We start from the raw sequence: 48,286 nt of genomic DNA, 5'->3' as shown, positions 1-48,286 counted from the left end.
TCGTAAAAAATTAATTCCTATTTTTGAAAAAAATGCAGACCTAAAAAGTGTCCGGATAAATCCGGAATGGGTGTCCGAATAAAACAGAATGTGCACTTATAAGCAAATCACGAATTATTGTTTTTATATATGGTTAGGTTAGTGAGATATAGCATTTTTTTAATTCTCAGTAATGATTTGTCATGTTATTGTATTCGATAATGATATATGATTCATTGAGCTAGTGGTTTCATTATTCTTTTATTGATAATCCCAAAAAGCAAAATAGATATTTAGTCTGTTGTAAATTATCTTGATCTTGGATAGTTAATTGTTTCTTTATCGGATAGTTTAGGTGTTAAGTCGCTATTCTAAATTCGAATTTTTTCCTGGTAGTGAAGAAAGATGAATGGATGTACCAGTCTATTGTACTTGCGATTTCTTAATATATATCCAAAAGAGCCTTGAAACTTATGTTTCAAGGCTCTTTTGGATTGCTTTTATCCTTCCTTTACGGTAACTCGGTAATCATCGTACCGTGAAAAGGTGTGCTGGTCTCTTTAAAATTTTCGATTTTAATATAATCAATGGATGCTTTTTTAAGTTCAGGTGCTAATGCCCCAAAGGTACCTGAAGTAATAAGCGATATTGCGTTAGACAGAAAATGCTCTTCTATTTCTCCCAATTGTGCATTGTATATATTGTCACGTAATGTGTGGTTCGGAGGTAGTCCTTGTTGATAATTGATGTCATTGGTTACATTTTGAGCTCTCATTACAATTGGTTGCATTGCCCACGAATGTCTTCTTTGGTTGGTGCTTTGGTCAATATCCTGAATCATGATCGATCCGTAATACTTTCCATGGGTTTGTGTTCCTATTTGTATGACTTCCATATGTGGAGCAAGACCGTAAATCATCATTTCACTTGCTGATGCAGTGCCTGATGTAGTTAGTATGTAAACCCGACTTAAATCCAAATTCATTGATTGATTGGGAATTCTTAAATTAGTGTTGTAATCTTTAAGATTTTCATTCCATACTTCTTCAATAAACACTTCTCCAACTGATGATTTTGGCGCAATTAATCCTGCCAGTAAAACAGCAGATGAAACCCTGCCCCCTCCGTTATATCTTAAATCGAGAATCAATTCGTTTACGCCGGCTGCTTTAAAATCTGAAAAGGTATTGACTAGAGCAGTGTCATAGCTGGCTGTAAATGACGAGTAAGCCAAATATCCTATTGTAGAACCTTCTATTTCATGGATGCTGCTGGCAATTATTGGGTGATGTTGCAGGTTCTCAACAGCATTAATCTCCACTTCGGGTGATAATGAAATGATGTTCCCGGAGTCATCTAGATAGCCAAGGGTAAGCACCATGTTGTCATTATTTAGCAGGCGCTGATAGTTTTGATCGGTTACGGTTTCTCCGTTGATTTTATGAATCATATCACCTCTTTGAAGTCCCGCTTCACTGGCTGGCGAGTTTCGATATACATATTCTACATATATGATAACCTGGTTTGATCCCTGTCTCAAATAATAAGGTTGTACAGAATATCCTTTACTTTTTGAAACACCATCAAAATAAGCTATGAGTGCATCAATGTCATCAGTGATAAATGACCACTTATCATCAGGATTCTTAAGTAAACTGTAAAAATAGGCTTCTGGGTCTCTTTGTGTTCTGTAATTTATTTCCGGCATTTCTTTGTGCCAGAAATAAGCGTAGTCCATATATGTATATATAAAGTTGTTTACAGTAAGTGTTTGCGTAGGCAGAAATTCAACATTAGGTTTTAGAGTTAAATATATTCTGATATCCTGTATTGCTCCAGCTTTTATGTTTTGAGTTGATGCGATGTAAATATTGGTTGATTTATCTCCATACAGTGACTCTTTTTCGTCATCTGTTAAATGGCGATATGCCTGAACTTGATAATCTCCGGGTATTAAGTCGGTAAAAAGAGCCTTTGTTCCATCTATCAGTTTTGTGCTGTCTGCTTCACCACTTTGAATGTTCGTAATCCTAATGGTGGTATTTTCCAGAGAAATAAAATTGTAATTATCATCAATTTTAATGTTTACCTCAACAGACGACAGTATTTGGGCTTTATCATCATCTTTACATGAATATAAAATGGTCATCAGGACCATTAGTTTAAAGAATAAAATGGATATTTTCATAATCAATTGTTTAAATCGTATTTTGAACTGTAAATTTACACTTTTTTCTGTTTAATTTCACTTTTCCTGATGCTCATTGCATGGATATTTCAGATTCGTCTGTCACTTTTTGTGGTATTTTCCTAAATTTGAAAAGAAAATAAGAGTATTTTGAATTGTTTGATCAGGGATCTAAAAACTTGGCTCATTTGTCAATTATTCTGTGGACGATCTTTTATGTCTCGGTGTTGTAGTACAGGTGTTTATATAATCCGTATATTGATTTATTGTGGAATGAATATTAAAAAGTCTTCGATAGTTTTATCAATTGCATTCATTGCTATGATTTCCTCCTGTGAATCCGATCTTGAAATAGATATGGATGAAGGAGGTGGACGACTGACTCTGTTTTCATTTCTGATTCCTGATTCTGTTTTTACGGTACATTTGAGTAAAAGTGTAAACCACTCTTCTGTTGATTTTTTTGAGCGAGTTTATGATGGCTATGTTACTGTTGTTAAAAACAATGTTGTTGTGGATTCATTTGCTTATCCTTACCGAGATCTTTGGGCTCAACGTCCTGGAATAACCATTAAGCCCGGAGATCATTTTGAGTTAAGAGCAGGCGATGCTTCAGGAAACATGGTTTCTGGCTTTACCGTTGTCCCGGAAGTTGTTTCTATTTCACGAATAGACACAACTAGAAGTACCATAATGGATCCCGCTAATCCTGGGTTTTCTTACATACAATGTGAGATTGTTTTTTCTGATCCTGAGTCTGTAGATAATTACTATCAATTGGTTGTATTAAAAGACCTCTGGACGACGACAGGTAATGAATTATTACACGAGCAACGAAGAATAAGTTTTTTAAAAGATGATCCCATTTTTTACATTCGTGATCAGGAGGGTAGTTTGTTAGGAGGTATTGACTTCAGAGGCACTTTTTCCGACTACTTGATCAATGGAAAAGAGTATAAACTAAGCATTCGTCTGCCTGCTTCATACGCTACACCGCCGGAGTCTGGTCAGAAACGTAAAATTACCTTTATGCTTTTGAATCAAACACGTGACTATTTTAATTACCTGCGTAGTAGGGTTGTGGCTGAGTATAATTATGATTTACCCATTGTAGATCCCATAAAAATTTATTCCAATGTAGAGGATGGTTTGGGAATCATAGGCGGCATTTCTGTCGGAACCGATTCTCTTGTTTTTATTGGATCTGGTTATGATTGATCAATTTTTGTTATGAATATGGTGTCCCGTTACAGGGGTATTTCTGATATCTTTGCCAACTCGTTTGATGAGATCAAATATGTAGTTTTTGTTTTTTGGAATAATTGTTGCATATTTGCACCTATAAATACAAACATGTAAATATATAAATATTATGGCGCTATTTGGAAAAATGGATACCTCCGGAGAGAAGGCCGGAGGAACAAATGAGATTACAGATGTAGAGAAGGTTAAAGTGTTAATTATTGGTTCTGGTCCTGCAGGATACACGGCCGCGATATATGCAGCACGTGCCAATTTGTCGCCTGTGATGTATGAAGGACTTCAACCAGGAGGACAGCTTACTACAACCACTGAAGTGGAGAACTTCCCCGGATATCCATCAGGTATTACAGGCCCTGAAATGATGGAAGATTTAAAAAAACAGGCAGAACGTTTTGGCACTTCTGTTCGTTTTGGTATGGCTACCAAGGCCGATTTTTCAAAACGGCCATTTAAAGTTACCATCGACGATAAAAAGCTTATTGAAGCCGAAGCAGTTATTATTGCAACCGGTGCAACAGCAAAATATCTGGGTCTTGAGGACGAGAAAAAATATGCCGGTGGAGGTGTGTCGGCTTGTGCTACCTGTGATGGGTTTTTCTACCGCGGAAAAGACGTTGGTGTGGTAGGAGGTGGAGACACTGCAGCCGAGGAAGCTTTATATTTGGCCGGACTTTGTAATAAAGTTTACCTGATTGTTCGTCGTGATGAATTGCGAGCTTCTAAAGTGATGCAGGAGCGTGTATTCAACACTCCAAACATTGAAATTTTATGGAAGCATCAAACCAAAGGTTTGTTTGGTGATGGAGTTGTTGAGGGTGCTACGCTTTTAAAGGAAAAAGGGACTCCCAACGAGGAGGAGGTGAAAATAAAAATTGATGGATTCTTCCTTGCAATCGGTCACACACCAAACTCTGATATTTTTAAGAAGTATTTGGAAACCGATGAAACCGGATATATAAAAACAGTAGCAGGCTCAGCAAAAACTAATGTCCCGGGTGTTTTTGCCTGTGGCGATGTTCAGGATCACATTTACCGTCAGGCAGTGACAGCTGCAGGTTCAGGATGTATGGCAGCCATTGATGCAGAGCGTTGGTTGGCCGAGAATCCATTGAAATAATTCATTTCTGATATTATTAAACCACAGATTTACTCCATGTATTTCTGTGGTTTTTTATTTGATTCATATAATAGTAGGAGATTGATATTTTGAATCTTGCGCAGATGTGTGGGGCGTAATCTTTTTTGTTTAATGGTTTATTCATAAATTTGACAAGCAATTAACATAGTTATTGTCAATTAAATCATATACCATGAGATTTATTTTTTTTAGTATTAGCACATTCCTTATTCTCGGGTTCGTTGTTTTTGGTTGTTCAAACAACCAAAAAACTTCAATCATCGCCAATGGTGCAACTTTAGAGTTGGTAACAGACACCTTCAGATTTACAGAAGGTCCTGCTTCTGATCGCTACGGAAATGTATATTTCACCGATCAACCCAACGACCGTATTCTTATTTGGACGATGAATGGCGAAATCTCCACTTTTATGAATGTTGCGGGACGCTCTAATGGTCTCTATTTTGATAATGATGGAAATCTATTGGCCTGTGCCGATGAAAAGAATGAACTCTGGTCGATTAATATCAATACGGGAAAACACGAAATTCTGGTTTCTGATTTTGACGGTTATAAACTGAATGGTCCAAATGATTTGTGGATTGATTCAAAGGGTGGTGTCTATTTTACCGATCCTTATTACAAGCGCGACTACTGGTCTGACCCTACCCAGGAACTCATGCAGGAAAGTGTCTATTATCTTTTACCCGATCGAAGCGCAGTGATTGTTGTGGATGATGACATGGTAAAACCGAATGGAATTATTGGCACGCCCGACGGAAAAATGCTCTATGTGGCAGATATAGGCGATGACAAAACCTATCGTTACGATATAAATTCGAATGGGACGCTATCTAATCGTCAGCTATTTTGTAAATTGGGATCCGATGGCATGACCATTGATAACCAAGGGAACGTTTACCTAACCGGTGATGGCGTAACTGTTTTTAATGCAGACGGTGAGAAAATTGAGCACATTAAAATTGATGAACATTGGACGGCCAACGTCACCTTTGGCGGAGTTGATCATAATATTCTGTTTATCACTGCTATGGGGTCTGTTTATACACTCGAAATGAATGTTAAGGGTGTACGGTATTAATTCTCGTTTTTATGATATTCAATCAGCCCATTTATTGGCTCTTTTACTATTTTGCCAATAACGTAGCCTGATATCATGGCTGATTCTTTAAGTATATCCTGAAAATACCATGCCACGCTTCCGGTAAAATGAACCGGAAGCGTTTTATTTACATGGTATTGGTCAATATTTCGTTTAAAAAACTTCTCAAAAGATTCTTTTAACAGGGTTTTAATGCTCTCTTCTTCCTGATGGTTGTATAGGAATTTCGTAAAATCTGCCAAAAATCTGTTAGGAAATGGCTGTTTGTAAACTTTGTCCAAAATTTCTGCCGGAGATAGATGGTATGTTTCATTAAACTGTTTGCATATATGGTCCGGCAATTGTTTTTTTAAAACATCAGCGATGAGCGTTTTACCGAGAACCGCACCGCTGCCTTCATCGCCAAGGATAAAACCCAATGGAGAAACATGTGCTTCAATCTCTGAACCATTATAATAACAGGAATTCGAACCGGTTCCTAAGATTCCCACAATGCCTTCTTGGCATCCGCATAAAGAACGAGCCGCAGCCAGCAGGTCGCTGTTTACTTCCACTTTTTCTGGATTCCAAACCTCTTTTATGGCATCCTCAACTATCATGCTCTTTTCAGCATTGGCACAGCCTGCGCCATAAAAGTAAATTTTTGTTATTGAACCGCCTATCTCTTTGCAATGCTCTTTAAGTATCTCAACTATTTGACTTTTATCCTGAAAAAACGGGTTGATACCCGGTGAATGAAAGGTTGAAATATCATATTTGCTGGTCAGAATCGCCCAAGTCGTATTGGTTGAGCCGCTGTCGGCAATTATTATCATGGTTAATTGTTATTCTGAGTAATTATGGACGTGTGGCAGTTCGGGACTGACTGTGATAATGCCAATAGAACTGCCTTTTTCTATATTGTATAGGGTATGGATGTATTATCCCTTCGTTTTCAGGAAACCGCTAATTGATTTCCATCTTCTATTTCAATTTGGAATTTAACTTTCGCTTTCAGGGCTTTAAAAACTTTCAGAATGGTTGAAACAGTAGCACTACTAGCTCCATTTTCCAATTTCGATATTTGAGCTTTTTGTACTCCAATTAATTTCCCTAATTCCTCTTGAGTAAGCTTTTTCTCCTTACGTATTTGCTTTAACTTTTCTCCTAATATTTCCATGCTGAGTTCAAATTCATATTGCTCTCGTTCGGGAGTTCCTCGTTCTCCAAAGTATTTGTCCTCTAACTCCTCTAATCTCTTATATTTCATTGCTTCCATAACTGTTACTTTGATTTATTTTTCTCTTTTCGTTTTTCTTCGAAATACTCTCTTTTTATTTGCTCTGCTTTTTGTATTTCTGCTGGTGGAGTTTTATTTGTCTTTTTTATTAATCCATGAGTCGCAACAACAAGAGTTTCTTTCTCTTCTTCCGTGTCCCAAAATGCAAATAGACGATAAAACTTTCCGCTTTCGTCCACTCGAAATTCAAATATACCGTCACTGCTTTTTAATTTTGTAAACTATTGTCCAAATAATCGTTCCTTCGTCTTACGTATAGCTTGAAATATTTTCTTTTTAGCGTTTGTTTCGAGGGAGTCAGTAAATTCTTCGGCTTGTTTTAATAATATGACTTCGATGGGTTTTTCCATATTCACTATCTCTTGCTTGTTTCTAAATATAGAAACATCTATAGAGTAATCAAAGTAATTTCTGCTAAAAATTAAAAGTATCTGATTTCTGAGCTTGACCACAACTCATTCCCTTTGCATGCGCTGAAAAGAATTCATATCTTCAAGCCACAAAAAATAAATTGATTTGTTGCTATGATTACTTGTTTTATCTCTGCCGGAGAACAAAATAATTTACAACCAACCATTGATGCACTTAAGTGCTCATCAATGGTTGCTGAAGTTGTTGTTATTGCTGATGAATCTGTTAATCACGATATATCCGAAACTGTTAAACATATTAGTGGAAGCGGTTTTCATACAACGGAAACTCTCAGGCAAATCGCAGAGTATGCGAAGACTCCATATATTCTCTTTTACACCAAATCGTTGCCGCTAAAAACCGGGGCATTTGCACTTGAGCGCATGGTTCAGATTGCCGAAGATACAAATGCCGGATTACTCTATGCAGACCATTATAAAATGATAAACGGAGAAATTAAACCCCATCCGTTAATTGATTATCAGAGTGGCAGCTTGCGGGATGATTTCGATTTTGGCTCACTTTTGTTGTACAAAACTGAAGCTGTCAAACAAGCTTTACCTGCTCTAAATATCCCCCGAATGTATGGAGGGTTATACGCACTGCGTTTGGCCGTGTCAAGAAACTATTCTGTTTTGCGTATTCCTGAGTTTCTCTACACCGAAATGGAGACAGATAGCAGGGCTTCCGGAGAGAAGATTTTTGATTACGTTGACCCCAAAAACAGGGCGGTGCAGATTGAAATGGAGGAGATTTGCACAGAACATTTAATAGCCATTGGAGGGTGGCTGCAACCTCGTTTTAGTGAAATTGATTTGTCCGGTTCAGGTTTTCCCGTTGAAGCATCTGTAATTATTCCCGTTCGCAACCGCGTGAAGACCATTGAAGATGCCATCAAGTCTGTTTTGTCCCAGGAAACCAAATTCCCATTCAACTTAATTGTAGTGGATAATCACTCGACGGATGGCACCACTGAGCTTTTAGAGAAGATGGCTGAGTCAAATGAAAAACTGATTCACCTGATTCCCGACAGAGATGATTTAGGTATAGGAGGATGTTGGAATTATGGTGTCGTTCATGAGGCATGTGGTAAATTTGCCATACAGTTGGACAGTGACGACCTCTACATCAACAAAACCGTAATTCAAACCATTGTTGATGCGTTTTACGAACAGGAGTGTGCCATGGTGGTGGGTAGCTATCAAATGGTCAATTTTAAACTTGAAGAGATTCCGCCGGGATTGATTGACCATCGCGAGTGGACGCCGGAAAATGGCAGAAACAATGCTCTTCGGATTAATGGCTTAGGTGCTCCCAGGGCTTTTTATACGCCGGTTTTGAGGGAGATTAGACTTCCCAATACCAGTTACGGTGAAGATTATGCCGTAGCGTTGCGGATTTCGCGACATTATCAGATTGGTCGCATATACGAGCCGCTTTATTTGTGCCGCAGATGGGAAGAAAACTCTGATGCATCGCTGGATGTTGCGAAAATGAACAGCCACAATCTCTATAAGGACCGCATCCGAACTATTGAACTTGAGGCGAGAATCAGACTCAATAAAGGAACTCTCTGATGGGATTAGCATTCAACAGCATTGATGAGCTTTTTGCCACGCAGTTGAAAAATTGGGATTTGGCAGCACGTAACTATGATGGGTTAAACGGGGTATTAACCCGCGAAGTTGAGTTTGAAGAAGGATTTAGTTTTAAAATTCAGTTTAACCCTGAACGAATCAGGTCGTCGGCGGCAAAAGTGGATGCTGACAGCATCCGCAAGCGCAGTTGCTTTTTGTGTGCTGAAAACAGACCTGCCGAGCAAAAGGGGATTTCTTTTAACCAAAACTACCAGATATTGCTTAATCCTTTTCCCATTTTTCACCGCCATCTAACCATTGTAGATAATTCTCATCGTGAGCAACTAATATCCGGACGCTATAGAGATATGTTGCGATTGAGCGATGAACTTAGGGATTTTGTGGTCTTTTATAATGGTCCAAGGTGTGGGGCATCAGCACCTGACCATTTCCATTTTCAGGCCGGAAATCGTGGCTTTATGCCGGTTGAAAAGGATATTTATCAGACAAACAAGCAGATTTTGGCCAGTACAGAAGGTTGTTCTCTTTTCGCAATGGATAATTATTTGAGAAAAGCACTTTTGTTTACAGGCTCAGATTTGAATGCTTTGGAAGCTTGTTTTAGCAGTGTTTTTTCTGTTCTGGAAGATTTTATCCCTTCTGTTCCGGAGCCGATGATGAATGTTTTGGTGGATAAAGAAGGGGAGGAGTGGAGAGTGGTGATTTTTCCGCGAAAAAATCACCGTCCGGCGCAGTTTTTTGCAACTGGTTATGACCAGTTGCTTTTAAGCCCTGCTTCGGTTGATTTTGGAGGGGTTTTAATTACACCTCGCAAAGAAGATTTTGAAAAATTAGACAATAGTCTCATCCGTAATATTTTTAAGCAGGTTACGGTGGACGATGATGTTTGGAACGAGATAAAAGAGAGGCTTGTTTCAAGCTGATGGATTGATAAGTTGTTAAACAGTTTAACTCACGAGTTCATCAGACTGTCACCTCAAAAACTAAATTATGCAACCAAAAATACGAGTGGGAATCATGTTTTCCCCATCCATAGAATTTAAACTTCATGGCGCTTTTCGGCATATTACTTCTGGTAGAGAGTTCCAGGGAGAGGGAACCTTTAGGCTAAAGAACAATGTCGTAGAGTTATCGATGAACGGTGAAACGGAGGTCTGTGAATTGCCTTTTGAACTGAGTCCTGTGGATGAGCAATCCGCCAGTTTTGAGCTGCTGAATGTTACCATAGGCATAAATTTTCATTGGGAAAGAAAGGAGAACCAATCTTTTAAAGGTGCGTTGAAAATTATTCAGGAAAACGACCATCTCACAGCCATCAATGTATTGTCGCTGGATGATTACCTGTTAAGTGTAATCTCCTCTGAAATGAGTGCGACCAGTTCTGCTGAACTTCTTAAGGCACATTCGGTGATATCGCGTAGTTGGTTGTTGGCTCAGATAGAAAAAGGTGAGCAGATTAATAAATTGGGTAATTATGCCACCTGCTTTGAGAGTGAGGGGGAGCGAGTGAAATGGTATGATAGGGAAGACCACCTCAATTTTGATGTTTGTGCCGATGACCATTGTCAGCGATATCAGGGAATCACCAAAGCAACAACTACCACAGTACGAAAAGCTGTGGAATCCACATCCGGATTAGTATTGACTTATGACGGCAATATTTGCGATGCCAGATACTCAAAATGTTGTGGCGGTGTTTCCGAACTTTTTGAAAATGTTTGGGAATCCACTCCGCATCCATATCTGACAAAAGTGGTGGATGCTGCCTCACCGCCCATTGATTATAGTCTGGAACTTGGAAATGAAAAGGAGGCCAACGCATGGATTACCGGAAGTCCTGATGCATTTTGCAACACTGCCAACCCGGAAATTCTTTCACAGGTTTTGAATGACTACGACAGGGAAACTGCCGATTTTTATCGATGGAAGGTGACTTTGTCGCAGGAAGAAATTCAAAATCTGTTGAGAACCAAAGTAGGGATAGAGGTCGGTCGGGTGCTTGATTTAGTTGCGATGGAGCGTGGAGTTTCAGGGCGAATTATCCGTTTACGGATAATTGGAACTAAGTCGGAGTTTATCATTGGAAAAGAGCTGGAAATACGCAAAGCGTTTTCTGCTTCACACCTATACAGTTCCGCATTTGTAGTTGAAAAAGGAGATGTTAAAGATGGAGTGCCGGAGCATTTTTATTTGAGAGGAGCAGGTTGGGGGCATGGTGTAGGGCTTTGCCAAATTGGTGCCGCAGTGATGGGTGCTTCCGGCTATTCATACACACAAATACTCAATCACTATTTTAAAGGAGCAGATATTACAAAACGATATTAGAATGCAACATCAACAAAAATCACCATGGAGCTGGGTGCCATCACTCTATTTCACTCAAGGCATCCCTTATGTAATAGTCATGACGGTGGCTGTAATTATGTACAAGCGACTGGATATTTCAAATACAGATATCGCCTTATACACCAGTTGGCTCTATCTTCCCTGGATGATAAAACCTTTGTGGAGTCCAGTTGTGGATTTGTTAAAGACCAAACGATGGTGGATTGTTACCATGCAATTGTTGGTAGGTGCAGGTTTGGCCGGGGTGGCTTTCACCATTCCCATGGATGGCTTTTTTCAATACTCTCTTGCTTTTCTTTGGCTTTTAGCTTTTAGTTCTGCCACGCATGATATTGCTGCCGATGGTTTTTATATGTTGGCTTTGAATGATGGCGACCAGTCCTATTTTGTTGGGATAAGAAGTACATTTTATCGCATTGCTATGATTGCCGGACAGGGTTTGTTGGTGATTGCAGCCGGTTTTTTCGAAGAAAAAACCGGAAACATACCGTTGGCATGGAGCATCACATTCTGGGGGATAACAGGCCTGTTTTTTTTGTTGTTTCTCTATCATCAGTTTATTCTTCCAAAACCAGATGCAGATAGATCAGTGTCGGGCGAAAAAAGTCGGGATTTAATGAAAGAGTTCATGGTAACATTCGTCTCTTTCTTTGAAAAGAAAGGAATTCTTGCTGCTCTGTTGTTCCTTCTGTTGTACCGACTTGGGGAAGCCCAGCTTGTAAAATTGGCATCGCCTTTTTTGTTGGATCCGGCTGATGCAGGAGGTTTAGGTCTGAGCACCGGCGATGTGGGATGGATTTATGGAACCTTTGGAATTGGAGCCTTGATGCTTGGAGGCATCACCGGCGGTTTGGCGGTGTCGCGAAAGGGTTTGAAATACTGGTTGTTTCCCATGGCGGTGGCCATGAATGCCCCCAATCTTGCGTTTGTTTATCTTTCCTGGGTTTTACCCGAAAGTGTTTATTTGGTGGGTGCTGCCGTAGTGGTTGAGCAATTTGGCTATGGTTTTGGTTTTACCGCTTATGTGATGTTTATGATTTGGTTTTCGGAAGGAAGCCATAAAACAGCCCATTATGCCATTTGCACGGGGTTGATGGCTGCAGGTATGATGTTTCCGGGAATGATTTCCGGATATTTGCAGGAGTTAGCAGGATATCCATTGTTTTTTGTGTGGGTGGTGCTTTGCACCATCCCGGGATTTATAATCATTCGTTATTTGAAAATTGCTCCCGATTTTGGGATAAAGAAGAAGCAGATCTAATATAAAAAATAACGCTCAACATACTTCCCAAAAGAAGCCGCTTCCCGATTCCATAAATCGAGAATGTCTTCTACCCGGAATCTTTGTTGAAACAGGATTCTGACTGCATCAGTACCCACCACTTTGTCGAACATGTCCAGCCGGGAGGGAGCACACATTTCAAAAACATTTTTATCGGGGTGGAGGGCATACGCCTCCTGAAGTACGTAAAATTGAATGAGTGATAAAGGAACTTCTGAAATGTTGGTGATGTGAACCTGTACTCCATGAATGAGCGTTCCTTGAGAGACACTATAATACGGCCGGTAATGAATTGGTCTGAATATGACCCCGGGAATGTTTAAGTTGTTCAGGTTTTCTGATAGCTTTGGGGCGTTAATCCATTCGGCAGCGAACAGATGAAATGGTAATGTGTATCCAACTCCTATGTTCATGACATACAGTTCGCCAAGAATCCCTGAAACGGGATAGAACCATGCCGTTTCGGCATGTGGAATGTGTGGCGAAGATGGTACCCAGGGAAGGTCTGTTTCCATGAAAGTCATTTGTCTGTTCCAGCCTTCCATCTCAACCACAAAAAGTTCACATTGTACACCGTTTTTTAAAAGCTGCTCCTTGTTAAGGAATATGGCCAGTTCTCCAACGGTAAAGCCATGTACATAAGTTACAGGGTACTGACTGACGAATGACACAAAATCATTCTCAACCAGAGGGCCTTCAAATTTAAGTCCGCCAAGAGGGTTGGGACGGTCAAGAATAACCATTTTGATGTTATTCTCGGCCGCAGCCTCCATTGCCAAACCCAGTGTGCTGATGTATGTATATGAGCGTGAGCCGATGTCCTGAATGTCATAAACAAGGATGTCAATGTTCTTAAGCATTTCGGGGGTTGGTTTCCTGGTGTTACCATGAAGGCTAAATACCGGGATTCCGGTTTTTTCATCGCGGGTATCAGCCACATGATCGCCGGCATAATAATCGCCACGAACGCCATGCTCTGGGGCGAAAAGTGCGACAAGGTTTACTTCCGGTGCCTCGTGAAAAATGTCAACCGTTGATTTTAGATATCGATCAACTCCGGTCGGATTGGTAATTAATCCCACTCTTTGGTTTTGTAAAACATCAAATTGCCGATTCCGCAATACCTCAACGCCGGTTTTTACCTGCGATGCCAATGGGGTTGCGCATAGTAGCGTAGTTAAGAATAATAAAAGGGCTTTCATTCTATAGTTGGTCATAATTCGGTTTTATAATGCTTCATTCTGAGCGTAAATATATCATGACTTTTTATTAGTTGTATAGTGGAAATGCTTTTATATTTGATATGATGACTTACGAAATTCCCCTGTTTAAATTTCTATATTCTGTTGATAGCTCTATTACATTCATTCTATTTCTGTCGTTGTTTTGTCATTCGTTATTTTGATAATTGTAAAATTCTGTATGCTCCCCTTGCTACAATGGCAAATATAATTGCTCCAATAATTAAGTCGGGATAACCTGAATTGAGCCAATTTACCATAAGCCCAGCCATAATAACACCCGAATTTATAATAATATCGTTTGATGTAAAAATCATACTTGCTTGCATATGGGCTTCTTCGCTTTTTCTCTTTTGCAATAAATACAGGCAAATTACATTTGCAATTAATGCTGCTACTGACACAAAAATCATGGTTTGAAAATCAGGCATTTCCCCGCCCCTGAAAAATCGTCTAATTACTTCTATAAATCCAATTAGTGCAAGAATGATTTGAAAGTATCCTGCAAATTTGGCGATATTCTTTTTCATGACCACTGTTCCGCCCACAGCAATTAACGCGAGTCCATAAACAATACTGTCAGCTAACATATCTAAACTGTCGGCAACTAAGCCTATTGAGTTTGATATAAAACCTGTAATAATTTCAATGGCGAAAAACAAAAAGTTTATAATTAGAACAGTCCATAAGGTTTTCCTTTCGTCGTTTTGGTTGTCAGTTGCTGTAAAGTTGTCAAGAAAAACAGTGGAGAAGATCGTAGTATCAAGTTTTAATTTCTCAAGTCGCTGAAAAATTTGTTCATTATTGTCTGTATGAATTACGTGTAAGAATCTGTTGGGTATATCAAATTCTAGCGATTTAATATTAGCCAAATTGTCAAGCGTCATCCGAATCATTTGTTCTTCGGATGGACAGTCCATTTTTGTTATTTTAAATGTTGTTCTTTGCATGCCAATTTAATTGTCTGTTGGGTTGTCCTGCCTATATTGCTAAACTTGATTTTACCACAATTAGATCATATATATTCTTTTATAAGCAAATATAACACTCACGATTATTGATTAACCACTTATTTATCTACTTTTTTGCGATTAAGCCTTAAACTCGCTTTATTTGCAATGGATTCCATTTAGAGGAATAGGCTGTTTTTGTTAAATAATTAAAATATTAATAATGAGGTTGTCACGTCTTTTGTTTTTTCAACTCCCTGTACTTTTTTCAGCAGTTGTGCTCAGTGCCTGTCCGGCGTCCGGAGATACTGAGGTGTTTAAGGGACCCTTAAAAACCGGAGCCGACCGCATACACGAATGGCTACCCATGGTTAAGGATAAAAAAGTGGGACTGTTGGTTAATCACACCGCGGTAACCGGAGAGGTGCATTTGGTCGATACTTTGCTTTCTTTGGGTATTGATGTTGAAAGGATATTTGTGCCGGAGCACGGTTTTAGAGGTGATGCCGATGCCGGCGAACTCATTGATGATGGAGTGGATGCTGCCACGGGAACTCCCATTGTTTCTCTCTACAGCGAAACACGAAAACCAACACCAGAGCAAATGGCCGGACTCGACGTGGTTATTTTTGATATACAGGATGTGGGTGCTCGCTTCTATACGTACATTTCTTCCATGCATTACATGATGGAAGCTTGCGCCGAAGCCGGCATCCCAATGATTGTTCTGGACAGACCAAATCCCAATGGAGATTATTTTGACGGTCCTGTATTGCAACCCGGGTTTACTTCTTTCGTTGGCATGCATCCCATCCCTTTGGTTCATGGTTTAACGGTAGGCGAACTGGCTTTAATGATTAACGGTGAGCGTTGGCTCAAGAACAATATGCAATGCCATTTAACTGTAGTAGAAGCGGTCAATTACACCAAGGATATGCACTATTCGGTTATGATGCCGCCATCTCCCAATTTGCCAAATGACTTGTCCATTAGGTTGTACCCTTCGCTCTGCTTTTTTGAGGCTACCAATGTGAGCATTGGCAGGGGAACTTACTTCCCGTTTCAGGTCATTGGTTATCCCGACCCAAAATTCGGTGAATTCACCTTTACGCCTGTTAGCATAAAAGGGATGGCGACATCGCCTCCTCAGCAAAATAAAAAATGTTATGGTGTGGATTTGCGTGAGTTGGATCCATGGGAACAGCGGTTTACACTGAAATACTATATGGAGTTTTTCCGACTTTCCGGAAATGATGCCGAATTTACTTCGCGCCGACGATGGTTTAATTTGCTGGCAGGCAACGATACGTTGTTAAAGCAGATAGAATCCGGAATGAGCGAAGAGGAGATACGAGCTACTTGGAAAGATGAGCATGCGGCTTACGACCGCATGCGCCAACCTTATTTGCTTTATAAATAACGCTCCAATGAAGGTTTTTAACCTGATTCTCATTTTTCTAATTGTCCTGACAAATAGTTCAGCCATGGATGAAGGGGAGAAGCATTTGCCTGACACTCTATTCACGGAAGTAACTGTATTAAGAAACCACGATGACGCCATCCCGGTAAAGCATCTTCATAAGGGGCGTTTTGCCTGTGTGGTGGTTGGAAATGCTGATGTTTTCTACAGCCGGCTGTCACTTTATAAAGAGATGCCATTGTTCGGAATTTCTCCAAAAAATCCCGGCATGGCTTTCTCCATTCTCAATGTGTTAAATGAGTATGATCGTCTGGTTATCGTCATTGAGTCATCATTTGTTGATAAGAAGATAGAGCAGGCAATTTCCCGGTTAGCGAGAGAAATTCAAAGTGTGGTTCTGTTTTTGGATGATGCCTTTCGTTTGATGCATTGGGATGGAATAGGTGAGATGCCAACTTTGATGATAAGTGGTGGAAATTGCAGGGTGCGTCAGGATTTGGCTGCACAGGTATTGTTTGGCGGAAGAGCGGCCACAGGCCGTCTTCCTTACTCTGTTGGCAATCTTTTTCAAGAAGGGGATGGCATCTCTACAGAGAAATTATCACGTTTCAGCTATCACATTCCCGGGCATGATGATGATGAAGCTCATCATCATCTTAAAAGCAAAATAGATGGATTTATTTCCCACGCCATATCGGAACAAGCTTTCCCCGGATGTCAGATTTTAATGGCTATAAACGGGCGGGTTCTCATTCATGAGGCATATGGTCATCATACCTATATGGATAGAACGCCGGTTCATCTGCTCGATTTGTACGACGTTGCATCGGTGACAAAAATTGCCGGTCCGCTTCCGTTGCTGATGAAACTTACAGCCAATGAAACCATCAACCTGGATGCTGCTTTCAGTCACTATTGGAGCGATTGGCGAAACAGGCTCTTTCGTCGTTCCAATAAGAGTGATTTAACACTTCGACAACTGTTGGTCCATCAGGGAGGTTTGGTGCCCTATATCAATTTTTATGCCGGGACTAAGGACGATGGAATGTTTGTCCGCAGATTTTACCGGCATCAATATGAGGAGCGCTTTACGCTGGAAATAGATGACCACCTCTATTTGCGCAACCGGTACTTACGGAGAGTATATCGGGACATCCGCAGGTCGCCGGTGAGTGAAAATGCCGGTTCCCGATACTCCTGCCTCTCATTTTTGGTTTATCCTTCTGTCATTGAGGAGCTCACCGGAATTGATTACGAGGAAGTGCTATATGAAAATATTTATAAGCCATTGGGAATAAGTAGGATGGTTTACAACCCATTACAAAAGGGATTTTATCGTGAGGAGATACCGCCAACCGAAATGGATATTGCTTTCAGGCAGACTTTGGTACATGGGCGGGTACACGATGAGGCTGCGGCGGTATTAGGTGGCGTCAGCGGAAATGCAGGTTTGTTTGCCAATGCCAACGATTTGGGAAAACTCATGCAAATGTATCTCAATGGAGGTCATTACGGTGGCGAGGTTTTGTTTCCTGAGGATATAATGGCAGAGTTTAACCGTGTTCAGTTTCCCGAGTTAGATAATCGCAGGGCGTTGGGATTTGATAAACCCCATTTGGATAATAATGAGCGAACGGACAATAATGCCTTCCCGGCTTTGGGAGCAGACGCTTCATCTTTTGGTCATTTGGGCTTTACCGGAACTATGGTTTGGGCCGATCCTGAACATCAAATCGTATATGTTTTTTTATCAAACCGGATTCATCCATCTCGCTCGCACAATGCCATATCTCGTTTGAGGGTAAGAACTGCGTTGCTGCAAATGTTATACGATGAGGTGTTAACTCAATGAATTTGATTCAAAACTCATCCCACATTTAATGTTAACATCACAAACAAACACTATCTTTGCGCTTTCAATAGAGTTAAAGATCTAGTTAACTGGTTGATTAATGACCTATTAACCTATCAACCTATTGGTCTAATAATGTTATATCTAACAGTCTATTATCTAATAATTTAATATCTAGTTACACTTACATAGAATTCAGTACGTAAATGAGTAAGCAAAGAGAAATTATTCTTCTGAACATAAGCGGAGAAGACAAACCGGGACTTACATCAACACTCACTGATGTGTTGGCACAATATGATGTAAATATTTTAGACATCGGACAGGCTGTTATCCATCAGGATTTGGGTTTGGGTATTTTGTTTGAGGTGCCACCGCAATCAGAAGCTTCCCCAATATTAAAGGATCTTTTGTTTAAAGCCTATGAAATAGGCATGAATGTTAAGTTCACGCCAATTACAGAAGAGAGATATAAGCAATGGGTGTCCCGACAGGGGAAAGAGCGGTTTATTGTCACCCTGATTTCGCGCAAGCTGACAGCAGGACAATTGGCTGCGGTTACCAAAGAAATTTATGAGCAAAAGCTCAATATCGACGTAATCTCTCGTTTAAGTGGCCGTATCCCTCTGGATGATGAAGAGGGGCAAACAAAATCGGTTGTAGAGTTCAGTTTACGAGGAAAGCCGGTTGATATGGAGGCCATGAAAACTCGGTTTATCGAAATTTCAGGTTCTACAGGTGTAGATATCGCTTTTCAGAAGGATAATATTTTTCGTCGCAATCGCCGTTTGATTTGTTTCGATATGGATTCCACCTTGATTCAGGCCGAAGTAATTGATGAGTTGGCGCGCAAGGCCGGGGTTTACGATGAAGTGAGTGCCATTACCGAAGCAGCCATGCGTGGTGAAATTGATTTCAACGAGAGTTTTGTGCAGCGGGTGGCCCTTCTCAAGGGGCTTGATGAATCGGTGATGAAAGAGGTTGCTGATTCGCTTCCTTTAACAGAAGGCGCCGAACGGTTGTTTAAAACCCTGAAGAAATATGGTTATCGTACTGCCATACTTTCAGGTGGATTCACCTATTTTGGGAATTTTCTCAAGAATAAACTTGGGATTGATTATGTTTTTGCCAACGACTTGGAGATTAGTAACGGCAAGCTTACCGGCCGTCATTTGGGCGAAATCGTTGACGGAAATAAAAAAGCCGAATTGTTAAAGTTGATTGCCTTTAAGGAAGATATTCACATGGAGCAGGTCATTGCCGTAGGCGATGGCTCCAACGACTTACCCATGTTAAGGCAGGCAGGTTTGGGTATTGCATTTCATGCAAAACCCAAGGTGAAAGAGTCGGCTGAACATGCCATCTCAACCATTGGGTTGGATGCCATTTTATATCTTCTGGGATTCAGAGATCGGGAACTTAATTTTTAAAATTCAAGTTTGTAACTAATGAATGGCACCATGCTGGTGAAGAATTCATTTTCAATTTCACCGGTTTTAAGATTGTAAGCTTTTCTTTGATATTGGCGTCCAACCAGATTCTTTACCTGTAAAGCCCATATGCCTGACCTGTTTTCTCTATTTATGCGATAGGTAATGGACAGGTCTGTTGCAGTTTCCAGTGATGAATGACGATAATTGAATGGCGAAAACTCATTATAAACAATGTTGCCTTGTTCAGTTGTTTTTTCAATATCAGGTTCATGATGCCACTCAGGTCCCATGAATGTAAACTTCAGACTGATACCCAGTAGTTTGTTATGGTCAATCATAAACTCTCGGCCACCTAGTATGTTTACCACGTAATTTCCATCATACCGGGTGCGCCTTGAGATTCCATCGCCACCTTTATACCTGGACTTATAGATGGAAGCTGTTGCCATATAGAAATATCCATCTTTAAGAAAACGTTCCAGTGTGATGTCAATGCCTCTGTTTGTTCCTGTTCCGTCATTTATCAGAGTTTCGTTAAACGTCCAGTCGCTTCGAAAATTGAGCATGGAATATGAGGTGTTATCTATAACAGGCACATCGTATAGGTATTGAAAGTAAGGCTCTAGTTTAAGCCTGAGGTTGTCGGTAATATTCCAGTCATACCCTAATACAAAATGTTGAGCTTTTTGTCGTTTTAAATTTTGATTGGGATGTGTTTCGTTTTGGCTTGTTGGTTGGGCGAAATATATAGATAACATTTCGGTTTGACTGTGTAATCCAAAACCTGCCGAAAACCGATGGTTTTGATTCGCAATCCACTCAAGAGCAATTCGTGGTTCGGCCAGAAACTCTCCATTTAAATCAAACCATGATGCATGTATACCTGTTGTTAAGCCCACATTCGAGGAAATATGGTACTTCGTTTGCAGAAAGGTCTGAAGCAGCCACGCTGTGCCATCACCATCAAGAAATCTGCCGTAAAGACTTGAATGATAGTCCATGGCATCGCCTTTTAACTGGTAAAAGAGCTTGTTGGATGTTACACCTCCCCGCAAATGCATTCTTGCGCCATATTTTTGATTGATGATTGATGAAAGGGTGATTTTTCCTTCAACGTTATCAATATGGTGATTTGGGGTAAGAATCGTCGGATTGTTGTAATCCAATCTTATTTTTTCGTTATAAACATGTTGACTTGCATTTGCTGCCAAAGTAGTTCTTACGTGTGTGTTGGTTCCAAAACTCTTCTGATGACTGATCCCGGTAGCTCCCATGTTGTAATCGAATCGCATCTTTTCCCTTTGATGCGAATACTCCCATTTGTTTGGATCATCATAACCCTTGGAGGTACTTTCTGATAAACCACCTATCCCCCAGAATGAAAACACACCAACATTACCGGCAGGCAAATTCAGTTTAAATGATAAATCCTGATAGATTGGCAGCTCTGTTCCATCTTTTGTCTCCGGAAGAAACTGAAATATCAAACCCAGAGTAGAATAGCGATAGTTAAATAGAAATGAGTTTTGATCACCTCCTACAATAGGTCCTTCGGCAGCAAATTCTAATCCTTGTATTCCAATTTGGGCGGCGTACTCGTTTTTCTGGTTATTTCCATTGCGCAATTTCATGTCGAATACACCAGACGCAGCATTGCCATATTCTGCCGGGAATGCACCAGTATAAAAATCTGAGTTCGTTAATAATTGACTGCTGAATATGGATATGCCACCGCCTCCTGCAACATTTGAACCTGAATAATGATTAGGCCCTGGAATATCTACTCCTTCCAGCCGCCAGAGCAGTCCTTTGGGAGCATTCCCTCGTACAATTATGGCATTGTTGTTTATTCCTGACGTTGTGATTCCTGCAAAACTAGCAGCCATTCTGGCTGGATCATCCATACCACCGGCATATCTTCTGGCCTCTTCCACTGAAAATGTTCTGGCACTTACAGTAGCCATACTGTTAATTGGCTTATCTTTTGATATAGTAGGCCGAATGGTAACTTCTGATAATTGCGCAACCGATTCGTAAAGTTGTATCTCCAGAACAATTTCCCTTCCAGACGTAACCAATAATTCAGGAAACACAACAGGGTTATACCCCAAAAAGCCAGCCTCAAGTCGATGCCGCCCAACAGCAATTTGCGTTAACACAAATTCTCCATTGTTATTTGTTGTTGTTCCCTTTTCAAGGGTTGGAATAAATATGGTAGCTCCTGCTAGAGGTACACGACTTATCGCATCTGTTACTGTTCCCCGCACCGTCTGTAGCGGAGCTTGTGCCTTTATGAAATTGATCGCTGATCCCAACAGTATCAATGTCAGGAGTCCTTGTAAGAGTTTCATTGCTACTGTATTGCTTTTCTGTAAACTATTTTTTTATTGGGTATGTCATATATTTCTATCACTAGGCCATTTTCAAGTAGCATCTTTTGCTTTGCCTGTTTTTTAATAGCCGGGTACACTCTTAACACCCCAACTATAACCGATAATTTTCCTCTGTAGGGGAACTCTGTGGTTAAGTATTTCTGATGTGGTATGACCTTTATCTGAAATTTCTGTGTAATTCTTTCTATTATCTCCCTGCTTGGATCTTCTATTACACATCCAGCCTCAGAACGTAGTTCTAAGGCGGGGATGTTATTCGGATCGTCATGATAGATTGCAAAACCTCTGAAGGTTTCAATATTCAGATCCTTTAATAATACTTCATAAACATGATCCATCACTTTGCCTATCTTTTTATAGTCTCCCTTATGCGGATGGAAAGCTACCGTTTCTCCACCTTCTTCACATATTTGGAATCTAATTTTATGGAACCCGCCATATATGGCAAAGAGAATTATTAAACCAGTAATAATAAAGACCAGGAGAATTATGGCTGTTTGCATATCAATCTTAATTATTATTTTTTACAATTAAAGGTTGCAGGAAAAGTTGCTGCTGCTTGTCGGTAATCATTTGGCATTTGGCTCAAGAATTCAACTTCATTGCAGACTCTATCTATCAGACTGAAGTTTGCTTCAATGCTGAATGGAGAAAAGTTTTTAACTGTAGGATTTGGGTGGTCTATGTCAACAAATATCGGAGCATGGGTACACGAAAAATCAAATTCATTAAAGTTAATGGTTCTTATTTGTTGGTTCTCGTGCGTTTTAAGATGTATCTTGAAATTGGTAATATCATAGACAATGCTCCAGCGAGTACTTTCTCCCTGCGACACCGCGTCGAGTACTTTAAATGCGAAAGCAGTTTTATCTTTTTTGTTTGGATTTTTACCATCAATCATTTCAGCCGCAGTTTTAAATCTGCCTGACGAGTTTTCAACCCAAGGTGTGTGCTTCTGGTTTTGATTTGTTGAAGCAATATAATTGATTGAAACATCATATGAGCAATTGCTTAAAACAGGGTGCTTAAGATCTGCGCCTCGGTAAACTACCATGTTTCCATCCAAAAACTCTATGGTAGCTAAATCGCCTGATGCATCGGCCACCAGAAAATGAAGAGTGGCGATGGAGGTAGTTGAAATCCTCAAACTTTTATCGCTGTTGCTAACATCCTGTACCGTAGCCGAATTGTCCAGATGGTATTGAATCCACTGAAGCTCTGTAAGTGCCTTTCGCTGGTCTGGCTCCGGATATTTTGCTTCCTGGTGCCACATTTGCTCAATAACCAGTCCGGCCTCGTTAATGCCACCGTATGGCATTTCACGGCCATTTTGATTAAAGGAAATGCTACCATATTTTGAAACCCATGTGAATGGTTTTTCTGGAGGGAAAATGAATGAAGTCTTTTCCAGATTTGATGGGTTAATGTATATATGGCCAACACCGGAAGGGAAATCAAAATTTCTGCCGAAAAGTTTTTGTTCACCATTTAAGAAGAAGGTTGTACATGCATAACTGTACGCTGTAACATACAACAAAATCAGAATTGTTGTTAAAAATTTGCGGTTCATAATAAGTGGTTTTAGTAAGATGTGGATGTTCTTATGTTAATATCATGCCATGGTGCTTAAAGATCATATAATCAGAGGTTAAGGGTTTTTATGAGATGTTTTCGGTTGTCCGTAAACGTACACAAAGTGTACGTTTACAGTGAATTATTAATTATCGTTTTGGAATAATAATTTTTAAAAACCTACTTTTGTATTTTCAATTTACTCATTTTTTCTATTATGAAGCTCTTCTTTTTTGTTTTTGCTATGTCCTTCTTTTTATGTGCCTGCAATGGGCAATCGTCTCTAAAATTGCAAACTGGTGATATCATATTTACAGGTATAGAAGATCACTCTTTAAGCAGTGATCTGTCACAGGCCATTGATGGTGTAACACAAACGCATCTTAAAACTCATTTTACCCACATGGGGATTGTTCAGGTGGACAACGATTCAATATTTGTAATTCATGCGGAACCAAAATATGGCGTTCACAGGGAACTCGTCGCTGACTTCTTAACTGGAAGGGGAGAGGCCTCTGTATTTCGTTTAAACGAAGAGTGGATGGGCTCAGTTGATGCGGCCATTGATTCAGCAATGGCCTTATTGGGATTGCCATATGATTATGTTTATATGATTGGTGGAGATGCTCATTACTGTTCCGGTTTTATTTACACAATTTTTGAACCGGCTGGAGTTTTCGAGTTGGAACCAATGACTTTTATTGATCCTGCTACAGGTGATTTTCATTCTGTTTGGGTAGATCATTACAAAAGATTGGGGATAGATATTCCTGAAGGTGAGCCGGGATGCAATCCAAATGGGATGGCTGCTTCAACCGAATTGTCATTCATAGGAACCATGAATTCCGATTAATAAAAAAAGGCTGTTCCGATATTTCGGAACAGCCTCCTGTAAAATGGTTTTAATATTTCCAGATTAATCCAGAATTTTAAGTTTCAGATTTCTGAACCACACATCATCACCGTGATCCTGAAGTCCGATGTATCCCATTCGGTTTTCTCCACCAGCGTTAATGAATTCTTCCCATCCGGCGAATTTGCTGTTTTCCACCATCTCTTCCCATGCAGGAGTCCATAAATGGTATTCAACAACGTTTTCGCCATTTTGGAAATGAACTACAGTTCCTCTGTAAACAATAACACTTCCGGTGTTCCACTCACCATAAGGTTTTGAGTTTTGAGGTTTAGCAGGAATCAGATCATACAGAGACGCTGATTTTCTGTTTCCATCAACTCCAAGACGTGCGTCCAGGTGGTTTACGTTGTCCAGAATCTGGTATTCAGGAGCCGAACGCCAAATAGGCAGATCTTCAATTTCCTGAGCCAAATAGAAGACTCCGCTGTTTCCACCACGCGAAACCTTCCATTCAAATGTCAGTTCGAAATTCTGGAATTGTTGATCAAATATGATGTCTCCGCCATCTTCATGTCCGGCTTCACCTGCTCCTGAGCCCTGGATTTTAATGGCATCGTCTTCGATGATCCATGCAGATGGAATATCTTCGCGACCATAACCACGCCAACCATCAAAAGTTTCGCCATCAAATAGAAGAATCCAGCCTTCTGCTTTCTCCTGCTCAGTAAGGGCATTTAATGGAGCTTCTTTGGCTTCCTGTCGTGAAGCCCCGGATCCACAGGCCGATAACAATACAATACCGACCATTGTCAGTCCTAAAAATAGTCTTTTCATGTTTTTTAAATTAATAATAATTGGGGATTTAAAATACTAAGCTGGCATATCTGGTAATGACCAACCTTTCCTGTACTCATGCTTAATTAACTCCTCAGCAAATTTTTTGGCGTTAACGGGCTCTGTCCATGTTTGATCAAAAGTTGGATGTCCGTCTCTGATTTCAAAACCATCTTTTATTACTGTGCGGATGGTTTCGTCATCACCAATATTTGTGAAACGCATGTTTTCGCCGTCCCAGTGCAATTCTTTGTTTAATGCCTGAAGTCTTACAGCTAAAACACCCATGACAACCATTTCATTGAAAGGTCCAGCCTCATCAAATGCTGATGAGCATTCGGTTCTGTTTTCAGGACTCTCTTTACAGGCACGTACCCAGTCCATTTCATGGCTTACATTGATTCTGCGTTCTGTTTTAGGAGCATTGGGGACTCTTCCGGAAAGCAGAAATGGCTCACGTCCATAACAGCCTACATGAAGGATATCTTTGGTTCCATAAAACAGAGCACCGCCACCCTGAACATTCAGGCTTTTCCCGGCAGGCCAGTTGTCTGGTTTTAATGGTTGTAAGCCGCCATCATACCAGTGTACCTCAACTTCAGGCATACGAACCCTTCTTAGTCGAGCTCTTTCGGGGAATATCATGCGGACTTTCTCTGCAACGGGTGCACAATCCTGAAGCAATAACGTAGAACTTCCCTGAACACGGGTTGGATACCCCAGATTCAGGCCTTTAAAAACGGGATGCAAAATATGACATGCCATATCTCCCAAAGCACCTGTTCCGTAATCCCACCATCCACGGAAATTCCATGGAGTATAAATTTCATTGTATGGACGCATTTTTGCAGGTCCTACGAAAAGATCCCAGTTTAAATGATCTGGTACCCACTGACCTTGAGTTGGAGTATTTAGTCCCTGTGGCCAAATTGGGCGATCAGTGAATGCTTCAACACGAGTTACTTCACCAATTTCTCCGTTTTGAATCCACTCTTTTACCAACGATACACCTTCTTCTGATGCTCCCTGGTTACCCATTTGTGTGGCAACTTTGTATTTTTTTGCCAGTTTTGTTAATAGTCTGGATTCATAAACCGTGTGTGTCAGTGGTTTCTCCACATACACGTGTTTTCCCATAGTAATGGCAGTCGCTGCAATAGCGGCATGGGTGTGATCGGCTGTAGCAACCATAACAGCATCAATCTCATCGCCCATCTCATCTAACATTTTGCGCCAGTCCCAATACTTTTTCGCTTTGGGCCAATAATCAAAACAGTTTTTTGAATACCTCCAGTCAACATCGCAAAGCGCAACAATCTCTTCGCTTTCCATTGCACGAAGTACTGCAAATCCGCGTCCGCCTACGCCAACGCCTGCAATTCTTAATTTGTCACCGGGGGATCTTCTGGCTGGTTTAGCCGGTTGTGAAGCTGATACGATTCCAGGCAGTACACTTAATCCTACTGCTGCTGCACCACTCTTTTGAAGGAAATCCCTTCTTCCAATTTTTGATTTCATAGGTGTAATAATTATTAGATAGAACTTGTGTTTATTATTCTTTCTTAACTATAATTACACGTAAACCACACTCAATCAATTCCGTAAGGGATTGAGTGATATTTGATAAGAGTTGATTTTACAGACCAATGGCTAAATTAATACTTTTTTTCTTTATAGACATAATGTATAGTCTATTTTGTTGCAAAATTATTGAATTGACAAATTACAATATTTTATACCTAGTCATTTAATTTGAAAGTAATGCATTTTAAAAAACCACTACTGTCAGACTAAGATTTTTTCACAATGATATTCAAATAATAGATTTCTCGCTTCACTCGAAATGACAAGCTGTTACCCTGTGAGAGGTGAAGGGGTTATTAGCTACTGAAAGTTTTGTCATTTCGAGCAGAACGAGCAATCTAAATTAAATAGCCGGTCAGTCGTGATAAAAAACAGAAAGAGTGCCGTAAGAGCACTCCTTCTGTTTTTTATTAAAGTTATATTAGAATGAACTATCTTTTGCCCTTCTTTTTAAGTTGCTGTTGTTGTTTTGCCATGTCTTCAAGTCTTTGGGCAAATTTTGATTTCTTAACCGGTTTTTTCTGATTGGCCTGAATCTTTTTCAACAGCTTTTTCTCATCCACAAATTGTTTTATAATAATTGTCTGGAAAATGGTAATCAGGGTTGAGATAAAGTAATAGTAACTCAATCCCGATGAATAGCTGTTAAAGAAGAACAGGAACATCACCGGCATCATATACATCATACCTTTCATACCCGGCATTTGGTTTGTTGACTGGGTCATTTCCATGTTCATTTTAGTGTAAACAATGTTGGTAATGGCCATTAGCAGGGTAAACAAACTTACATGAGCACCGTAAAACGGAATGTTAAACGGTAATTCCAGTATTGAATCGTATGTCGAAAGGTCAGTTGCCCATAAGAAGGCCTCTTGTCTCAACTCAATTGAAGCCGGGAAAAACCGGAACAGGGCTATCAGAATTGGCATTTGTAATAACATGGGCAAACATCCACCCATCGGATTTACTCCTGCTTTCTTGTATAGTCCCATTACCGCCTGCTGTCGCTCCAATGCCTTATCTTTCGGTATTCTTTCATTGATCTCATCAATTTGAGGTTTTAACACCTTCATTTTGGCAGTTGAGATGTATGATTTGTAAGTTAATGGGAATAATACCAGTTTAATAAGTAAGGTTAGAATTAATATGATGATTCCATAACTGGCGATGCGATTTTCCAACAGATTAAAAACCGGGATTACCGCAAAGCGGTTAATCCATCCAAAAATCCCCCACCCCAATGGCAATAACCTGTTAAATTCAAGATCTTTACCATAGCTGTTTAGGGTGTAGTAATGATTAGGTCCAAAATAGAAATTGAACCGGTGTTCCTGGTTCAATGAAAAGTCCACCGGGACAAGTGCTTCAGCTGTTTTGTAACTAAGGAAAGGGCTAAATTCGTTCTCCTCTTGAACGGCAGATAGATAAGCGCCGGTAAAGTTTTCTTCTGCAATAAAAATCGATGAGAAAAATTGACTTTTGAAGGCAATCCACTTTACGGGTGTTCTAATGTTCTCGCTATCATTGCGCCCGGGTCTCAGATTGTCTACATCCGAAAGATGATGCTTATAGTAAAGACGTGTGTTCTGTTGCTCTTGGTTACGGTTTAACTCAAAAGCTGGCATTTCAACGTGCCAATTGATGTCGATGGTTCCCCTTGGAGTTGCCATCAAATTTCTCAGGTTTTGTGTTTGAATTGAAAAACCAGTCATATACTCATCTTCCGGAAGAGTATACCTGAACCTCAAAGATTCATTTTGTTCTGTAGCGATTTCGAAAACGATAACCGAGTCGGAGTGTGACTGAACATTGAAGAACAGGTCATTGGTATTGAACACTCTGGTGTTGTGGGTAAAAGAGAACCCAAATTTATTATTTTTTCCTTCGAATAGGATCAGTGGCTCCCCTTCGTGAGTTTTATATTCTTTTAACTCCACAGAATAGATTCTTCCACCTTTATTGGTGAAAGTCATAATGATTTTCTCATTTTCCAGGGTGAAGAATTCCTGTTCAGCTTCAACAAAAGGAGCCAACTGACCATACATTTGTCTTGCTCGTTGTTTCCGAATGGTATCATTCTCCGCAGAAACCATCGGTTCTTCATCAAGAGATACAGGAGTTGCTTCGGCCTCTCTTCGAACTTCTTCGCTTAACCTACGCTCTTCTTCAAGCATTTCTACCATTCGAAGAGAGTCTCTTTGTTGACGATTGGCTTCAACCTGCTCCTGTGATGGCCTGTTTACAAACCAAAAGCCTATCAGTATGAGTGTGATAAGTATTAAACCTGTGATCGAATTTCTATCCATTTTTTATAGCTTATGAATTAATTCTTTATCAGAATTTTATTTTGTTTGTTTCTTTTCTTCTATTGATGCCTTAATAAATGCCATGAATAACGGGTGAGGTGATAGAACGGTACTGCTGTATTCAGGATGAAACTGTACCCCAACAAACCATTTGTGTTCAGGTATTTCAATGATTTCTACGAGACCTGTATCCGGATTACAACCTGTTGCAATCATGCCTCCTTCTTCAAATCGTTTCAAAAACTCGTTGTTGAACTCGTATCTGTGTCTGTGTCGTTCCTTAATTAAGCCGGTACCATATGCTTTATAAGTTTTGCTGTTCTCTTTTAGCTGACAGTCATAGGCTCCAAGTCTCATGGTTCCACCTTTATCGGTAATGTTTTTTTGATCTTCCATGAGATCAATAACCGGATAAGCAGTTGTGTGATCCATCTCTTTAGAATTTGCTTTATCCAGCTTTAACACATCACGTGCGTATTCTATAACTGCGCATTGCATTCCCAAACAAATTCCTAAAAATGGGATATTGTTTTCGCGTGCATATTTTACTGCTGCTAGTTTCCCCTCGAATCCGCGATGTCCAAAGCCCGGTGCAACAAGAATGCCTTGTAAGTCTTTTAATTTATGATCAACGTTTTCAGTACTTATTGATTCACTTTGAATAAGTTGTATGTCAAGTTTGTGATCGTTGTATGTTGCTGCATGAATTAAAGCCTCAATAATTGATTTGTAAGCATCAGGTAGTTCCACATACTTGCCAATCAAACCAATGCGAACTGTCTTTTTTGCATTTTTAAGCTTGGATAAAAACGCTTTCCATTGTTTTAGTTCAGGTTTTTGGTCTATTGGTAGTTGTAATTTTTCCATTACAATTTCATCCAGACCCTCTTCCTGCATTTTAACGGGAACCTCGTATATGGAGCTCACATCAATGGATTGTATAACAGCTTTGCTGTTAACATTACAAAAAAGAGCTACTTTTTTGCGGATATCAGCATCCAGATGATGTTCTGTTCTCAGTACAAGAACATCGGGTTGAACACCTATTTCCAGGAGCGATTTTACAGAGTGTTGCGTTGGTTTGGTTTTTAGCTCTCCACTTGCGGCCAAAAACGGAACCAATGTCAGGTGAATCACCATGGCCTTAGAGCCCAGTTCCCACTTTAACTGACGAACAGCCTCTATGTATGGCAGGGATTCAATATCTCCTACGGTTCCACCAATTTCTGTGATGACAACATCAAATTTATGTTTGCTACCAAGTAATTTGATGTTTCTTTTTATCTCATCTGTAATGTGAGGAATGATTTGAACTGTTTTTCCTAAAAAGTCGCCCCTTCGTTCTTTGTTTATTACATTTTGATATATGCGACCTGTGGTCACATTGTTGGATTGAGATGTGGGTACATTTAAAAACCGTTCATAATGCCCCAAATCAAGATCTGTTTCTGCCCCATCTTCAGTTACATAACACTCTCCATGTTCGTAGGGGTTTAATGTTCCTGGATCAACATTTAGATATGGATCTAATTTTTGAATGGTAACTTTATAACCCCTGGCTTGAAGTAGCTTTGCAAGGGATGCGGAGATGATTCCCTTTCCGAGCGATGAGGCAACTCCTCCGGTGACGAAAACATAACGTGTATCTGGCACGACTTTTTGGTGTTAAATTCTACATTTTATAATAACCTGCAGGAAAGAGATGCTTGGTTTAGAAGTGGCTCAATCTCAGCAAGGTATGCTTGCGTTGCAAAAAATAATGTACAAAGGTAACAAAATCTATCCTAAAATATTAATTGCATAGCCTAGTTTGGTTTTTTTTCAGGGTCATATGTTGTTTTTTGGTTAACTTTTGCTAAAACTTATTCTTTTTGATTTTGAAATCTTTCATTTAAAGCGGATGATTACCATCGCAGTGAATGAAGTGTTAAAAAAATGCAATCGCTTGCATATAAAAAGACTGTTTTCTATTTTTGTATTAAAGTTGATTAAGATTTTAACTAAAACCATTTAATAATGAAGTACTTTTTAAGATTTGCGATGATGCCTGCATTTTTGTTATTTGCTCATTGTGGATTTGGTTCCGAAGGGGCTGGTGTAGGTTCCGATGTTTTGGTAAATCATCTTGGTTATATTTCGGGTGGATCAAAAACTGTTGTCTTTCAAACGACTGGAGATTTTGTACCTCGCAACTTTTCCATTCATAATATGAATGATAAAGAAGTGTTTAGCGGAAATTTTGAATCAGGAGGGGCGATTGACTCTTGGCATACCGGAAAAGCATATCGTGGGTGTTTTTCGGATTTTAATCTTCCCGGGAAATATTATGCTGTAGTTCAGATGAATGGCAGTATGGTTAAGAGTAAGGTTTTTGAAATAAAAGACCAGGGACTTGCTATTTCTACACTGGATTTACTTACCAAAGGAATCCGATCTCAAAGAGCAGCCGGAGAATTTAATGAGGCCGATAAAAATATTAGTTTTTTTGGTGAGAGAGATGACATAATTGACGCAAGTGGAGGTTGGTATGATGCATCTGGTGACAGGGGTAAATACCTAAGCCATTTAAGTTATGCCAATTTCATGAATCCTCAGCAAGCACCTATGGTTGTTTGGAATTTTCTTGAAACCCTTACAAATGTTGAGAAATATTATAAAGGCGATGATAAAGAGGTTCTTAAATCTAATCTTATTGCCGAAGCAGTGCATGGCGCCGATTGGTTAATTAGGATGCAAGATGAAGAAGGGTACTTTTACATTAATGTCTTCGCCAATTGGTCATGGGATCCTGCTCAGCGCGAAATATGTGCATACATCGGTCAGGAAGGTTTTAAAAATGATAATTATGAAGCCGGCTACAGAGAAGGTGGCGGTATGTCAATTGCAGCACTTGCCAGAGCTGCAGCTGAAGGGCATAGCGGAGAATTTTCAACAGAAACGTACCTTGAGGCAGCTATTCGTGGTTTCCATCATCTCGAAAAATATAATCATCTGCATATTGCCGATGGTAAAGAGAACATTATTGATGATTATTGTGCCTTAATGGCTGCAAGTGAGCTTTATAATGCGACTGGTGATCGTCAATTCCTTGAAGCCGCGAGAACTAGAATGCAAAACCTAACATCTCGCCTTACAAGTGATGAAACCATGACTGACTTTTGGCGTGCTGATGACGAGAACCTACGTTCATTTTTTCACGCAGCAGAAGCTGGTCTTCCTGTGGTTTCTCTGGTTCGCTATTTAAATTTTGAGACAGACCCACAGTATAAGTCGATTGCTGTTGATGGCGTTCGCCGCGGAGTAGCTTTTGAATTAGCCGTCACCAGTGAAGTAAATAATCCTTTCGGATATGCACGGCAGTATGTAAAAGCAGTGAACGAAGATAGTAAGCGTACTTCGTTTTTCATTCCTCAAAACAACGAAACTGGCTATTGGTGGCAGGGCGAAAATGCACGACTGGCTTCCCTTGCTACGGCCATGTATCAGGCTTTCCCATATCTTGATTCAGATGTAAAGAAAAAAGCTTTAGAGTATGCTTCTGATCAAAAGAACTGGATTCTTGGCCTTAATCCTTTTAACATGACTATGCTTCATGGCAGAGGCTACAACAATCCTTCTTATGCACCTGCATATTCGGATTATCGTGAACTTAATGTCAAAGGATGCGTTTTGAACGGAATTACTGCGGGCTTTGGTAATGAGTCTGATATTGCGTTCAGACCTGCTCCATGGGGCGACGATGTAAGCCATATGTGGCGTTGGTCAGAACAATGGTTGCAACATGGTTCATGGCTGATGGTTGCAATTGGCTCCTCTTTAGGAATTGAATGATTACAGATTCGCGTCTGGTTTGTTTAAATTGATGGGAAATAAGAAGAGGCTGACTCAAAGGTCGAATAGAATTTAAATACTTATAATTAGAAAGCAGCCTTGATTTAACCCCTCCAAACCTCCCCCAAGTGGGAGGCTTAAGTCCCCCGGGGGATTTAGGGGTGAATTATTAATGTTGCATAAAGATGACGAAAATGAAAAAGCTGCCTTTCAGGGCAGCTTTTTTTATCTGAAATTGAAATGCTAAAGCATTTCATCAATTAAATCAAGTTTCTTATTCAATAACTCAATGTTTCGTTTGCCATTTTCTATTTTGTGTTTGAAATCGCGCACCAAAGCCTCTGAATTTTTAGATTTGGTGAAGAATCCAATATTATTTTCCCACAAGATAATGTCACCTTCTAGTTGCTTGAGTTTTAACATGATTTTATTTCGTTCCTGGCCAATTTTCTCATTAAACTGGTCGTTGGATTTCCAGTTTTCCAGTTTGTTTCTGAATTTCTGAAGGTTTTTGTTGACTTCATCCAGATTCAAATGGTCAAATTTCTGATTAATCAGGTTTCTAAAATCCTGATTGATGCGGTCTTTATCTTTTATTGGAACGAAACCAACTTCAGACCATCTGCGCTGAAAATCCTGTAAAACTGCAAAACACTTTTCGCTGTCATCCTGAAGCTCAAATTCCTGAAGCTCTTTAATAATTGCTTCTTTCTTGTTGAGGTTGTCTGCCTGCTCTTCGTCAATGTTGTTGAAAAAATTAGATTTTCTGTCGAAGAAATAGTCACAAGCCTCCCTGAAACGTTTCCAAATGGCATCAGATTGTTTTCGGGGTACCGGACCAATCTCTTTCCATTTCTTCTGTATGCGGATGTACTCTTCTGTTGTTTTTTTCCAATCGTTACTCTCTTTCATGGCCTCGGCCTGAATGCAGAGTTCTGTTTTTAGTTGCAGATTATTTTGTTGCTCATCTTTATAGCTCTTGAAAAAGTCGCGTTTCCGGTTAAAGAATTCATCGCAGGCTTTTCTGAATCTATCGTAAACCAGATTGTTGTCTTTTTTTGGGGCGAACCCAATGGTTTTCCATATTTGTTGTAAATCAATCAGTTGCTTGCTCTTGTTCTCCCATTCTCTGGGTGATGTAATTTCTTGTTGCAAAAGGGCTTCGGCCTTCTCGCAAAGTTCTATTTTTGCCTCAAGGTTTTTATGCAACTGATTTTTCAACGACTCAAAATGCTCATGTTGTCGCTGGTTAATTTTGGAAGTCGCTGCTTTAAACCTGTCCCACAACTCTTCTTTTTTATCTCTGGGAACGGGGCCAATCTCCCTCCATTGATCATGGTACTTTTGAAGTGTTTTAAAAGCTTTAACCGGGGAAGGTTCCAGCAACAAAGTTTCTGCCTTTTCGCACAAGGCAAGCTTGGACTCATAGTTCTTTTTAAGATCCAGATCCCGAAGCTCGTTGTTTATTTTGATGTAATTGTAGAAGTTCTCAACATGTAAATGGAAAGTTTCCCATAAATCATGTAGTTTGTTTTGAGGAACCGGACCTATGTCTCTCCATTTTTGTTGGAGTGTACGAAATTCCTGAAAGGTATCGTTTAGTGATTCCTGCCGGTTTATAAGGTCTTTTATACCTTCTATTACTTCATACTTGTTCTTAAGATTTTTCTCTTTCTCGTTCTCCTGAGCCTGTCTTTCTTCATCTCTTTTGCTGCGGTACTCGGCAAAAAGACCGGCAAAATCTTTCTGTAGCATATCGGGCTGAGGGTCGTATGATTCTTCAGGTTCTCCCGATTCAATGAACTTTTGTTTGGCGGCCTCTTCTTCCTCTTTGGTCTTGTTTTCAAATATTAAACGAATGGCTTCTGCATGCGTTTTTATATTCGAAACAGGATATTTTTGAATGATTTCTTTGAATTTGTCAATCAACTGTTCTCTCGATAAAGCAGTATAATCCATCTCTTCCGGATATTCATTTTTATCCGGTTGCATCTCTTTTAATTCATTCGAATCATCCGAATCTGATGTTTTTGATTCGCTATTTTCGGCACTCGTTTCTTCCTCCGCTTGTGGTTCCGGCTTTTTCTCTACCTGTTCCGGAGTTTCCTCTTCCTTCTCAGAATCGGATATCTTCTCGGGGGATTGTTGCTCTGTGCTCTTTTCGGAATTACCGGGTTGCTCGCCGGTATTCAAATTCGTCCGTTCTTCGGATGATTTGTTTAGTTCATTTGCTTCCATCACCATGGGTGTTTGGGGATCCTACATATAAACTCCTGATGGAGTTTATCTTATTTAATTCTAATCTACGAATATATTACTTATCATGGAATGGTCAAAGTTTTTTTGCCATTTCCTTATTTTAACTTATCCCGATAAAAGAGTCCTGTAAGCATCTTATTGTTATCTTTGTGCTTAATAAATATGGTTTCATGCGTATAGATATACTCACACTTTTCCCCGAAATGTTTGAAGGTCCGTTTAACGAATCAATCCTAAGACGGGCGCAGGAAAAGGGATTTGTTGAAATTGTTTTGCACGACATCAGAGACTATTCTCAGGATAAGCATAAAAAGGTAGATGATTATGCTTTTGGTGGAGGAGCCGGTATGGTGATGCAAATTGAACCCATTGCGCTATTGTTGGACAAATTAAAGGGCGAAAGGGACTATGAGGAAATTATTTATATGACTCCCGATGGGTCGCGCTTCTCTCAAGCAATAGCCAATCAGTTTTCCTTGTTGGGTAACATCATAATTCTTTGCGGTCATTACAAAGGGGTTGACCAGCGAGTTAGAGACCACTACGTAACGCGTGAAATATCAATTGGCGACTTTGTCCTGACAGGCGGTGAGTTGGCTGCTGCCGTGGTTGTAGATGCTGTGGTTCGATTGATTCCCGGGGTTATTTCTGACGAAACTTCGGCGCTGACCGATTCTTTTCAGGACAATCTTTTAGCTCCGCCGGTTTATACACGTCCGGCCGAATTTCGCGGGTGGAGAGTCCCTGATGTTTTGTTGTCGGGTCATCAGGCCAAAATTGACCAATGGCGCGAAGAGCAAGCCTGGAAAAGAACGAAAAATTTGAGACCTGATTTACTGGATGAGGAGTGACTAATACTGTCAATATGAAAACTATTTTTTTCAAAGTCTTTGTAAGAAAGCGTCAAAGACAAGGCTTGCGAAGGCAGAAAAAACGGAGTCCCGACCTAGATTTTTGTTGGTTTTTATTCAAAAAACCTTACAAAATCAACTTCGGGATGAGTATTTTTCTGACAAGCATAACGCAGTATTTGGCGTTTTCTTATCAAGACTACTTACTACAATTCTCCTTAAACGTACAATAATCACAACTCTTCACATTGGATGTTTGTCTGAATGGAATCTCCGGGTTAAAAAGCTCTGATAGTTTAGTGGTTATTTGTTCAACAAACTCCTCTTTAACCAGGTTAAGCGTTATCACTTCTTTATTTTGTCTGCTTTTCAGATAAAGTTGGTTGTCATACTCTCCGTATAGGTCTTTTACCGAAATGACCCCGGGAGTGATTATGGATTGATTTGCCGTTTCTGATTTAATAAGCGAATAGAGCAAGGTCTGAAAAATAGCTTTATTGGCGGGATGGTGGTTTTCATCAAAAAGCCTCTCAATGTTCGGGATGGTTTTCTCAGCTTTTCCTGTTTTATAATCGGTGATTCTCAGTATTCCGTTTTTTTCATCCGTGCGGTCAATGGTTCCTCCAATGTTGATAGTCAGCTGGTCACTGATTCTCAATTTCCCTAGAACACGCTCTTCCAAAGCCAATAGTTGAAACGGCGCATCCTGCTGCTCACACTCCAGAAAACGGAGTATGTATTTATACAGAATTTCATATATAAGGCTGTTTTTTCCCTGTAAGTCGGTAAAAATGTTGGATTTTTGCCTGATAAAAGGGATGTTTTGTACAAAGATGGAGTCCATTGTATCCCTGATGAACTCCTTGTTGGCACGGAGCTCTTTAATCATTTCCGGGTTGACCTCTTTTCCCACAAACGGTTTGTAGAGATCTTCCACCATTTGGTGGAACAGGTTTCCAAAAACTCTCGGGTCAAGGTCTTCACTGATGTCATCCGGCTCCTTTATTTTTGCTACATATCGGTAATAAAAGCGCAACGGACACTCCACATATGAACTTAATGCACTTGGAGATAATGCCTCTTTTCCCGATTCAGTCCATTGATGCAGTATTTCCATCACATCCTCGGTTTTTGATGCGGTAATCTCGGGATGAACCGGAACCGTTACATTTTGATGGATGGATTCCATGGTTACATTTCCACCATATTCGTAATAGAGCTGTTGCAAAAAGCGGCTCTTTTCGCCCTCTTCGGTGACCGAACGGGTGGTGGTATGTATCAGTTTTATATTTTTGGCGCGATGAATCAGCCGATAAAAATAGTAGGCAAATATAGAATCCTGATTTTCAATGGTTGGTAATCCATGTCCTTTTCTTAAATTGAAAGGGATGGATGTATTAGGCGGCGAAGTTTTTGGAAAAATTCCTTCGTTAAGTCCAATGATGACCAGGTTTTCAAAATCAATGGCTCTCGTTTCCAGAATTCCCATTACCTGAAGCCCTTGTAAAGGCTCTCCCTTGAAAGGGACCATCTCTTGTGCGGCAATTTTTTTGAAAAGCGACTGCCATGTTTCCGGTGCCGGCTTTTGAGGAAGTGTGGCCAATATATCCGACAACTTTTTTATTACCGTGTAGAGGTGATAAATAAACTCCATCTCCACCTGGTTGTTGCTGCCCTTTTCGAGGTCTTTATAAATTTTTACAAGAATATCGTTGAGATATTCGGTTAACTCCTCTGTTGTGTCAGTTTTTTTGAAAATGGAGGATATTACCGAATCATCTTTCAGTTGTTCATCTGCGATGAACAGCTGGTTTGCTTTTATCAGTTTATTAATCAATTCAAGATTTTTTCCGTCGGTAATGATGTGCATATACTGATGTCGCAAAAGAGCCAGCACATCGCGATGGTAGAACCACGTTTTGCCCTCCTTGGTTTTTCTGGTGGTTTTTTGCATGGCCAAAAGATTCTCCACCAAAGCATAGGCAGGGGTGTTTTTTAAGGAATAACCAATGGTAATATTGATGGCCGAGAAATCTTCCGGAATGGCATGTAAAACCGGCAGAAGTTGTTGCTCGTCGGCCAAAACCAGCGCCGTTTTTTCCGGGTCGGGACGGTTCTCGGCCATGTTTTTGAGATAATGATTGGCAAGCCGGGTTTGCTCCAGCTCATTGGTAGCCGATGCAATGGTTATATCCGCCATTTTTTTCGAAAATGGCGGTTGCCAGTCATCTGGAGCGGGATAGTTGAGCAGGTTGCTTTGCAGAAAGCGCGCTGCTTCGTGTTGAACCGCGTATTTATCGTTGGTGTCATGAAAAACCCACTCCGGATAATCCCAAAAAAAGTGTGCTTTTTTTTGGTTTTGAAGGATGCGAAACACCTCTTTTTCGCATTCGTTGAGTGCGTTAAAACCTGCAAATACAACTTTTTTCCATGGGATGGAAATTGATTTTTCTTTAACAGCGTTTTCCGCCACAGAGCGGAAAACCATTCCTTCGTAGGCTTCGTTTCCCGATTTCAAATCGTCTCTGAAACAGTTGTACAAATCGTGCATTTTTTCCCATTGAGCGAGGAAATAGGCCTGTTGTTCCGAAATTTTTTCGGGATTAAAACTACTCCAGAAACTTTGAATGGCCTTTACCTGTTCAGGTGAAAGATGCGAGAAATCATCGTCCAAAGCCTTAATGGCAGCAAGATTTGAGAAAAGTTGAGCCGGTTTGGCCAGGTATTTGTCAATGTCATTAAAATCGCCCAAAAGCATCTCTCCAATGGGGATAAATTCATCGATGGAGATGTCCGATTCCATCACTTTTTGGTAAGATAAATGGAGTTTGAAAAGAAGGGTAATAGAATCGGCAACCGGCGTGGGGTCTATTTCTGAGAAGAACTCGTTAATGGTGAGTATTTTGGGTGCCCATACCGGACGCGATATTTGTTGCGAAAGATATCGGCTGAAAAAAAGCCCCGCACGACGGCTGGGGAAAACAAAACAAAAATCGTTTATTTCTGTTAAATGTTTACTGGTATAATGGTGTGCTAACTGCTCAAGGAAAGTTTGCATATTATTTACTATTTTTACAAATATACAATTGTCCTTTAAATATTTTGCCAAATCCGTGAAGGGAGTCGTCGTTTTTGAAAAAGATAGAACGTTGGCTTTGTCAGTTGACAACGACTTTGAATGCCCTTCTAAACTGAGAGATAAAGTTCATTATGGATGATTTTTCGTTTATAGGTAACAGTGACGTTCAGTCCATCGAAGCATTGTACGAGCAGTATAAGCAAAACCCCGACTCAGTGGATGAGAGTTTTGCCAAATTCTTTAAAGGCTTTGATTTTGCGCTTAAACATTTCCAGGCAGTTCCCGGGAAAATTATAAGCAAGGAGTTTAACGTGATAAATTTGATTCACGGCTATCGCCAGCGGGGACATTTTTTTACCAAAACAAACCCGGTACGTGCCAGGCGGAAGTACTTTCCAACCCTGGATATTGAAAATTTTGGTCTGGAAGAGCAAGATTTGGACACTGTTTTCGAGGCAGGTAGTCAAATCGGGATTGGTGCAGCTTCTTTGCGCGAAATCATAAAGCACTTGCAGGATACATACTGCCAATCGGTAGGAGTGGAGTATCTCTATGTCCGCCACCCTGAAATGGTGAGTTGGCTCCGCGACCGGATGGAGTCTGTCCGTAATATGCCCGATTATCCCAACGCAAAAAAGAAATCCATCTTTAAACATCTCAATCATGCTGTTGGATTTGAGGCTTTTGTCCATAAAAAATTTGTGGGTCAAAAGCGCTTCTCTCTTGAAGGGTCTGAAGGCTTGATTCCCGGTCTCAAGGCGCTGATTAAGAAAGGTGCGTCCATGGGAGCCAAAGAGTTTGTTATGGGTATGGCACACCGTGGAAGATTAAATGTACTCACCAATGTTTTAGGAAAGCCCTATCGCAAAGTGTTTAAAGAGTTTGTTGCCGATGAATACGATGATGATGTATCTCTTGGTGATGTTAAATACCATCTGGGTTACGATAATTATATGGATTTGGACAATGGAGAGAAGGTTCGTTTGTGCCTCTTGCCCAACCCTTCGCATCTGGAGGCGGTGACTCCCGTCACCGTTGGGTTGGCTCGTGCCCGCATTGACCATACATACAACCAGGATGTGGATAAAGTTGTGCCTGTTGTTATTCATGGCGATGCAGCCATTGCCGGACAGGGGGTGGTTTACGAAGTGGTGCAAATGTCAAAACTTCCTGGATATCGAACCGGGGGAACCATTCACGTGGTGGTAAACAACCAGGTTGGTTTCACAACCAACTATCTGGAAGCACGTTCCAGTACCTATTGTACCGATGTTGGAAAAGTCATCAACAGCCCTGTTTTCCATGTTAATGGAGATGATGCGGAAGCGGTAGCTTACGTATTTGAATTGGCCATGGAGTTTCGCCACAGGTTTAATGTCGATATTTTTATTGATATATTATCCTATCGCAAATATGGCCATAACGAAGGCGATGAACCACGCTTTACACAACCTACGTTGTATAAAGCCATTGCCAATCATCACAATCCACGTGATATTTATGCTAAACATCTGGAAGTGACAGGTGTTATGGGACGCCAGGAGATGAAACAAAAGGTCATTGATTTTGAGAACCATCTGGAGAAGGAGTTTGATGCTTCCACAGAAATCAAAAAGATGTCCATCGCCCGGTTTATGCCTGATTTGTGGAGTAACTTCAGATATCCTAAACGTGAAGATTTCAACGGTGAGATGAAAACAGGCGTGCCGATATCGCGAATGAAGGAGTTGTGCGACAAATTGAACCACTTACCGGAAGATAAGCCGTTTTTTAATAAGGTTCACAAAATCCTGGCCGACCGAAAAAAAATGATGCAGGCCAATAAAATGGATTGGGCCATGGCCGAGATGATGGGTTATGCCACGTTGGTTGCCGAAGGTCATCCAGTCCGTTTAAGCGGACAGGACTCTGAGAGAGGAACATTTGCCCATCGACATGCCGGCTTTACGGTTGAGGATATGAACGAGCGTTACATCCCTCTAAAGCATCTGGACGAAAACCCGTTATCCTTTAATGTTTATAATTCATCCCTTTCCGAATACGGGGTTTTGGGTTTCGAATATGGTTATTCCCTCGGGGTTCCAAATGGATTGACCATTTGGGAGGCTCAGTTTGGAGATTTTGCCAACACAGCTCAGGTGGTCATTGACCAGTACATTAGTTCAGCAGAGGAAAAATGGGGGCTTATGAATGGACTGGTTTTATATTTGCCGCATGCATACGAAGGGCAGGGGCCTGAGCATTCGAGTGCCCGAATGGAACGTTTTCTCTCTTTATCCGCCCGAAATAATATGCAGATTATGAATTTTACCACGCCGGCTAACCTGTTTCATGCCTTAAGGCGGCATATTAAGAGAGATTTCAGAGTTCCGATGGTCATATTTACACCAAAAAGTCTGTTGCGTCATCCAAAATGCGTCTCTTCGCTTGAAGATATGCAGGACGGTCATTTTCAGGAGGTGATTGATGATGACAACGTTGATGAAAAGAATGTCACCAGGCTGGTGTTCTGTACCGGTAAAATCTACTACGATTTATTGGCACGCAAAGAGGAACTCAATGCCACCAATGTGGCATTGATTCGGATAGAACAACTGCACCCGTTCCCAAAAGAGAACGTAGAAGCCATTTTTAAGAAATATTCTAAAGCTCTTTTAGCATTATGGGTACAGGAAGAACCTGAGAACATGGGAGCATGGAATTATATTCGGAGCATGTTGCCAGGTAAAAATATTGTTCCCGTTGCCCGGATTGCCAGTGCCAGCCCGGCAACCGGTCTGGCCGGTTTGCATTTGTTAGGGCAGAATGAAATCATGGGTAAAGTATTTAAAATGTGCCATTGTGATTTAAAATTGCCATATTGTAACTTAGATTGCCTTGAAGGAAAACCTCGCGAGGAAATCCTCAAAGCACATTACTATTTTGCTGAATCAGACAAGTTCTCTATATAACTGAAAACAGTGACCAGTAACCAATGACCAGTGACCAGTGTTCAATGTACAGTGACCAATGAACACTGCTAACTGAACACTGCTAACTGAACACTGCTAACTGAACACTGTTAACTGAACACTGCTAACTGAACACTGAAATATGATAATAGAAGTAAAAGTTCCAACTCCCGGCGAGTCAATATCAGAAGTAGAAATCTCCTCCTGGCTGGTGTCAGATGGCGCCCTTGTAAGGAAAAATCAGGATTTGGCTGAGATAGAATCTGATAAAGCCACCTTGTCATTAACTGCTCCGGAATCAGGACGAATAGAGCTTTTGGCATCGGAAGGCGATACGGTGAAGGTAAACTCAGTAGTTTGCAAAATTGATACTTCCGTAGAGGTGCCCGATGAGGAAAATGCTGAGGAAGCTGATGATGAGTCTGTTGCAGGAGTCGATAAGCAGGAAGAGAAAACTGAAGAAATCAAGCCCGAACCCTCCGATAAAGATAAAACAACGGATTCAGATGTTAAGATAACTCCGTTGGCCAGAAGTAAAATGGAGGCTGAAGGATTGAACCTTAACGATGTGTTGGCCGGTTTAAAAAAGTTGACGACTAAGGAGATTGATGAGGTCATAGAATTGAAAAGCGGCGGAGGAATTCTGGAATCCTCTCGGGGTGAAGTTTCCCGCGATGTAGAGCGAAAGCGAATGACTCAATTGCGAAAGCAATTGAGCAAGCGGCTGGTGCAGGTTAAAAACGAAACGGCCATGCTCACCACTTTCAACGAGGTGGATATGTCTGCACTTATGGATTTGCGCAAAAATCACCAGGGAGCTTTTGTTGAAAAATATGGATTTAAAATCGGGTTGATATCATTCTTTTTAAAGGCTTCGGCTTACGCATTAAAAAAGCACCCAATGGTAAACAGCATGATTGATGAGGAGGAGATAGTGACTCCCAATTATGTTGATATCTCTGTGGCAGTTCAATCACCAAAAGGACTAATGGTTCCGGTAATCAGAAATGTTGATTCTTTATCGTTGGCACAAATAGAGTCAGCACTGAAAGAATTAGCAGATAAAGCCCGAACCGGAAAAGTTTCGCTGGAAGAGATGACCGGCGGCACATTTACACTGACCAACGGAGGCGTTTTTGGCTCCATGCTCTCCACGCCTTTGATTAACCCACCGCAATCGGCCATTATTGGAATGCATAACATTGTTGAGCGTCCGGTTGCTGTTAACGGTAAAGTTGAAATCAGACCAATGATGTATGTTGCTTTGAGTTACGACCATCGCATCATCGACGGTAAAGACTCTGTTGGTTTTTTGGTAGATGTTAAAAAAATGATTGAAAACCCGGTATCTATGTTACTTGGAGGGAAAAGTGCTGAGGAAACTTTGTTGGGGTTGTAGTTTTATTGGGAGAAATTGATTAGTTTTATTTTCATTTAATATACCACATGATAAATAATAAACTGACCCCAAAAATGGTGCGTACGCACCATTTTTTAATTACACTATTATTCCTGACTTTTGCGTCAGGCAACCTTTATTCTCAAGAGCTTCGAGAGCGACTTGAAACGCATGTTACCATATTGGCAGCAGATAGTCTTGAGGGTCGCGGACTTGGAACCAGAGGGAAAGAGATCGCAAGGGATTACATCCGGAATCAATTTGCTGAAATCGGGCTGAATTCATTCAAAGAGGACTATTTCCACCATTTTGAGTTTAGAAGTACAAGTGGAATAATAGCAAATATCTACGGTACCAATGTGGTCGGTTTCCTGGAAGGTCATGATTCAAAGCTAAAGGATGAGTACATCGTAATTGGTGCGCACTACGACCATTTGGGATATGAAATGCGAGGAGATGAGCGGGTAATTTTTCCCGGTGCGGACGATAACGCATCTGGAGTGTCTCTAATGCTTGAGATGGCCAGGTATTTTGCTACCAACCCTGAAAGTCATGGCAGGAGTCTGATATTCGTGGCTTTTGACGCCGAAGAGAGTGGACTGATTGGCTCGCGTTGGTTTATTGAAGATGCGAGATTTGCATCCAAAGACATCAAAACTATGTTTAGTCTTGATATGGTAGGGATGTATCGAAGTAATGAAGGATTAAATATAAAAGGGATAGGTTCTATTGCCGGAGGTGAGGAGTTGGCAGGATACCTTGCAGTAAATCACAACTTGATTCTTAGGAAGAAGGGTGCCCGCATTGAGGAGCGGACAGATACCTGGTATTTTGGCTTAGCCGGAATTCCCTCTGTTCATGTACATACTGGTCCACATTCGCCTTATCATCAACCGGGAGATTTAGCCCATCTTCTTCAATATGAAAAGATGGCAAAGGTGAAAAACTTTACAGTAGAATTGGTTAGGATACTATCGTTTCAGGAAGCCATAGAGCCATCAGCAATGTTTCTCGCTCAGTCTGGAAAAGTTCGATTTGATTTTGGCGCTGTTGCCATGCTAGGAAGAAGCCGACACTTATACCCCGATGAGTTTTTTACAGCCGATGATGTGTTTGGATATGGTGTAGGTTTTTTTCTGAGAATTCACATGGGGCAGAGAATTGTTGTTCAACCTGAGGTGCTTTATGATTATAATGGGAGTAAATCGCCGGAAGGCACTTTTAGAAGACATTCTCTGATGTTACCATTAAATATTCAGTATAATTTAATAAGCATGCATGGTGGAATCTTTCGCTTATACCCTTTTGTAGGTGGTTATTATCAACACCATTTTGACGGGAAAAACGGAGGTGAAACCATTGATTTTTCAACATACTACAAAGACCATGAATGGGGATTTCAGTATGGACTTGGAATGGACATGCTGAAATTTCACTTTGGCTTTGTTTACCATCAGGCATTAACTGGAGTAATCGATGATGCTGAGATGAAAATACGAAGCAGCAGCAACCGTTTCAGAATTGGTTACCGCTTTTGAACCCCGCTTGTAATGCTACCTGATTCTGTTCAGACTTCTTACCAGTGCTTCATCTTTGCCTATGGCACGCATGGCCATTACAATAAAAATCAATGAGATTAAAGGCGCAATGATGGGCCATTTAAAAGCAAGTTCAGCGCCTAATTCGTTGGCAGATGTTTTTCCAACGAAATAAATCATGGCTGAAATTCCTATGAGTAACCCGATGGCAAGGCCGCAAATACGTATTTGAAGAATTCTGTTTTTGAACATGAAAATCGAAACCAGAATCACTACGGTTGTCACTGTTATTAACAAAGCTAAAGCAAGGCTACTGATTGCCATTTCGCTGGTAGTAATATCAGTTACCCCTTTAAATGTAAGTATGTAATTATCGGTGACAGATGCAAGTTCGGCCATATTCACAAAAAACAATATGGCAGTAAGTGTAAGGGCAATTAATAAGTATACCGTTTGAATCCGTTGTATCATCTCTTTTTTTTGCAAAAATAGGAAGAAAAAACGAATCGCATCCTAACAAAAGTAATTTTGTATAACTGACAGCATGGTTGCATTCTGTTGATTCGTGTGCGGTGATGAATTTTGCCGGGTTTGTTTGGGTTGTATGTTTCAGGATATTAGTGTGATATGATTTGCTTGGATATTTTAGATTGGTTTATTTTAACAAAACATATTGCTTTGTTAACATTATTTCATCTCTTCTTTCTAAAGAAATTAACAGCTATGTTGATAACTTATGTTTTGTAAATTCTTAAATTTTTATTAAATTGAATAATGTGATTGTTTTAATTCTCTTAATTTTGTAAAGTCGATTGCAGTAATTGGCTCAAAGGTTTCTATCGAAACCCTTTTTCGATATAAATGAAAGATGATATAAATGGAAAGAATTGCAGAGTCAGAGTTGATCATTAATCCCGATGGATCGGTGTTTCATTTACACATTAAGCCCGGTGAATTAAGTGACAGGGTCATACTTGTTGGAGACCCGGGCAGAGTGGAAGGTGTTGCTGCTTTCTTTGACCAAATTGATTTTGAAGGCGCCAATCGTGAGTTTGTATGGAAAACCGGTGTTTACCAAGATAAATCTTTTACTGTACTTTCGTCCGGAATTGGAACTGACAACATTGATATTGTTTTAAATGAACTAGATGCACTTGTAAATGTTGATTTTTCCACCAGATTACCCAAAAAAGAGCATAAGTCATTAAAGATTGTCAGAATTGGCACTTCCGGTTCGCTTCAGGCTGATTTGCCTGTTGACAGTTGGTTGTTGAGTGAGAAAGCCATTGGGTTTGATGGCTTACTTAATTTTTATGATAAGCGGGATGAGGTTTGTGATGTAATGTTTGAAAAGTCTTTTGTTGAATCAACTGGTTTTCTCTCGAACCTTTCGGCGCCCTATGTTGTTAATGCAGAGGAGTCTCTGTTGAAACAGTTGGATTCTAATGAGGTGATAAAAGGTGTCACCATTTCCGCTCCCGGCTTCTATGGTCCACAGGGTAGAATTATAAGACTCCCGTTGGCTATGAGCGATATAAATGAGCGAATTACGGCATTTCGATACGAGGACTACCGGATAACCAACTATGAAATGGAGTGTTCAGCCATATATGGTTTATCCGCTTTATTGGGGCATCAGTCGGCCACTGTATGCGCCATCATTGCTAACAGGTTGGCAGGAACCTATAGCAAAGATTACAAGGTAGTTGTTAATCGTTTGATTGAATATGTATTAAATGCATTAGCCAAATAGACAATTTTCTGTCCGTTTTACCAACATGATGTTTTAAAATTATGGATAAGAATAAAATTCAGGCACTTATTACTCTGCTTGATGATCCAAATGAGGAGATATTTAGCACGGTAGAAGGAGAGCTTTTAAAAGAGGAGGTTGATATTATTCCCGATCTTGAAAAAGCCTGGGAGATGACCTTTGACTCTACTCACCAAAAACGCCTTGAAAATCTGATTCATAACATCCAATTTAAAAATGTAAAAAGTGGATTTCGCAATTGGTTGGCAAATTCAGAAGATGATTTGTTGTACGGTGCTTTTCTGGTTTCAAAATATCAATATCCTGAATTAACTTATGAGTCAATTAACGATAAAATTAACCAGCTACGCAAGGACGTCTGGTTGGAATTAAATGATCACCTCACAGCACTTGAAAAAGTTCGCATCATCAATCACATTCTTTTTGATGTGCACGGTTACACACGGAACAATAGCAATTTTATGGCTCCGCAAAACTCTTTTATTTGCGACGTGCTTGATACAAGAAAAGGCAATCCCATTTCATTGTCAGTCATATATTCAGTAATCGCTTTGCGATTAGGGATTCCTGTTTACGGAGTTAATTTGCCCAAGAATTTTATTTTGGCTTATCTTGACGATGCAGCTGACTTGAATAATGTGGCTCAGGATACCGAAATGTCAGTTCTTTTTTACATAAATCCCATTAACAAAGGTGCTGTTTTGGGACGGAAGGAAATTGAGTTTTTTGTAAAACAACAAAAGCTGGAACCAAAAGTAAATTACTTTTTGCCATGTAGCAATAAAGATATTGTTCAGCGTATGCTGAACAATATTTACTATGCATATGAAACGGCAGGTCATAAGGAAAAAGCAAACGAAATGCAGGAATTGCTATCACTTTTTGGAGATATTTCCGGTTAATCAGTTAGCACTCCAAAAGGCCTCTTTTTTTATTTGGTTCACGCGATTTTCAATATATTTAATCAATAAATGATTCATGCCGGGAGGCAATTCTTCATAATTGGTGTCAGCCTGTAAGATCTTCTCATAATAAGCGAGCGCCTTTTCAGTATTTTTAAACCAATTGTCATACAAGTCAGCCAGGAAGTAATGAAACCGATAGTCGCCCGGCACCGAAATCATGGCCTGTTTGTATATATCCAGTGCCATTTCGTGTTGGTTGATATCTGTATAGCTTTCCCCTATATGTTGGTAGGCTGTTGCCAAAAGAGTGGGAGAGGGTGTTACTATTTCGATTAGTTTGTGAAATTGATTAATGGCTGATTCAGTTCTTCCGGTGTAGATGTATGCTAATGCAAGCACCAGACAAATGTTGCTGTTTTTCTCGGCTTCGATGAAAGCTTTCTCCAGAAAAGGTATGGCTTTGTCATAGTCATCCGTCTTGTAATATGACATACCTGTGTATTGCAACACATGCAGGCCGGAATCCCCAAGAGTTAAGCATCTTTCATATCTCTGAAGTGCTTTTTTGTAATTTCCGGTAATGAATTGTAGTTGACCATTTAATCTCAATACACGGAGATTGTTGTCGTTAGTCTTTAAATATCTGTCTGACGTGGCCAAAGCCTCTTTAAA

34 protein-coding genes and 1 pseudogene (1 of these 35 cut by a window edge) are annotated in these 48,286 nt (G+C 40.3%); 18 read left to right on the top strand and 17 right to left on the bottom strand.

Features of this window, described 5'->3' with window-relative positions:
* Positions 1-490: 490 nt before the first annotated feature.
* On the bottom strand, positions 491-2,167 hold the full coding sequence (locus EV194_RS07935; protein WP_132433498.1) for a S41 family peptidase: 1,677 nt from the start codon (positions 2,165-2,167) through the stop codon (positions 491-493).
* A 273-nt stretch (positions 2,168-2,440) separates the two neighbouring features.
* On the opposite strand from EV194_RS07935, the gene EV194_RS07930 reads away from it, so the two are divergent.
* From EV194_RS07930 to EV194_RS07920, 3 genes are all read left to right on the top strand, one after another.
* Positions 2,441-3,385 carry a DUF4249 domain-containing protein gene (locus EV194_RS07930; protein WP_165921830.1) on the top strand — a complete coding sequence of 315 codons (945 nt, stop codon included), beginning with the start codon at positions 2,441-2,443 and terminating at the stop codon, positions 3,383-3,385.
* Positions 3,386-3,539: 154 nt separating this feature from the next.
* Positions 3,540-4,547: a thioredoxin-disulfide reductase gene (gene trxB / locus EV194_RS07925; RefSeq protein ID WP_132433496.1), complete on the top strand. Its 1,008-nt coding sequence runs from the start codon at positions 3,540-3,542 to the stop codon at positions 4,545-4,547.
* 193 nt (positions 4,548-4,740) lie between these two features.
* Positions 4,741-5,649, top strand: a complete 909-nt coding sequence (locus EV194_RS07920) for an SMP-30/gluconolactonase/LRE family protein (RefSeq protein ID WP_132433495.1) — start codon at positions 4,741-4,743, stop codon at positions 5,647-5,649.
* Here the strand turns inward: EV194_RS07920 and EV194_RS07915 are convergent.
* From EV194_RS07915 to EV194_RS17005, 3 genes and pseudogenes are all read right to left on the bottom strand, one after another.
* The gene (locus EV194_RS07915) at positions 5,646-6,485 is read right to left on the bottom strand and encodes an ATPase (protein WP_132433494.1); all 840 of its coding nucleotides are present in this window, start codon (positions 6,483-6,485) and stop codon (positions 5,646-5,648) included. The two genes, EV194_RS07920 and EV194_RS07915, sit on opposite strands and share 4 nt — an antisense overlap.
* A 119-nt stretch (positions 6,486-6,604) precedes the next feature.
* The gene (locus EV194_RS07910; RefSeq protein ID WP_207915945.1) at positions 6,605-6,928 is read right to left on the bottom strand and encodes a helix-turn-helix domain-containing protein; all 324 of its coding nucleotides are present in this window, start codon (positions 6,926-6,928) and stop codon (positions 6,605-6,607) included.
* Positions 6,929-6,933: 5 nt separating this feature from the next.
* Positions 6,934-7,146, bottom strand: a pseudogene (locus EV194_RS17005) (type II toxin-antitoxin system RelE/ParE family toxin); the annotation flags it as partial.
* Positions 7,147-7,473: 327 nt separating this feature from the next.
* On the opposite strand from EV194_RS17005, the gene EV194_RS07900 reads away from it, so the two are divergent.
* From EV194_RS07900 to EV194_RS07885, 4 genes are all read left to right on the top strand, one after another.
* Positions 7,474-8,937 (top strand): glycosyltransferase family 2 protein, encoded by a 1,464-nt coding sequence (locus EV194_RS07900; protein ID WP_132433493.1) that lies wholly within the window; start codon positions 7,474-7,476, stop codon positions 8,935-8,937.
* Positions 8,937-9,881 carry a DUF4922 domain-containing protein gene (locus EV194_RS07895; RefSeq protein WP_132433492.1) on the top strand — a complete coding sequence of 315 codons (945 nt, stop codon included), beginning with the start codon at positions 8,937-8,939 and terminating at the stop codon, positions 9,879-9,881. Before EV194_RS07900 ends, EV194_RS07895 begins: the two co-directional genes overlap by 1 nt.
* 67 nt (positions 9,882-9,948) lie before the next feature.
* Complete coding sequence (locus tag EV194_RS07890) at positions 9,949-11,283, top strand: SpoIID/LytB domain-containing protein (RefSeq protein ID WP_207915941.1); 1,335 nt, start codon at positions 9,949-9,951, stop codon at positions 11,281-11,283.
* Between the two features lies 1 nt (position 11,284).
* Positions 11,285-12,565, top strand: coding sequence for an MFS transporter (locus EV194_RS07885; RefSeq protein WP_132433490.1), 1,281 nt, complete (start codon positions 11,285-11,287; stop codon positions 12,563-12,565).
* On the opposite strand, the gene EV194_RS07880 is transcribed toward EV194_RS07885, so the two are convergent.
* Both EV194_RS07880 and EV194_RS07875 read right to left on the bottom strand, forming a co-directional pair.
* Positions 12,562-13,803 carry an exo-beta-N-acetylmuramidase NamZ family protein gene (locus EV194_RS07880; RefSeq protein ID WP_243699363.1) on the bottom strand — a complete coding sequence of 414 codons (1,242 nt, stop codon included), beginning with the start codon at positions 13,801-13,803 and terminating at the stop codon, positions 12,562-12,564. The genes EV194_RS07885 and EV194_RS07880 overlap by 4 nt on opposite strands.
* Positions 13,804-13,982: 179 nt before the next feature.
* Positions 13,983-14,777, bottom strand: a complete 795-nt coding sequence (locus EV194_RS07875) for a cation diffusion facilitator family transporter (RefSeq protein WP_132433489.1) — start codon at positions 14,775-14,777, stop codon at positions 13,983-13,985.
* A 223-nt stretch (positions 14,778-15,000) separates the two neighbouring features.
* Here EV194_RS07875 and EV194_RS07870 point away from each other — a divergent pair, with 223 nt between their 5' ends.
* From EV194_RS07870 to serB, 3 genes are all read left to right on the top strand, one after another.
* Complete coding sequence (locus EV194_RS07870; RefSeq protein ID WP_132433488.1) at positions 15,001-16,197, top strand: exo-beta-N-acetylmuramidase NamZ family protein; 1,197 nt, start codon at positions 15,001-15,003, stop codon at positions 16,195-16,197.
* A 7-nt stretch (positions 16,198-16,204) separates the two neighbouring features.
* Complete coding sequence (locus EV194_RS07865) at positions 16,205-18,049, top strand: serine hydrolase domain-containing protein (RefSeq protein WP_165921829.1); 1,845 nt, start codon at positions 16,205-16,207, stop codon at positions 18,047-18,049.
* A 206-nt stretch (positions 18,050-18,255) separates the two neighbouring features.
* Complete coding sequence (gene serB / locus EV194_RS07860) at positions 18,256-19,479, top strand: phosphoserine phosphatase SerB (protein ID WP_132433486.1); 1,224 nt, start codon at positions 18,256-18,258, stop codon at positions 19,477-19,479.
* On the opposite strand, the gene EV194_RS07855 is transcribed toward serB, so the two are convergent.
* Genes EV194_RS07855 through EV194_RS07845 form a run of 3 tightly spaced genes read right to left on the bottom strand, consistent with a single transcriptional unit; the run spans position 19,476 to position 23,445 of the window.
* The gene (locus EV194_RS07855; protein WP_132433485.1) at positions 19,476-21,833 is read right to left on the bottom strand and encodes a TonB-dependent receptor; all 2,358 of its coding nucleotides are present in this window, start codon (positions 21,831-21,833) and stop codon (positions 19,476-19,478) included. The genes serB and EV194_RS07855 overlap by 4 nt on opposite strands.
* A gap of 2 nt (positions 21,834-21,835) precedes the next feature.
* Positions 21,836-22,378, bottom strand: a complete 543-nt coding sequence (locus EV194_RS07850; protein ID WP_132433484.1) for a GyrI-like domain-containing protein — start codon at positions 22,376-22,378, stop codon at positions 21,836-21,838.
* Positions 22,379-22,392: 14 nt separating this feature from the next.
* On the bottom strand, positions 22,393-23,445 hold the full coding sequence (locus EV194_RS07845; protein WP_132433483.1) for a linear amide C-N hydrolase: 1,053 nt from the start codon (positions 23,443-23,445) through the stop codon (positions 22,393-22,395).
* 219 nt (positions 23,446-23,664) lie between these two features.
* Here EV194_RS07845 and EV194_RS07840 point away from each other — a divergent pair, with 219 nt between their 5' ends.
* Complete coding sequence (locus EV194_RS07840; RefSeq protein WP_132433482.1) at positions 23,665-24,300, top strand: YiiX/YebB-like N1pC/P60 family cysteine hydrolase; 636 nt, start codon at positions 23,665-23,667, stop codon at positions 24,298-24,300.
* A gap of 63 nt (positions 24,301-24,363) precedes the next feature.
* On the opposite strand, the gene EV194_RS07835 is transcribed toward EV194_RS07840, so the two are convergent.
* The 4 genes from EV194_RS07835 to EV194_RS07820 form a co-directional block, all read right to left on the bottom strand.
* On the bottom strand, positions 24,364-25,137 hold the full coding sequence (locus tag EV194_RS07835; protein WP_132433481.1) for a 3-keto-disaccharide hydrolase: 774 nt from the start codon (positions 25,135-25,137) through the stop codon (positions 24,364-24,366).
* A 36-nt stretch (positions 25,138-25,173) separates the two neighbouring features.
* On the bottom strand, positions 25,174-26,655 hold the full coding sequence (locus tag EV194_RS07830) for a Gfo/Idh/MocA family protein (RefSeq protein WP_079558401.1): 1,482 nt from the start codon (positions 26,653-26,655) through the stop codon (positions 25,174-25,176).
* Positions 26,656-27,152: 497 nt separating this feature from the next.
* A complete protein-coding gene (gene yidC / locus EV194_RS07825) occupies positions 27,153-29,027 on the bottom strand; it encodes a membrane protein insertase YidC (protein ID WP_132433480.1) in 1,875 nt (624 codons plus the stop codon).
* A gap of 36 nt (positions 29,028-29,063) precedes the next feature.
* Positions 29,064-30,680 carry a CTP synthase gene (locus EV194_RS07820; RefSeq protein WP_132433479.1) on the bottom strand — a complete coding sequence of 539 codons (1,617 nt, stop codon included), beginning with the start codon at positions 30,678-30,680 and terminating at the stop codon, positions 29,064-29,066.
* A 363-nt stretch (positions 30,681-31,043) separates the two neighbouring features.
* On the opposite strand from EV194_RS07820, the gene EV194_RS07815 reads away from it, so the two are divergent.
* Positions 31,044-32,858, top strand: coding sequence for a glycoside hydrolase family 9 protein (locus tag EV194_RS07815; protein ID WP_132433478.1), 1,815 nt, complete (start codon positions 31,044-31,046; stop codon positions 32,856-32,858).
* 243 nt (positions 32,859-33,101) lie between these two features.
* On the opposite strand, the gene EV194_RS07810 is transcribed toward EV194_RS07815, so the two are convergent.
* Complete coding sequence (locus EV194_RS07810) at positions 33,102-35,096, bottom strand: DUF349 domain-containing protein (RefSeq protein ID WP_132433477.1); 1,995 nt, start codon at positions 35,094-35,096, stop codon at positions 33,102-33,104.
* 191 nt (positions 35,097-35,287) lie between these two features.
* Between EV194_RS07810 and trmD the strand changes: the two genes are divergently transcribed.
* Positions 35,288-35,968: a tRNA (guanosine(37)-N1)-methyltransferase TrmD gene (trmD, locus tag EV194_RS07805; RefSeq protein WP_132433476.1), complete on the top strand. Its 681-nt coding sequence runs from the start codon at positions 35,288-35,290 to the stop codon at positions 35,966-35,968.
* Positions 35,969-36,167: 199 nt separating this feature from the next.
* Here trmD and EV194_RS07800 read toward each other — a convergent pair whose 3' ends face one another.
* Positions 36,168-39,026 (bottom strand): PD-(D/E)XK nuclease family protein, encoded by a 2,859-nt coding sequence (locus tag EV194_RS07800; RefSeq protein ID WP_132433475.1) that lies wholly within the window; start codon positions 39,024-39,026, stop codon positions 36,168-36,170.
* 152 nt (positions 39,027-39,178) lie between these two features.
* On the opposite strand from EV194_RS07800, the gene EV194_RS07795 reads away from it, so the two are divergent.
* From EV194_RS07795 to EV194_RS07785, 3 genes are all read left to right on the top strand, one after another.
* Positions 39,179-41,998: a 2-oxoglutarate dehydrogenase E1 component gene (locus EV194_RS07795; RefSeq protein WP_132433474.1), complete on the top strand. Its 2,820-nt coding sequence runs from the start codon at positions 39,179-39,181 to the stop codon at positions 41,996-41,998.
* A gap of 142 nt (positions 41,999-42,140) precedes the next feature.
* Complete coding sequence (odhB, locus tag EV194_RS07790) at positions 42,141-43,397, top strand: 2-oxoglutarate dehydrogenase complex dihydrolipoyllysine-residue succinyltransferase (protein WP_132433473.1); 1,257 nt, start codon at positions 42,141-42,143, stop codon at positions 43,395-43,397.
* A 47-nt stretch (positions 43,398-43,444) separates the two neighbouring features.
* Entirely contained in the window at positions 43,445-44,935 is a 1,491-nt protein-coding gene (locus tag EV194_RS07785) for a M20/M25/M40 family metallo-hydrolase (RefSeq protein ID WP_132433472.1), read from the top strand.
* Positions 44,936-44,950: 15 nt separating this feature from the next.
* Here the strand turns inward: EV194_RS07785 and EV194_RS07780 are convergent, their stop codons facing one another.
* Entirely contained in the window at positions 44,951-45,406 is a 456-nt protein-coding gene (locus EV194_RS07780) for a DUF4293 domain-containing protein (RefSeq protein WP_132433471.1), read from the bottom strand.
* 406 nt (positions 45,407-45,812) lie between these two features.
* Here EV194_RS07780 and EV194_RS07775 point away from each other — a divergent pair, with 406 nt between their 5' ends.
* Positions 45,813-46,688, top strand: a complete 876-nt coding sequence (locus EV194_RS07775) for a nucleoside phosphorylase (RefSeq protein ID WP_132433470.1) — start codon at positions 45,813-45,815, stop codon at positions 46,686-46,688.
* 41 nt (positions 46,689-46,729) lie between these two features.
* Positions 46,730-47,611: a transglutaminase-like domain-containing protein gene (locus tag EV194_RS07770; protein WP_132433469.1), complete on the top strand. Its 882-nt coding sequence runs from the start codon at positions 46,730-46,732 to the stop codon at positions 47,609-47,611.
* Here the strand turns inward: EV194_RS07770 and EV194_RS07765 are convergent, their stop codons facing one another.
* Positions 47,612-48,286, bottom strand: the 3' portion of a protein-coding gene (locus tag EV194_RS07765) for a tetratricopeptide repeat protein (RefSeq protein WP_132433468.1). It continues 597 nt past the right edge of the window; the window shows 675 of its 1,272 coding nt (coding positions 598-1,272); its start codon lies off the right edge, out of view; the stop codon is at positions 47,612-47,614.

Source organism: Natronoflexus pectinivorans, assembly GCF_004345615.1.
GTDB lineage: Bacteria > Bacteroidota > Bacteroidia > Bacteroidales > Marinilabiliaceae > Natronoflexus > Natronoflexus pectinivorans.
Note: the sequence above shows the minus strand (reverse complement) of the source record. Positions and strands in the feature narration are given on the sequence as shown.

Bases quoted from the DNA above. Each gene is read 5' to 3' on its own strand.
- EV194_RS07870 (WP_132433488.1), top strand. From the start codon at position 15,001: ATGAGGTTGTCACGTCTTTTGTTTTTTCAACTCCCTGTACTTTTTTCA.
- EV194_RS07900 (WP_132433493.1), top strand. From the start codon at position 7,474: ATGATTACTTGTTTTATCTCTGCCGGAGAACAAAATAATTTACAACCA.
- EV194_RS07770 (WP_132433469.1), top strand. From the start codon at position 46,730: ATGGATAAGAATAAAATTCAGGCACTTATTACTCTGCTTGATGATCCA.
- yidC (WP_132433480.1), bottom strand. From the start codon at position 29,027: ATGGATAGAAATTCGATCACAGGTTTAATACTTATCACACTCATACTG.
- EV194_RS07920 (WP_132433495.1), top strand. From the start codon at position 4,741: ATGAGATTTATTTTTTTTAGTATTAGCACATTCCTTATTCTCGGGTTC.
- EV194_RS07780 (WP_132433471.1), bottom strand. From the start codon at position 45,406: ATGATACAACGGATTCAAACGGTATACTTATTAATTGCCCTTACACTT.
- trxB (WP_132433496.1), top strand. From the start codon at position 3,540: ATGGCGCTATTTGGAAAAATGGATACCTCCGGAGAGAAGGCCGGAGGA.
- EV194_RS07795 (WP_132433474.1), top strand. From the start codon at position 39,179: ATGGATGATTTTTCGTTTATAGGTAACAGTGACGTTCAGTCCATCGAA.
- EV194_RS07865 (WP_165921829.1), top strand. From the start codon at position 16,205: ATGAAGGTTTTTAACCTGATTCTCATTTTTCTAATTGTCCTGACAAAT.
- EV194_RS07930 (WP_165921830.1), top strand. From the start codon at position 2,441: ATGAATATTAAAAAGTCTTCGATAGTTTTATCAATTGCATTCATTGCT.
- EV194_RS07910 (WP_207915945.1), bottom strand. From the start codon at position 6,928: ATGGAAGCAATGAAATATAAGAGATTAGAGGAGTTAGAGGACAAATAC.
- EV194_RS07785 (WP_132433472.1), top strand. From the start codon at position 43,445: ATGATAAATAATAAACTGACCCCAAAAATGGTGCGTACGCACCATTTT.
- trmD (WP_132433476.1), top strand. From the start codon at position 35,288: ATGCGTATAGATATACTCACACTTTTCCCCGAAATGTTTGAAGGTCCG.
- serB (WP_132433486.1), top strand. From the start codon at position 18,256: ATGAGTAAGCAAAGAGAAATTATTCTTCTGAACATAAGCGGAGAAGAC.
- EV194_RS07840 (WP_132433482.1), top strand. From the start codon at position 23,665: ATGAAGCTCTTCTTTTTTGTTTTTGCTATGTCCTTCTTTTTATGTGCC.
- EV194_RS07850 (WP_132433484.1), bottom strand. From the start codon at position 22,378: ATGCAAACAGCCATAATTCTCCTGGTCTTTATTATTACTGGTTTAATA.
- EV194_RS07855 (WP_132433485.1), bottom strand. From the start codon at position 21,833: ATGAAACTCTTACAAGGACTCCTGACATTGATACTGTTGGGATCAGCG.
- EV194_RS07915 (WP_132433494.1), bottom strand. From the start codon at position 6,485: ATGATAATAATTGCCGACAGCGGCTCAACCAATACGACTTGGGCGATT.
- EV194_RS07815 (WP_132433478.1), top strand. From the start codon at position 31,044: ATGAAGTACTTTTTAAGATTTGCGATGATGCCTGCATTTTTGTTATTT.
- EV194_RS07880 (WP_243699363.1), bottom strand. From the start codon at position 13,803: ATGACCAACTATAGAATGAAAGCCCTTTTATTATTCTTAACTACGCTA.
- EV194_RS07845 (WP_132433483.1), bottom strand. From the start codon at position 23,445: ATGAACCGCAAATTTTTAACAACAATTCTGATTTTGTTGTATGTTACA.
- EV194_RS07895 (WP_132433492.1), top strand. From the start codon at position 8,937: ATGGGATTAGCATTCAACAGCATTGATGAGCTTTTTGCCACGCAGTTG.
- odhB (WP_132433473.1), top strand. From the start codon at position 42,141: ATGATAATAGAAGTAAAAGTTCCAACTCCCGGCGAGTCAATATCAGAA.
- EV194_RS07935 (WP_132433498.1), bottom strand. From the start codon at position 2,167: ATGAAAATATCCATTTTATTCTTTAAACTAATGGTCCTGATGACCATT.
- EV194_RS07885 (WP_132433490.1), top strand. From the start codon at position 11,285: ATGCAACATCAACAAAAATCACCATGGAGCTGGGTGCCATCACTCTAT.
- EV194_RS07800 (WP_132433475.1), bottom strand. From the start codon at position 39,026: ATGCAAACTTTCCTTGAGCAGTTAGCACACCATTATACCAGTAAACAT.
- EV194_RS07875 (WP_132433489.1), bottom strand. From the start codon at position 14,777: ATGCAAAGAACAACATTTAAAATAACAAAAATGGACTGTCCATCCGAA.
- EV194_RS07890 (WP_207915941.1), top strand. From the start codon at position 9,949: ATGCAACCAAAAATACGAGTGGGAATCATGTTTTCCCCATCCATAGAA.
- EV194_RS07810 (WP_132433477.1), bottom strand. From the start codon at position 35,096: ATGGAAGCAAATGAACTAAACAAATCATCCGAAGAACGGACGAATTTG.
- EV194_RS07775 (WP_132433470.1), top strand. From the start codon at position 45,813: ATGGAAAGAATTGCAGAGTCAGAGTTGATCATTAATCCCGATGGATCG.
- EV194_RS07830 (WP_079558401.1), bottom strand. From the start codon at position 26,655: ATGAAATCAAAAATTGGAAGAAGGGATTTCCTTCAAAAGAGTGGTGCA.
- EV194_RS07835 (WP_132433481.1), bottom strand. From the start codon at position 25,137: ATGAAAAGACTATTTTTAGGACTGACAATGGTCGGTATTGTATTGTTA.